This window comes from Ruegeria atlantica, from assembly GCF_947495585.1.
In the GTDB taxonomy this organism is placed as follows: Bacteria; Pseudomonadota; Alphaproteobacteria; order Rhodobacterales; family Rhodobacteraceae; genus Ruegeria; species Ruegeria atlantica_G.
Genome location: NZ_CANLZK010000017.1, coordinates 1 through 55,064, shown reverse-complemented (window position 1 = coordinate 55,064; position 55,064 = coordinate 1). Strand labels below are relative to the sequence as shown.

At 51.2% G+C, this 55,064-nt stretch carries 65 protein-coding genes and 1 tRNA gene; 38 read left to right on the top strand and 28 right to left on the bottom strand.

What is annotated here, in order from left to right:
- Positions 1-146: 146 nt before the first annotated feature.
- Both QMP16_RS21020 and QMP16_RS21015 read left to right on the top strand, forming a co-directional pair.
- The gene (locus tag QMP16_RS21020) at positions 147-3,428 is read left to right on the top strand and encodes a calcium-binding protein (RefSeq protein ID WP_282153983.1); all 3,282 of its coding nucleotides are present in this window, start codon (positions 147-149) and stop codon (positions 3,426-3,428) included.
- Between the two features lie 103 nt (positions 3,429-3,531).
- A complete protein-coding gene (locus QMP16_RS21015) occupies positions 3,532-4,329 on the top strand; it encodes a heparin lyase I family protein (protein ID WP_282153982.1) in 798 nt (265 codons plus the stop codon).
- 126 nt (positions 4,330-4,455) lie between these two features.
- Here QMP16_RS21015 and QMP16_RS21010 read toward each other — a convergent pair whose 3' ends face one another.
- Both QMP16_RS21010 and QMP16_RS21005 read right to left on the bottom strand, forming a co-directional pair.
- Positions 4,456-4,974, bottom strand: coding sequence for a hypothetical protein (locus QMP16_RS21010; RefSeq protein WP_282153981.1), 519 nt, complete (start codon positions 4,972-4,974; stop codon positions 4,456-4,458).
- A 142-nt stretch (positions 4,975-5,116) separates the two neighbouring features.
- Positions 5,117-5,563, bottom strand: a complete 447-nt coding sequence (locus QMP16_RS21005) for a hypothetical protein (RefSeq protein ID WP_282153980.1) — start codon at positions 5,561-5,563, stop codon at positions 5,117-5,119.
- 195 nt (positions 5,564-5,758) lie between these two features.
- On the opposite strand from QMP16_RS21005, the gene QMP16_RS21000 reads away from it, so the two are divergent.
- Positions 5,759-6,100: a hypothetical protein gene (locus QMP16_RS21000; protein WP_282153979.1), complete on the top strand. Its 342-nt coding sequence runs from the start codon at positions 5,759-5,761 to the stop codon at positions 6,098-6,100.
- Positions 6,101-6,160: 60 nt separating this feature from the next.
- Entirely contained in the window at positions 6,161-6,361 is a 201-nt protein-coding gene (locus QMP16_RS20995) for a hypothetical protein (protein ID WP_282153978.1), read from the top strand.
- A gap of 38 nt (positions 6,362-6,399) precedes the next feature.
- Here QMP16_RS20995 and QMP16_RS20990 read toward each other — a convergent pair whose 3' ends face one another.
- From QMP16_RS20990 to QMP16_RS20980, 3 genes are all read right to left on the bottom strand, one after another.
- A complete protein-coding gene (locus QMP16_RS20990) occupies positions 6,400-6,912 on the bottom strand; it encodes a hypothetical protein (protein WP_282153977.1) in 513 nt (170 codons plus the stop codon).
- A gap of 62 nt (positions 6,913-6,974) precedes the next feature.
- Entirely contained in the window at positions 6,975-7,334 is a 360-nt protein-coding gene (locus QMP16_RS20985) for a hypothetical protein (protein ID WP_282153976.1), read from the bottom strand.
- 53 nt (positions 7,335-7,387) lie between these two features.
- Positions 7,388-7,897: a hypothetical protein gene (locus tag QMP16_RS20980; protein WP_282153975.1), complete on the bottom strand. Its 510-nt coding sequence runs from the start codon at positions 7,895-7,897 to the stop codon at positions 7,388-7,390.
- Between the two features lie 148 nt (positions 7,898-8,045).
- Between QMP16_RS20980 and QMP16_RS20975 the strand changes: the two genes are divergently transcribed.
- On the top strand, positions 8,046-8,297 hold the full coding sequence (locus QMP16_RS20975) for a hypothetical protein (protein ID WP_282153974.1): 252 nt from the start codon (positions 8,046-8,048) through the stop codon (positions 8,295-8,297).
- Positions 8,294-8,542 carry an XRE family transcriptional regulator gene (locus tag QMP16_RS23685; protein WP_432653427.1) on the top strand — a complete coding sequence of 83 codons (249 nt, stop codon included), beginning with the start codon at positions 8,294-8,296 and terminating at the stop codon, positions 8,540-8,542. Before QMP16_RS20975 ends, QMP16_RS23685 begins: the two co-directional genes overlap by 4 nt.
- A 4-nt stretch (positions 8,543-8,546) precedes the next feature.
- On the opposite strand, the gene QMP16_RS20970 is transcribed toward QMP16_RS23685, so the two are convergent.
- The 3 genes from QMP16_RS20970 to QMP16_RS20960 all read right to left on the bottom strand — a co-directional run bounded on the left by QMP16_RS20970 (position 8,547) and on the right by QMP16_RS20960 (position 10,634).
- Complete coding sequence (locus QMP16_RS20970; protein WP_282153973.1) at positions 8,547-9,770, bottom strand: hypothetical protein; 1,224 nt, start codon at positions 9,768-9,770, stop codon at positions 8,547-8,549.
- Positions 9,771-9,843: 73 nt separating this feature from the next.
- Positions 9,844-10,035, bottom strand: a complete 192-nt coding sequence (locus QMP16_RS20965; protein WP_282153972.1) for a hypothetical protein — start codon at positions 10,033-10,035, stop codon at positions 9,844-9,846.
- A 233-nt stretch (positions 10,036-10,268) separates the two neighbouring features.
- On the bottom strand, positions 10,269-10,634 hold the full coding sequence (locus QMP16_RS20960) for a hypothetical protein (RefSeq protein ID WP_282153971.1): 366 nt from the start codon (positions 10,632-10,634) through the stop codon (positions 10,269-10,271).
- Positions 10,635-11,158: 524 nt separating this feature from the next.
- Between QMP16_RS20960 and QMP16_RS20955 the strand changes: the two genes are divergently transcribed.
- Both QMP16_RS20955 and QMP16_RS20950 read left to right on the top strand, forming a co-directional pair.
- Positions 11,159-11,896: an XRE family transcriptional regulator gene (locus QMP16_RS20955; protein WP_282153970.1), complete on the top strand. Its 738-nt coding sequence runs from the start codon at positions 11,159-11,161 to the stop codon at positions 11,894-11,896.
- Positions 11,897-12,141: 245 nt separating this feature from the next.
- Complete coding sequence (locus tag QMP16_RS20950; RefSeq protein WP_282153969.1) at positions 12,142-12,489, top strand: hypothetical protein; 348 nt, start codon at positions 12,142-12,144, stop codon at positions 12,487-12,489.
- Between the two features lie 66 nt (positions 12,490-12,555).
- Here QMP16_RS20950 and QMP16_RS20945 read toward each other — a convergent pair whose 3' ends face one another.
- Positions 12,556-14,109 carry a hypothetical protein gene (locus QMP16_RS20945; protein WP_282153968.1) on the bottom strand — a complete coding sequence of 518 codons (1,554 nt, stop codon included), beginning with the start codon at positions 14,107-14,109 and terminating at the stop codon, positions 12,556-12,558.
- A 108-nt stretch (positions 14,110-14,217) separates the two neighbouring features.
- Between QMP16_RS20945 and QMP16_RS20940 the strand changes: the two genes are divergently transcribed.
- Positions 14,218-14,451, top strand: coding sequence for a hypothetical protein (locus QMP16_RS20940; RefSeq protein ID WP_282153967.1), 234 nt, complete (start codon positions 14,218-14,220; stop codon positions 14,449-14,451).
- 6 nt (positions 14,452-14,457) lie between these two features.
- On the opposite strand, the gene QMP16_RS20935 is transcribed toward QMP16_RS20940, so the two are convergent.
- On the bottom strand, positions 14,458-14,766 hold the full coding sequence (locus QMP16_RS20935) for an H-NS histone family protein (RefSeq protein ID WP_282153966.1): 309 nt from the start codon (positions 14,764-14,766) through the stop codon (positions 14,458-14,460).
- A gap of 113 nt (positions 14,767-14,879) precedes the next feature.
- On the opposite strand from QMP16_RS20935, the gene QMP16_RS20930 reads away from it, so the two are divergent.
- Both QMP16_RS20930 and QMP16_RS20925 read left to right on the top strand, forming a co-directional pair.
- On the top strand, positions 14,880-15,686 hold the full coding sequence (locus QMP16_RS20930) for a thermonuclease family protein (RefSeq protein ID WP_282153965.1): 807 nt from the start codon (positions 14,880-14,882) through the stop codon (positions 15,684-15,686).
- A 69-nt stretch (positions 15,687-15,755) separates the two neighbouring features.
- Complete coding sequence (locus QMP16_RS20925) at positions 15,756-16,805, top strand: hypothetical protein (RefSeq protein WP_282153964.1); 1,050 nt, start codon at positions 15,756-15,758, stop codon at positions 16,803-16,805.
- Here the strand turns inward: QMP16_RS20925 and QMP16_RS20920 are convergent.
- A complete protein-coding gene (locus tag QMP16_RS20920; protein ID WP_170432940.1) occupies positions 16,802-16,951 on the bottom strand; it encodes a hypothetical protein in 150 nt (49 codons plus the stop codon). The two genes, QMP16_RS20925 and QMP16_RS20920, sit on opposite strands and share 4 nt — an antisense overlap.
- Positions 16,952-17,157: 206 nt before the next feature.
- Between QMP16_RS20920 and QMP16_RS20915 the strand changes: the two genes are divergently transcribed.
- Both QMP16_RS20915 and QMP16_RS20910 read left to right on the top strand, forming a co-directional pair.
- Positions 17,158-17,346, top strand: coding sequence for a hypothetical protein (locus QMP16_RS20915; RefSeq protein WP_282153963.1), 189 nt, complete (start codon positions 17,158-17,160; stop codon positions 17,344-17,346).
- A 225-nt stretch (positions 17,347-17,571) separates the two neighbouring features.
- Positions 17,572-17,874 carry a hypothetical protein gene (locus QMP16_RS20910; RefSeq protein WP_282153962.1) on the top strand — a complete coding sequence of 101 codons (303 nt, stop codon included), beginning with the start codon at positions 17,572-17,574 and terminating at the stop codon, positions 17,872-17,874.
- Between the two features lie 40 nt (positions 17,875-17,914).
- Here the strand turns inward: QMP16_RS20910 and QMP16_RS20905 are convergent, their stop codons facing one another.
- Positions 17,915-18,271, bottom strand: coding sequence for a PH domain-containing protein (locus tag QMP16_RS20905; RefSeq protein ID WP_282153961.1), 357 nt, complete (start codon positions 18,269-18,271; stop codon positions 17,915-17,917).
- 4 nt (positions 18,272-18,275) lie between these two features.
- On the bottom strand, positions 18,276-19,280 hold the full coding sequence (locus QMP16_RS20900; protein ID WP_282153960.1) for a hypothetical protein: 1,005 nt from the start codon (positions 19,278-19,280) through the stop codon (positions 18,276-18,278).
- Positions 19,281-19,410: 130 nt separating this feature from the next.
- On the opposite strand from QMP16_RS20900, the gene QMP16_RS20895 reads away from it, so the two are divergent.
- Positions 19,411-20,445 carry a hypothetical protein gene (locus tag QMP16_RS20895; protein WP_282153959.1) on the top strand — a complete coding sequence of 345 codons (1,035 nt, stop codon included), beginning with the start codon at positions 19,411-19,413 and terminating at the stop codon, positions 20,443-20,445.
- Positions 20,446-20,568: 123 nt separating this feature from the next.
- On the top strand, positions 20,569-21,291 hold the full coding sequence (locus QMP16_RS20890) for a phosphoribosyltransferase (RefSeq protein WP_282153958.1): 723 nt from the start codon (positions 20,569-20,571) through the stop codon (positions 21,289-21,291).
- 235 nt (positions 21,292-21,526) lie between these two features.
- On the opposite strand, the gene QMP16_RS20885 is transcribed toward QMP16_RS20890, so the two are convergent.
- Positions 21,527-22,402, bottom strand: a complete 876-nt coding sequence (locus tag QMP16_RS20885) for a hypothetical protein (protein WP_282153957.1) — start codon at positions 22,400-22,402, stop codon at positions 21,527-21,529.
- A complete protein-coding gene (locus QMP16_RS20880; RefSeq protein ID WP_282153956.1) occupies positions 22,402-22,947 on the bottom strand; it encodes a hypothetical protein in 546 nt (181 codons plus the stop codon). The genes QMP16_RS20885 and QMP16_RS20880 overlap by 1 nt, the downstream gene beginning before the upstream one ends.
- Before the next feature lie 175 nt (positions 22,948-23,122).
- Here QMP16_RS20880 and QMP16_RS23680 point away from each other — a divergent pair, with 175 nt between their 5' ends.
- On the top strand, positions 23,123-23,311 hold the full coding sequence (locus tag QMP16_RS23680; RefSeq protein WP_432653426.1) for a ribbon-helix-helix domain-containing protein: 189 nt from the start codon (positions 23,123-23,125) through the stop codon (positions 23,309-23,311).
- A 9-nt stretch (positions 23,312-23,320) separates the two neighbouring features.
- Positions 23,321-23,749: a hypothetical protein gene (locus QMP16_RS20875; protein WP_282153955.1), complete on the top strand. Its 429-nt coding sequence runs from the start codon at positions 23,321-23,323 to the stop codon at positions 23,747-23,749.
- A 52-nt stretch (positions 23,750-23,801) separates the two neighbouring features.
- On the opposite strand, the gene QMP16_RS20870 is transcribed toward QMP16_RS20875, so the two are convergent.
- From QMP16_RS20870 to QMP16_RS20850, 5 genes are all read right to left on the bottom strand, one after another.
- On the bottom strand, positions 23,802-27,260 hold the full coding sequence (locus QMP16_RS20870; RefSeq protein WP_282153954.1) for a DotA/TraY family protein: 3,459 nt from the start codon (positions 27,258-27,260) through the stop codon (positions 23,802-23,804).
- Positions 27,261-27,615: 355 nt separating this feature from the next.
- Positions 27,616-30,048, bottom strand: coding sequence for a hypothetical protein (locus QMP16_RS20865; RefSeq protein ID WP_282153953.1), 2,433 nt, complete (start codon positions 30,046-30,048; stop codon positions 27,616-27,618).
- 595 nt (positions 30,049-30,643) lie between these two features.
- Positions 30,644-30,850, bottom strand: a complete 207-nt coding sequence (locus QMP16_RS20860) for an antitoxin Xre/MbcA/ParS toxin-binding domain-containing protein (RefSeq protein WP_282153952.1) — start codon at positions 30,848-30,850, stop codon at positions 30,644-30,646.
- A 6-nt stretch (positions 30,851-30,856) separates the two neighbouring features.
- A complete protein-coding gene (locus QMP16_RS20855) occupies positions 30,857-31,315 on the bottom strand; it encodes a hypothetical protein (protein WP_282153951.1) in 459 nt (152 codons plus the stop codon).
- Between the two features lie 201 nt (positions 31,316-31,516).
- A complete protein-coding gene (locus QMP16_RS20850) occupies positions 31,517-32,500 on the bottom strand; it encodes a lysozyme inhibitor LprI family protein (RefSeq protein WP_282153950.1) in 984 nt (327 codons plus the stop codon).
- A 330-nt stretch (positions 32,501-32,830) separates the two neighbouring features.
- On the opposite strand from QMP16_RS20850, the gene QMP16_RS20845 reads away from it, so the two are divergent.
- On the top strand, positions 32,831-33,502 hold the full coding sequence (locus QMP16_RS20845; protein ID WP_282153949.1) for an HAD family hydrolase: 672 nt from the start codon (positions 32,831-32,833) through the stop codon (positions 33,500-33,502).
- Positions 33,503-33,619: 117 nt separating this feature from the next.
- Positions 33,620-34,153, top strand: coding sequence for an AAA family ATPase (locus QMP16_RS20840; protein WP_282153948.1), 534 nt, complete (start codon positions 33,620-33,622; stop codon positions 34,151-34,153).
- 186 nt (positions 34,154-34,339) lie between these two features.
- On the opposite strand, the gene QMP16_RS20835 is transcribed toward QMP16_RS20840, so the two are convergent.
- The 3 genes from QMP16_RS20835 to QMP16_RS20825 all read right to left on the bottom strand — a co-directional run bounded on the left by QMP16_RS20835 (position 34,340) and on the right by QMP16_RS20825 (position 37,499).
- Positions 34,340-35,677: a hypothetical protein gene (locus QMP16_RS20835; protein ID WP_282153947.1), complete on the bottom strand. Its 1,338-nt coding sequence runs from the start codon at positions 35,675-35,677 to the stop codon at positions 34,340-34,342.
- A 61-nt stretch (positions 35,678-35,738) separates the two neighbouring features.
- A complete protein-coding gene (locus QMP16_RS20830; RefSeq protein ID WP_282153946.1) occupies positions 35,739-36,197 on the bottom strand; it encodes a hypothetical protein in 459 nt (152 codons plus the stop codon).
- 381 nt (positions 36,198-36,578) lie between these two features.
- Positions 36,579-37,499, bottom strand: a complete 921-nt coding sequence (locus QMP16_RS20825) for a hypothetical protein (protein ID WP_282153945.1) — start codon at positions 37,497-37,499, stop codon at positions 36,579-36,581.
- Positions 37,500-37,842: 343 nt separating this feature from the next.
- Between QMP16_RS20825 and QMP16_RS20820 the strand changes: the two genes are divergently transcribed.
- From QMP16_RS20820 to QMP16_RS20810, 3 genes are all read left to right on the top strand, one after another.
- A complete protein-coding gene (locus QMP16_RS20820) occupies positions 37,843-38,385 on the top strand; it encodes a hypothetical protein (RefSeq protein WP_282153944.1) in 543 nt (180 codons plus the stop codon).
- 169 nt (positions 38,386-38,554) lie between these two features.
- Positions 38,555-39,415, top strand: coding sequence for an HIRAN domain-containing protein (locus tag QMP16_RS20815; RefSeq protein WP_282153943.1), 861 nt, complete (start codon positions 38,555-38,557; stop codon positions 39,413-39,415).
- Positions 39,416-39,488: 73 nt separating this feature from the next.
- Complete coding sequence (locus QMP16_RS20810) at positions 39,489-40,184, top strand: SOS response-associated peptidase (protein WP_282153942.1); 696 nt, start codon at positions 39,489-39,491, stop codon at positions 40,182-40,184.
- Here the strand turns inward: QMP16_RS20810 and QMP16_RS20805 are convergent.
- Positions 40,181-40,627, bottom strand: a complete 447-nt coding sequence (locus tag QMP16_RS20805) for a hypothetical protein (RefSeq protein ID WP_282153941.1) — start codon at positions 40,625-40,627, stop codon at positions 40,181-40,183. The genes QMP16_RS20810 and QMP16_RS20805 overlap by 4 nt on opposite strands.
- Before the next feature lie 161 nt (positions 40,628-40,788).
- Here QMP16_RS20805 and QMP16_RS20800 point away from each other — a divergent pair, with 161 nt between their 5' ends.
- The 14 genes from QMP16_RS20800 to QMP16_RS20735 all read left to right on the top strand — a co-directional run bounded on the left by QMP16_RS20800 (position 40,789) and on the right by QMP16_RS20735 (position 49,846).
- Positions 40,789-41,250, top strand: a complete 462-nt coding sequence (locus QMP16_RS20800) for a hypothetical protein (RefSeq protein ID WP_282153940.1) — start codon at positions 40,789-40,791, stop codon at positions 41,248-41,250.
- 71 nt (positions 41,251-41,321) lie between these two features.
- Positions 41,322-41,663 (top strand): type II toxin-antitoxin system RelE/ParE family toxin, encoded by a 342-nt coding sequence (locus tag QMP16_RS20795; protein ID WP_282153939.1) that lies wholly within the window; start codon positions 41,322-41,324, stop codon positions 41,661-41,663.
- A 12-nt stretch (positions 41,664-41,675) separates the two neighbouring features.
- Positions 41,676-42,026, top strand: a complete 351-nt coding sequence (locus tag QMP16_RS20790; protein ID WP_282153938.1) for a helix-turn-helix domain-containing protein — start codon at positions 41,676-41,678, stop codon at positions 42,024-42,026.
- A gap of 271 nt (positions 42,027-42,297) precedes the next feature.
- Entirely contained in the window at positions 42,298-42,669 is a 372-nt protein-coding gene (locus QMP16_RS20785) for a hypothetical protein (protein WP_282153937.1), read from the top strand.
- A 206-nt stretch (positions 42,670-42,875) separates the two neighbouring features.
- Positions 42,876-42,969, top strand: a tRNA-OTHER gene (locus QMP16_RS20780).
- Positions 42,970-42,991: 22 nt separating this feature from the next.
- Positions 42,992-43,327, top strand: coding sequence for a hypothetical protein (locus QMP16_RS20775; RefSeq protein ID WP_282153936.1), 336 nt, complete (start codon positions 42,992-42,994; stop codon positions 43,325-43,327).
- Entirely contained in the window at positions 43,317-44,288 is a 972-nt protein-coding gene (locus QMP16_RS20770; RefSeq protein WP_282153935.1) for a hypothetical protein, read from the top strand. Before QMP16_RS20775 ends, QMP16_RS20770 begins: the two co-directional genes overlap by 11 nt.
- A 2-nt stretch (positions 44,289-44,290) precedes the next feature.
- Positions 44,291-44,797, top strand: coding sequence for a hypothetical protein (locus tag QMP16_RS20765; RefSeq protein ID WP_282153934.1), 507 nt, complete (start codon positions 44,291-44,293; stop codon positions 44,795-44,797).
- A gap of 14 nt (positions 44,798-44,811) precedes the next feature.
- Positions 44,812-45,174 carry a hypothetical protein gene (locus QMP16_RS20760; RefSeq protein WP_282153933.1) on the top strand — a complete coding sequence of 121 codons (363 nt, stop codon included), beginning with the start codon at positions 44,812-44,814 and terminating at the stop codon, positions 45,172-45,174.
- A gap of 2 nt (positions 45,175-45,176) precedes the next feature.
- Positions 45,177-45,602, top strand: coding sequence for a hypothetical protein (locus QMP16_RS20755; RefSeq protein ID WP_282153932.1), 426 nt, complete (start codon positions 45,177-45,179; stop codon positions 45,600-45,602).
- Entirely contained in the window at positions 45,599-46,144 is a 546-nt protein-coding gene (locus QMP16_RS20750) for a hypothetical protein (protein WP_282153931.1), read from the top strand. Before QMP16_RS20755 ends, QMP16_RS20750 begins: the two co-directional genes overlap by 4 nt.
- Before the next feature lie 172 nt (positions 46,145-46,316).
- The gene (gene repA, locus QMP16_RS20745; protein WP_282153930.1) at positions 46,317-47,501 is read left to right on the top strand and encodes a plasmid partitioning protein RepA; all 1,185 of its coding nucleotides are present in this window, start codon (positions 46,317-46,319) and stop codon (positions 47,499-47,501) included.
- Positions 47,501-48,577: a ParB N-terminal domain-containing protein gene (locus QMP16_RS20740; RefSeq protein ID WP_282153929.1), complete on the top strand. Its 1,077-nt coding sequence runs from the start codon at positions 47,501-47,503 to the stop codon at positions 48,575-48,577. Before repA ends, QMP16_RS20740 begins: the two co-directional genes overlap by 1 nt.
- Positions 48,578-48,784: 207 nt before the next feature.
- The gene (locus QMP16_RS20735) at positions 48,785-49,846 is read left to right on the top strand and encodes a helix-turn-helix domain-containing protein (protein ID WP_282153928.1); all 1,062 of its coding nucleotides are present in this window, start codon (positions 48,785-48,787) and stop codon (positions 49,844-49,846) included.
- Here the strand turns inward: QMP16_RS20735 and QMP16_RS20730 are convergent.
- The 4 genes from QMP16_RS20730 to QMP16_RS20715 form a co-directional block, all read right to left on the bottom strand.
- On the bottom strand, positions 49,829-50,050 hold the full coding sequence (locus tag QMP16_RS20730; RefSeq protein WP_282153927.1) for a hypothetical protein: 222 nt from the start codon (positions 50,048-50,050) through the stop codon (positions 49,829-49,831). The genes QMP16_RS20735 and QMP16_RS20730 overlap by 18 nt on opposite strands.
- A gap of 272 nt (positions 50,051-50,322) precedes the next feature.
- The gene (locus tag QMP16_RS20725) at positions 50,323-50,619 is read right to left on the bottom strand and encodes a hypothetical protein (protein ID WP_282153926.1); all 297 of its coding nucleotides are present in this window, start codon (positions 50,617-50,619) and stop codon (positions 50,323-50,325) included.
- A gap of 11 nt (positions 50,620-50,630) precedes the next feature.
- Complete coding sequence (locus QMP16_RS20720) at positions 50,631-51,344, bottom strand: ParA family protein (RefSeq protein ID WP_282153925.1); 714 nt, start codon at positions 51,342-51,344, stop codon at positions 50,631-50,633.
- Positions 51,345-51,523: 179 nt separating this feature from the next.
- Positions 51,524-51,745 (bottom strand): hypothetical protein, encoded by a 222-nt coding sequence (locus tag QMP16_RS20715; protein ID WP_282153924.1) that lies wholly within the window; start codon positions 51,743-51,745, stop codon positions 51,524-51,526.
- 496 nt (positions 51,746-52,241) lie between these two features.
- Here QMP16_RS20715 and QMP16_RS20710 point away from each other — a divergent pair, with 496 nt between their 5' ends.
- Both QMP16_RS20710 and QMP16_RS20705 read left to right on the top strand, forming a co-directional pair.
- Entirely contained in the window at positions 52,242-52,916 is a 675-nt protein-coding gene (locus QMP16_RS20710) for a hypothetical protein (RefSeq protein WP_282153923.1), read from the top strand.
- Between the two features lie 27 nt (positions 52,917-52,943).
- On the top strand, positions 52,944-55,064 hold a 2,121-nt coding region (locus tag QMP16_RS20705), incomplete at its 3' end, for a calcium-binding protein (RefSeq protein ID WP_282153922.1).

The window sequence follows — 55,064 nt, the reverse complement described above, 5'->3', positions numbered from 1 at the left end:
TAATTGGGCAATGGGTGGATGTCAGTTTTTGGTCCATCTAGCAGAAATTCAAGAACCAGTTTGCATGTTACAAGTGAAAGCCAGCATCGTCGTATCATTCTCAGCGTTCTTCGAATTTTCGATGAGGAATGGGGGGGAACATTACAATGAATGGGTTCTTTAGAAATTGGAACGGACGCAACTGGTTTGACCCGGCTTCAAGTGTAGTCTTTCCTAGTCAAGACGGACGAGTTGTTCTGAATCTGTGGGACAGGGCGAAGACGCTCGTCATCAATGATGATGCCGAATTTATCCAACTCAGAGGATGGCTCGCATCACCGTGGAAATTGAATCACCTAGGCGATCAGGCTGATGATAAAGGCTACGGCATTCATGTAGCTGCGCGCTCCGATCCAAATCAGAGTTTTCGAGAGAAAACACAGATTGATCTCAGAAATGATGACGGCAGCGCATCAGGTGAATTAAAAACACTTGTTGAGATTGCTTTGGATGGCGGACCAGTTGGCTCAAGTGAAGACAACAACCTGCGGATCGGGTCATTTGATCTGAATGCACCTGACGGGCCATATCTTGAAATCCTGGTGGATGGAAAGTGGTCGACGGACATCCTGCGAATTGAAGGCTCCCTGGCACAAGAGCTTTTGACAACTTATAGCGATTTTTATCCCGTCGACGTCATTGATGTTTCTGATTCAACTCAGGATGAAACCTTCGACTTCTCAGATACGTCCAATACAAACCCGGTAAGCATCACAACGGGCTCTGGAAACGACAATATCGTCGGAAGCGCACAAAGTGACTTCTTTGATACCGGCAGCGGGAACGACACCATCTTCCTGGGTGCTGGCGATGACGTTGTTCGGGCTGGAGATGGCGACGATACGATTATCGCCGGAAACGGCGCAGGCGACGACTTTATTGACGGTGGCAGCGGCTTCGATGTGGTCACCTATCCATCTGTATCTGCCAGCATGGTCATTGATCTGAGTGAAACAGATAGATCAGGGGTTTCCTTTGCCGGGAGTACTGTCGGCGCCGTGCTTATTGCGCAAGGGTTTGCTGCCGATACCCCGGTTGCAATTGCCACAGGATCTCAGATTGGCACGGACATTCTGTTGAATATTGAGAACGTCGTTGGCGGAACTGGTGCGGACATCATTACCGGCAACAGTGAAGCCAACGTTCTGAATGGAGGCGGTGGCAATGATCAAATTGACGGCGGCGATGACTTCGACACTCTTGTACTGACTGGACCAGCCAGCAACTGGGTCGCAACCTACGATACTAACGGCTGGTACTTCATGCGAGAGGCTTCTGGAGATGGTAGCCAGGATGTGCGCGTCAAGAGTATCGAGAATGTGCGTTTCGACGACGGAGAGCGCGGATTCTGGACCTTCACGCCGACACAGGATGTCTTTGTAGATGCTGCCAATAACCCAATGGTAGGTACGGCCGCTGACGAATTCTTCTATGGCGATGATCGCAATAACACGATGATTGGGAATACTGGGAATGACCAATTTATCGGCGGCGCAGGCGATGACCTGCTTGATGGCAGAAGTGCCACTGACGACGCAAACTTCCTGTGGGATATTGCCGACTATCTCAACGAGTATTTCATCTACGGAACCACGCAGGGTATCAATGCCGACCTCGCCAATAACACAATCATTGACACCTTTGGCGATACGGACACTGTACTGGAAGTAGTGAGAATATTCGGAACACCTTGGGCAGACACAATCAACGGGTCCGGTCGCGGTGAGGCCTTCGATCCGTACGGAGGCGATGACATAATTATTGGCGGGGGCGGGTCAGATAGTCTGTTCTACCACCTGTCCGAAGGTGCGTTCCAGGGGCAAACGACTGGAATCACGGTCTCCATGAGCACAACGACAGAAGGCGCTGGGACCGTTATTGATCCGTTTGGCGACACGGATACTTATACTGGTATCGAGAGGATCCGCGCGACCCAGTTTACGGACACCTTTAGTGGCGGGTTTGGCGACATGAGGCTTCGCGGCCTGGCTGGCGATGACATTTTCAATGTTGGCTCAAGCAGCAATGTCACTGTTGATTACAGCGCAGATGCAAATTACGGCGGCACCGCAGGTGTAACTGTAAGGCTGGATCTCAATAGCGCCACAGATGGGTTTGGAGATACCGACATATTCAGCGGCTGGATCATGGGTGTCACTGGAACTGGTACAAACGACTACATTCAGGGCAACAATCTGGACAACTTCCTCTCTGGACGTGCTGGCAACGACGAAATTAGAGGTGGCGCCGGAAATGACACTCTTTTTGGGGATGACGGCGACGACATTCTTGCAGGTCAAAGCGGCAGCAACACCGTGGATGGCGGATCTGGCTCTGACATTCTGGTTGCTTCAAATACCGGAAGCGACCTTTTGACCGGAGGGAGTGGGGCAGATGAATTCATATTCTTCAGCTCAACCTCCCATACAATTACTGACTTCAGCGTTGGCGTCGACCGAATATCCTTCGGGGGTCTGCTAAGCCCAATCGCATCCATTGTGGAAACCGATGTCAACTCAGACGGCGCCTTAGATACGGTTGTGACCTCTGCCCTAGGTGCTCAGATCAATATCCTGTCTGTGTCGGGCGCAACCGCGAGCGATCTTCTAGGGGGCAACCCGATCAGCGGGACTTCCGACGACGACGTTTTGTTGGATACTGCTGGTGACGACAATATTAATGCCTCTAGCGGGAATGATATTATCAGGACCTCAAGTGGGAAAAATGAGGTTTCTGCCGGAAACGGCTATGACGTCATCGTTGTCGAGGGTGGCGCAAATTCGGACACTATCATCCAAGATTTCAATGGTGGCCTCGCGTCCTCGTCTTCAGACACCTACGATGTTGCCATTCTGAAGAATCTTACACCGGGAACAACAATGGCAGATGTTCTATCCGCAGCATCGGAGGTGAATGGAGACACAGTCATTGACCTGTCGGCACTCGGTGGATCTGGAATCCTTACCCTTGCAGATCGACGGATTGCCGACCTGGATTTCACAAACGAAGGTGTCGATTTTGCGTTTGATACAGAAGTTGGAAATCCCGGTGATATTCTTGACCCAGGGGCTCCGGTAGATTTTGGCTTCATCTTTTTGGGCTCAAACTCAGTAAGAACAGTAGTTATCGAAAACACAGGAGAAGACGACCTCATTCTCCTCGGGGCAAGGATAATTGGAGATGACGAGTTCATATTCAGGAATAGTGATAGCTTTTTCGACAGCCTCGATGACCTGGACCTTGTGATCTCACAAGGCGAAAGCCAAAATTTGGAAGTGGATTTTCGCCCCTTGAGCGTAGACACTTTCGACGCAGACCTGGAGTTGGTCTTCTACAATGGGCAAGACATCGAGACCATGTCCTGGGATCTAATGGGTAGAGCAAATTGAAATTGATCTGATCATGACCATAGACTCATTCCGTTAAGTTGGCCGGTATTAATCTGACTTGGCCTCTGCTTGGGCCCGTGGCCCTTTGAAGGAGTACCAAAAAATGCCGTTAGCTTTTCTGATAGCGGCTATGTCATTTGTCATAGCCTTCTCAAATGGGGCACCTTTGAGTGCTCGACCGCTCCCAGGATATCACTTTGCAGCCAAGGTCCCTCATGCCCATTCAAAATCCAAAGAGCAAGTTAGAGCAGGGAAATGGTCTCAACGGTTTGAAGTGCGCGCGGGTGACTGTGGTTCAGACCATGGGTGGAGTGATTGCCAGACGGATCGAGAAAGGTCGGAGATCACTCTGAACAAGCGATGGACTTACGGAACGGATCAGTGGATCGGATTTAGCGTCTTCTTACCGAACGACTTCAAATCAAGTAATAAAGTGAGAACAACGGTCGGGCAGATTCACCAAAAGGGTGGCCCGAGTGGACAAGCTGGCGGCTTCAAGTCCAATCCGCCTGTTGTACAACTGGAGATGAAGGGCAATCAATATTTTGCTAGAGTCCATATTCTGTCAGGCGGCGCAAAAAACGTGAAAGGGAGCGACAAAAGGTTCGAATTGGCTTCAATTGCTGCCATGAGGGGAAGGTGGACTGATGTTGTCCTACATTTTGACACCAAGGGCGGCAACGAAGTTCTTGAAGTGTACATTAACGGACAAAGGAAAGCTTACATAAGCGACTGGCTGAGATTCCACCCGAAAAACTACTCTTTCAAATATGGTATCTACAGGTCATTCGTTAGCCGACATAATGGTCCGATGCCGACACAAGTCCTGTTTTTTGATGAAGTAAAGATGGGAAACAAGCCTTCAAAAGTACAGGTAAATACTAAGCGTCCCGTGGACTAGATAATCTTGGTCGGAGTGTCGGTTTCGCAATTGGTTCTACCCAAATGAGAGAGTGGGTTTAAGCAAAAAGAAAGGCCGCGCAGATCGCACGACCTTATCCTGAAAACTGTTTTCTGATCCACAGGATCACGATCCTGCTTTCTGCTCAGCGCCAAGATTCCCACGATCTTCTGTCGTAGCGACCGATCCGCGAGTTCTTTCGAACTTAAGGTATTGCTTAGGGCTTTGATCACCGCCAGGAAGACGGCGTGCCATCGGTGAGAAGGCGGGCCTTCTGGTAACCCCATCCAGGATTGGCTGGATTACTGCGCGAGCTTCCTGGCCTATGAAAAACGACAAAGCCACACCAAAAACCACGGGCACTCGGAAATCAACGTCAGCGCCCCCAAAAGACGTTATGCCTTCAAAGAAGACGCCGGTTGGTGAGAGTGTAAAGATTAGCAATGCAGAGGCAGCAGCCGAACGTATTACAGGCTCCTTACCATAGTAATGTGCCTCAGATGGCATCATCGGTAAGACCGCACTCAGCACAAAGCCGCCAAGGATTGAGAGCGACAAAATATCGATCTGGGCCTCTGCCTCTGCGATCACCACCCACGACCAAAAAATGTTCCACCCAAGCGCGGCAAAAACCGCCAGCATCATTATTCGAATTGCATGCATATCAAAATCTCCATGTATCCGTGCTTTCTGGAGATATGCAGGCAATGTTGGACACTGGTTAAAGGCCCTGAAAACAAGTAAGGTCGTGCAGATCGCACGACCTTAATAGGTAACGAGGCCAAGATTATTTGGATGTTTTGCCTAAATCGGGTCTCAACTTAGGAGCGCCTGAGTCACCATCTGGCAAACCGTTTTCTGGCATCCTTATTTCCATTGTCAGATCTTCTTTAGCGAAAATCTCAAGAGTTGCTTCGCCGACTATAAAGGAAAAAACAGCCACTATGGCCATGAGCAACCAAACAGCGGTTTCACTGTTTTCTTCGTATGACACCAGGAATTGCGCTTCGGCGCTGAAAATGACGTACAATAGGAATGCTAGAAACAGACCTTTCAGGGCTACAACTTTGGGTCTCCGCTCTACGATCTGAACAGAGTGAGAGAGGGCGAGAGAGGCCGCCAATCCACAAATGATCGAGATACCTAATGTCGAGGCAGGGTTTGTAAGCTGAACCGCAGTTGCCAGTGACCAAAACAAGTGCAGTCCAGCGCCAGTAAACACTGTCAGCATCATTATTCGAATAGCGTGCATATAAAATCTCCATAAATCTGAATGCATTCTGGAGATATGCAGACTACGTTGGGCACTGGTTAATGAGCGTTTGGCTGGCTAAGCTCAACTCATGTTTATCTACATCCCACTGAGCCTTAGCGGACTGATTGCCGTCATCCTTGCTGTCGTACTCATCAGTTTGTGTGCGTCTGTCGTATGACTGTGCAGGAGATCAGAGATCGGATCCTGGCATCTGTTGCTATGCTGACCGAGGAGGAGATCCCGACTGGTTGCCAGGGGCAGGGGCTGTGCTTCGAGATCGATGGACACCCGCGTTACCCACGGTTCCAGTACAACGTTGAGCAGGGCTGTATGCTACCAGTCATGACCGATATCTTGGAGCTACAGCCGGATGACTGGAGTGACCTGCGGGTATTGGAGTGGCTGACACGACCACATCTGGATTTTGGATGTGCCCCATGTGATGCTCTGGCTGACCTGCCACGTGAGGTTCTGGCTGCGTTCAAACGTGAAATTGTGCCGCCAACGCACGGCTAGCTGCACAGGGCAACGAATTACTCGACGCCAGTAAGCATCGAATGTGCTACTGTCACCGACATGGATGATGAATTTGATATCTCTAAACGCGCTGCCCAGAAAGCCGCACAGAGAGCGGCCGATGAAGCACGTCTGAAAAATGGTGAGATTTCAGCTGAGGAGCTCCAGGCTGAAAACAGTCATGGGATGTCCAAGTTGTTCAGGAATGCGCCATGGGAAGAAAAAATGCCCGATGGCTCGATCAGGCGGATTAAGCCGTGATCCAATGAAAAGCCCCGCTGGAGCGGGGCTGTTTGTCTTTAGAGGCTTGGAGCCAGTTGTTGCCGTTTTTCCATGCGTTCGACGGCTTTGTCGAGTATTCGCATACAGCGATCAGACCCACTAAAAGTCTCGACCATTTTCGCTTCCTGATCATCAGATAGCTCGGCTCCCGGATAGTCCTGGGTTTCAATAACCCCCAAATCCGCAGACTCTTTCGTCAGATCAGACGCTAGTCGCCAGTACGCCTCCAGCGCATTCTTAGCCTCATCAACGGTCAGTGCATACAGCGGGCTTTTACTTGTTAGGCTGGCGGCTTCGGAATTCTCGACTATCAGATTGTTGTCGATCAACGTCATAACCACGCCAGCATCCTGTCCGTCAAAAGCTTCCGCGAGAAATTCACGGGCATCGACGAAGTCTTGGAATGTGTGCTCGCTGGGGTCTGTGACCTGCGGCAGTGCCGGCACAATCTCTGTTGCGTGTTCATTGTCAACCAATTGGCGCAGCCTGAGTGTTTCCTCGAATGCTTGTTCAAGCGTTGTTCTCGTCATCTGACTATCCCTTTGTTTTCTAGTCAGAATGGATGTGCGCGGACGCTTGCAAAAAAGAAAAATCAGCCGCCTGCGGTTGGGCCATCATAGTCGATACCCATAGACTTCAGATACTCACGTTCCTCAGCTGTGACGATTTTCTTGCAGGCCAGAGTGGCGATCTTCTCGATTTCAGCTTCCGTGAGAGGCGGCCGATCCAAGGTGGTTTTCTCTGCCATCTGCTGAAAATGCCGCCATGTCAGGATCCGGCTGCGCGCGATGATCAGTTGGCGACTGATCTTGTTTGACAACCATGCCAGTTCATCTTCAGTTGCCTCACTAACAGTGCTTTCCAGAGCTTCCAGTGCAGCTGGAGACAGCAGGCTTGCAAGCTGTTCGGCCGCGGTGGGCGAGGTGCTTTCCGTGTCCTGATCATCGGTCATCGTGCTGATATCCTGAGAGGTTATTGCTCAGGATACTAAGGCGGGCAGGGGCGTCAGTCGAGGTCGTTGGCTGTGTTGTCGACAACCCTCGATGCTCTAACGCGTTCAATGACCCTCAGGGTGAAGCTTGTAGACAACAAAGTGAATGCCATAATGCCGGCAAGCGTAACTGCAATTGCCATCATTCCCACTGCGATTTCAGCTAAAGAGGCTAATGGGTCCGGCACAATTGTTTCCCGGATAGCCTGAAGGCCCCATACCAAGCCCCCACAGAAAGCAGTTAACACCAATAAATACGCTGCCAGCACCTGAAGGTTACCTTCTTCAGGCTTGGGCAAACGATCAAAAATGGCAGACATGCTTTGGTATGCGGCATACACCGTTACAGCGTTACCGATCAGAAGCACGAATGCCACTGCAAAAGCACCCATCGGCGACCCACCAGTGCTGCTAACGAACTGATGAACAAATTCCCCAGCTGGCGATAGTGCTGCAAGTACCAGCACCACTGAGAACGCAATCGATTTAATTGGCCACTCGGCCTTTTTGCCTGTGTCTGTCATAACTCAACTCCAAGATCTCCACTCAGGAGATACAGGTGTCGGATTAAACCGACGTTCACCTGAATTCTTTGACTGTACCACTCAATTTATTGTTGCAGGCCTATGGCTTGAGTGTTATCCATTTAGATAACAGCAGAGAGGGCAGACAATGAGCATAACATCGAGCATCCGTGGCGATCTGATCCGTGACTACACTGATGTGGCGCTGATGATCATGACGGGTGACGACAATGCTCGCGTCTGTGACGTACACACAGGAACAAAAGAGTGCCCGAATGTCACTTTGTTCGGCACTGCACACGGCAAGCAGGTTGAGCGCCCTGTATCCAAAGCTTGGCTGACAAGCCTGATCAAAGATCTGATTGAGATCGAAAGCTCAAAAATGCCCTTGGCGGCATGACCAAAACTTCCATAGAAATCGATTTTTCCAAAAGCCCAGATGAGGCCAGAATAGTCTTATGTAATTGGATCCAGAAACATATCGAAGGGCAGGGGTGGTCCAGACGAGAAGCCGGCCGGCACCTCGAACTGCCGTATCCAGCAGTTTCACGCATCTGCAACAGGAAGCCCGACGGAATAAGTCTGGAGAAGCTACTGTCTACTGTCGAACGGGCAGGGGGCCAGGTGACAATTACTGTTCGGTAACGAGTTAGTGGAATGCGCTGAAAATGGCGTTCAGGAGCTGGTTCATTTCAGGGAATTCCGCTCGAAGGGAAGCAGGGTCTCCGCCCTTCTTCATTCTAGCCAAAAACCGCCTCGTGATGTCGTCCTTATGCTCTAGTGCGCCCTGGTAGCGCTTGATCTGAGTATTCCAACCAGTCCAGCGAATAGGATGAAACTGGCCGTTACGGTCAGTTAAGGCATTCTCGCCCAGGAACATCTCAATGGAGCTGGCAGCGCCGTTTACATCCATGCGGCGCTCACCCTCAGGTCCAATCGTTGGGTAGTCTCTGGCCAATTCGATCTCTGGCAGAACCATCGTTTTGATGTCGGTCGGCAAGGCCTTGATGCCGTCTACGTGGTTTCGTTCAGCCAACCCCGCCGCATCGTTATCAAACAAAGCTAGGATAGATTGGTTCAGCCTGACGCCTGCAAAAGCCTTAACCATCTTCGTCAGCATCGAGGCGCCGCCCTGGATGCTGAACTCCTGAAAATCTACAAACTGAAACAAATCGGAATACTCGGGATACAAAGCCTGGATGGCAGCCGACAAAACCTCAGTGTCTGACTTCCCCTCTGTCAGAATGAGGACAGTACCAGTTTCTCGAACAAACTCTTGATACTCATCTTCAAACTGATTTAGCCGCCGGAGGTTCTGGTGAACGCTCAGCTCCGGGTCGAAATCATCAGCGTAGGCTACAAGGTCAGTCCAAACGTACTCTGGGTTAAAATACTGAAGCTCAAGAGCCAAGCTGGCAAACATATCGGTCAAATCAAATTCGATGAACCCACGCCGCACCCAATGATCAAGACCCAATGTTTCAGCCCGTTCGAGCCAACTATCGAAGGAAAGGCCCTTTTGAGCATCTACTTCCTGTCGCAGCTCGACATCAGACTTTTCAGCTAACTCTTCGAGGCGCGCAATGTGTTTGAGATACTCACGTTCCCAAAGATCCCGGCAACGCTCATCAGTATAACCTTGTATGTGGAGCCTGCGTCGCACCTTTTCAGCAGGTGCAAGGAGGTAAGCTATCTCAGTGTCTTCATCATCATACCATTCGAGCATCTCTTGCCGAACAATGGGGTGCGCAGTTCCAACAGTACGTCGAAACAGGTCGCCATTTGCGAAGCACAAAGTGCAGGCTTGCTGCCAAGCCATGGACAGATCACCAAATGATCTTCCATCCAGATAGATATCGTTTTCGTCACTCAAATCACTACCTCGGGCAATTGGGCGTTCTCATTCATCGAAGGGCTATGGGGAAATTTCTGCGTAGCGGAACAATTCACGTCTCTGCGGACTTCCAAGTATCCGCGCATGGGCCCACCATGATATCAGCGAGTGGATGACCATGGCGCTCGTGCCATTCAGCCTGAGCTGCAAACACGCCGGCGCTCTCCTCAATTACCTTTCGGAAATCCAGACCGGGATCAATGGCACGTTTCTGGGTGGCAGGCGTTTTGTCATCAGTCGTCATTCTGTGATGATATGAAGTAGCCTAAATAAAAGGAACCCAGCCATTTTGGCCGGAGTTCCAAACAAATTAGTGCAGTGTGTCCATTACCGTGGTTTACAAGACCAAGCCTGCTGGGATTGGTTGACATGACGGTGACCTCGAAAGTCGACCCCGCCTGAACCTTATATGGCACCAATAAGCTTGAGAGTCATTGGTAACCGTAGAAAAAACAGTAAACGCCGACCCTAACTCGCTTACGACGGGGCTGGCACAGACTCGGCATCCATCAGTTCTTCGCTCCAGGCATCCATCAGCTTTTCAGGATCGGCACCGGCTATACAGGCACTCAGAATCGAGAGGCCGCGGTCACCAATTGTGATGCGATGCGTGCAGTACTTTTCATCGTAACCGCCCAGTTTACTGTTGTACTCGGCGCCATCGTGAGCGGGTTCATATACATCAACGATATCCTGGGCGGATGCCCAGTCAGACCAGCGGGCGTTGTTTACCTCGTTGTTTTCAATGGCAGCCTTGATCAGCCATTCAACGGCATCATACTGCTCTAGCTCGCGGGCATCTGCAAATGCGAATGGTCCGTCAGCACTTCGATTAAGGGTCATATTTGTTCTCCAGAATAGGTGGCACACTCCGCAACGAATGCGGACAATATGCTTGGTTGTGCTGCCTATAAGGCAGTGAACAAGCCACCAATTCGGTGGAGAATGCTGGCGAGGAGCACCAATGATACCCCTCGCCGCTAAGCCGCCTCTGCGGCGCGCAATGTTGCTTACGAAACTCACATGAGCGGGTTTCTGTTTGTAAGCCAGGTCCAGATTGGTTCCTGATTTTCTTCTAAGCCGCCTGTGCGGCAAAAAGCTATCGTCGACAGCTCTTGTTTCTTTAGTAACCACCGTGAGATGGCTTATGTTCGAACACCTGCTCAATACGACAAGGCTTCATATGCGTCAACAAGAAAAACACACTAACTATATGTTTTTTAACATTTTTTGTAATACATATGGTATTACAAGTAGCCTGAAAAACCTTCAATATGACCCCAATTTAGCTCCTCTTATTGAACCCTGTTGTATCTTGCTCGCGTGGTCCCAATTTAGACACCACAGTATTTGAAGACGGGCAGGACATGCACCTCACAGGCATCAGTAAAAGTGACAGGATCAAAATCAATCTCGCGACCGAGATCACCAAACGTATCGCGGCAACCAACCTGTCCCAGCGTGATGTGTCCAAAAAGATCGGCCTGAGCCGGACCAAGATTGTGGCCATGAAAAATCGGCAGGTTGACGGGATCAGTCTGGAGAAAATGCTGACGATCTTGGAGAAGCTTGATGAGCGCGTGGCTATTGTCCTGGGGAATGATGCCCGTGAGACGCGGGTCGAATATGAAACCAATGAGGAGCGGTATCTGCGCCTGCATGGCGATGGATCGGTCCCGATGAAATATAGAAATGGGTTCGTGGTAAATCTGGCTGATGGGCTTTCTGTAGAAATCTCAGGAGACCCTGAGGAGTGGGAAAACTATGAATTGCCATTTGGTTCACTGGCGCACGATATCGTGCATCGTCCAGAAAACCGAGAAATTGAGAAAGCGCTTAGAGCGATAGTCTGCGCTGCACTCAAATCAGGTGATCCCCAGGGTCCATGGAGTAGGCATCTGGAGGCCTTTTATATAGCCCGCGCTGAACTCAAGAACGCGCGTGAGTTGACGCCCAGGATGGAGGGCATCCTTCGGAATGCCGACAGCGTACTGAAATCGTTTGCGCGCGATATTACCATTCATCAACGGGAACTGGCTGAATTTGACAGATCCAGAGACCGCAATGATGATATTCAGTTGGTCACATTTGACGGCTTCAAATAAATAACGTTTAGCGCCATCTTTATCGTTTCATTTCGTATTTTTCGAACTGAAGAAAAAGTTCAATAATACCGAAATTAATTATGGACCCGGATTCCTGAGAATGCTATCTGAAACTTATTCAGGGACCCCGAGCCAACAATAATAATATCGGGGATAAACCTGGCGCTGGCAAATCGACACTGCCACCCCGTTACAGCGGGGATATCTCAGGTGTCTGAATTCTTCCTTCTTTGTTGGGAATCTTCTTGGCATTCCAAGTGACCGGCCGCATCGCGGCTTCTGGTCTCTTTTGTCCACGACAAATTCGGACGCTTGATGCATGGGCCAGAAAAAACACGGAGAAAGAAAATATGGCTACATTCATTATTCAAGATCTGGATGCAGGCATGCTTCAGTACATTGCTGAGGCCAATAGTCCAGAGGAAGCTCTTGAAAAATTTGATTCCGACGCGGGAATTGGCTCGACGTCGGTGGACAATTGGATAATCAACGAGGCAACTCCCAAAATGATTGAAGAAGCAGAGGCCTGGGAAGATAAAGGTCAACCTTCTGCCGAAGCGCCGGGTTGGATGTTCGGCAAAAGCAACCGCTAGCCCAGTTTCCTGAGCTTTGGGGTCTGATCTTATCGTTCAACGGCACGGCCCCCATAAGTGCGGTGTCTAGTCTCCCAGCTGTTTCCACCACGGCATTATTTCGCCCAGTTTCTGACCAAACGGAAACTGGGCGATATCAGAGGCCTCGTGATCCTTGCTGTACAGGGATTTCCAAGTGTCCCGTGTCTCGTATTCACGATACTCAGGCAGGCAAATTTCATCGACGGCCTGGAGAAAATCATTTGGCCTCAGTAATGAGACGGTTCTCTCAAGATCTTCAGAATGCATGAAGCCAATTGGAATTCGTGCAGATGCTGAGATACCCTTTTCGTCGGCCTTGGATTCGGCCGCAACCATCACTGCATCGCGTTTTTCCAAGTCGACAATGAACCAGGGATGCAGTGTCATCAGAACTCCACGCGCCGACGACAGGTCTTTTGAAAATTTATCCTGGCCACTTTGTTGAATGAACTCGCAATATCTCCAGATTTGGACAACACCCGAAATGATGGCATCAAAGTAACTCCGGTGTGTTTGCCAGGGGTCAGGGGACTGCCGGATTGGCATCCCCAAGTTCAGTGTCTTGCATTCGACAACCAGCTTCAGGCGTCGCTCGTCGTCCGCAACCAGAACATCTGGTGACTTCATGCCTTTGCGGTATTCGTATTCTGGCTCAATCGCCAAAACTGAAGACATGCGAAAGCTGATCAGATCGGAGACATATTGTTCGAAGCGCCTTCCGTAATCGTTGCCGAGGCCACCATCCCCCTTCAAGTCGAAGAACAGGCCTTCGGCAATTCGAGCACAGATCAACTCTGGAATAGGTGCGCAATAGTAAGTCCCATCTGGTGTCTGCTGGGATATTACAGGGTAGTCTCTCAAGGCGCTTTTTCGGAAATCGATGGGTGTGTAGTGCTTCTCAGATCTCGGATAGCGAATCTTTCTGGCGTGCCCTCGCATGAAGTTGACTGGTTTCGACACCACATTCAGGAATGCTTCCAAATCTTCAGCTTCGATACCGTGTTTTGGGATGGGTTTGAGCTTTAACCATGGACTTCTTTGGGATTGGGAAAAAACTGCGAAACCCACCCAGCAGAACTTTTTAAGCCCGATGCCGTACTTGCCACGCATTACTTCATCTGCCTTCGAAGAGTTATATAGATACCAGTATCGGTAGAAGTACTGGGCGGTGGGAAACCCAACGCCCCATTGCAACTGGCTCCACAAGATTCTGGGCATCGCTGATACGATGTCGCCATCGATTAAATCTACCAGGCTTTCCGCGTCGCTTAGTTCATGGAGTGCATTATATGCTGTAGTGAACCCCGCCCAGTTACCGCAGTGTAGGCAACGTCCAGAAACGGACTTTTGATGACTATGGATCAGGCCTTCATTTAACAAGGACTCCAAATGCCACCCGAATACTGGCCCGCGGTTCTGCGTGATTTCTTCGACAGTCTTGGGTGGCACCTGAAGGTGCTTTAGCCCAGCCTTGGTCCTCTGTTGTACTAGTGAGTTGGCCGCCCAGATCATTGTCAGGAACTCATGTAAGTTGGCTGTTCTTAGTACCTTGCGCAGGCGCTTTCTGCGGAGGGAAACCTTCAAAGGAATCTTGGACAATTTCCTGCTTTCAATAAACTTCTTGGCGTCAATACATCAATTCTGAAGTATGGCTTCAATCACTTTTAGCGTGCATGCTTCGCCCGATCACAAGTGCTGGAGTCAAGTATGCTCATGGAAGATTACCAAATATCAGCTGTGCTAATCCTCGAAAACATCGAGGAGTTCGAGGGCTGGGTGAAGGACCAACTTGGTAGGTGTCGGCAAAAATCCATTGGTCACCACATCACCACACGCGATGCCATTGAAGCGCTAGAAAAGGCACTCGTCTGTGTTGAGATAGACGGCGCTTACATAAAAATTGCGGAGGAAGATGGCACAGTGTCTACGCTTCGAGCCTGAGTCAGATTAGATTTCCAGTTCGGCTATGTCGGCACCGGCCTCAAGTGCAGTTACCAGCCACAGGGGCTTTCGGCCGCGGCCAGACCATGTCTGCGAGGTGTTCTCAGGATTTCTGTATTTTGCGGCGGCTTTGGGTTTGGACGTTTTTTTCTGGTCGCCCATTAATTCACCCAGCGTGAAACCGAATTCGGCTGCTGCTGCCTCGGCCGCTGTCTTCGCATCGATCCGATCTTGACGCTGGCGGTCGACGATGGCTGCCTCGACGTCATCACGAAGCTTCCTGAGTTCAGAAGCGTTCATTTTTTTGAGGTCCATCTGAGTACACTCCAAAATTTTCTTTGTGTAGTCGCTAGACCATGTGTTGTGGTCTGTAAACTATTGATATTTGTTATCACGGGAGCCAATTTTTGAACTAAGTCGTTTTCAGCATGCCATTTTCACAGCAAAAACTGGACCGGTTGAAGTCTGGTATCGCTCAGAAGCTGGAATCAAGTTCAATCAATGAATGGGAACGAAATTTTCTTCTCAGTATGCAGGCCAAATTGGATCGATACGGTCAGAGCACAAAACTGTCCGACAAACAGTATTCCACGCTAATGCGGTTGGTCTCGACCTCTTCCAGAAGAGTGAACGTGATCCCTATTTCGGCGGGTCCAAAAAGACGGCAAGCAAGGCCTGCCCCCAGACCGACACGACGCAATCGGTTCTATAGACCTCGCCTAAAGAAAAAGCTCAAAGGTTTCTTGATGTTGGTACTGGCTGGCTTCGCGCTTGTTGGTCTTCTGACAAACGAACGTCAATCCAGTAGCTGGCCAGATTCAAAAAATGGAGTCTCGGAGATCTATCAGAAGTTGGTTTCTGCCAGAAATATCCGTGTCATTGATGGCGACACTGTCAAAATATCGGGGGAAAGCCGAAGTATTCGTCTGGTCGGGTTCAATACACCGGAAACCATGTCCGCCCAGTGTTCCCGAGAAAGGGAATTGGGCAATCAGGCTTCAAGGCGCCTGAACGAAATGCTGTCTTCAGCATCAGAAATCGAATTTCAAAGAGTTAGGTGCGCTTGTCAGCCAGGAACCGAAGGAACTCAGGCCTGCAATTTTGGCAGGCTTTGTGGACGTTTATTCGTCGACGGCAAGGATGTTGGCAGCAAACTGATTTCCGAAAGGCTTGCTGTTAGATACATCTGTGGCGCGACAGGCTGCCCGCCGCGACCCGGCAACTGGTGTGGTTGAGAGTACGCCAGCGTCTCGCGATACGTTTGTACCGCTTTCTACCCCGCATTGAAGTTTGGATTTCAACTCATGTACTTTTTTCGAAAACCAGAGGACGTCTTCAAGGTCGTAGATCGCAATTTTACGACCATGGTGCTTGGTAGCAAAGAAAGTGACGCGACGGCTTACAGGGCTTGGCAGCGTGCCGAAGCAAAAAACACTCCGATCAGTCAGATGAAAAAGAGTATCGGGGGTAGGGCTGCGATTAAGGCCGTGAATGACTTTCTGAAAAAACTCGATCTGGATGAGGAGTACCAAGGGTGGTTTCACTCGGCAACTTATGAAGATGTGGCCACATATTGGGCTCAGCACCTTTTTGCCTGGAGATTGAAGGAAACTCTGCCTGAAACTGTCGAGTTCGTGAGTGCGCTAGCTAAGGGCTCAATCGCCTGTAGGGATCTCTGGGAGAGCGGTGAGCGTGCAGCGTCGATCCAGATGGTGGCAGACCTGCCTTGGGCGAATACGGACACAATGCAGTGGTATCTGTCTGTTCTGCGCACCAATCGGGACGAGATCCCTAATGAGTGGCATCTGCCGGCCCAGGCAATGACGATGTCGGCTATCGCTCGTATGGTCATGCTGGAAGGGAGTAGATTGGGCTCTCCGTTAGATCGCGCCTGGAACATCTACGATCTGATGAATGCAAGGCATCCTGATACCGGAGATTTGATGGCTATCCGATATTTCATGGATCAGACGCTGGCGGCAGCGGAAGGTATCGAGACCCATTCGGAGTTTGCAGATCTCGCGTTCAAACATATTGAAGACGACGACACCAGGCAGCGGGAAGCGAAGAAGTACCGCGCTGGGAAGGTCGTTCCTCCTCATAAGCAGTGTCTGCAAATCAATGAAAACATGAAGCCATTCATGTCGGAGAGATCGGCCGAGGAACTCTTTTACCTCGCAAACATCGCCTGCTTTTGCCAGAAGCTTTACAGACGTTTGCAAAAAACTAAGGACCTGGAGCTCGATCCGATCACTCCTTTTGACGACTTCCAGGTATTTCGAGAAATGTCCGAAGATCGATTGAAAGAGGCTATGAAACACGCAGCCTCTCACGAGTTCTCGATGGGGTTCTAATCCTCATCGTCGTAGGCGCTTTCCCAGTCCTCCGGGCGATCATCATAGCCGCGGTCGCTCCAGTATGTATCGTTGTTGGGATTCATCTGGTTGGCGTGATTATCATTTTCGTCCTGGCTGTGGTCGTTTCCGTTGTAGCGTCCCATGTGCTTTCCTTTCTTGCTTAGGATGACCTCAAATTATGATGAGATGACAGGCTCGGGGAGTGGGTAAACGGGGACAAAAAACTGGGTTTCTACCTCGCCCTAGCGCCAGCTAGCACCAAGCGGCGGTGACACGGGAAGCAAACGATCTTGACCTTGAGACCCTGTGGCGACGTTCTCGCTTTTCATCCAGAAACCCTAACGGTAGCGTGTCTGGTAACTACAAACAAAATCTCATTGGGGCCATCGACGTGCTGGATTTTTCGCTTGAAGAACTTTTGAACTCCTACCGTGAGGCAGCTCGCACCGAGCGGGATAAGGGCACTTATTTTGAACAACTTGCAATTGCTTTTCTGATGAATGATCCCGTTAGTGTCCACCGTAAACGCCCGCAATGAGTGAGAATGCACAGGACTGGGATGAACTGACCCATGCCATCGAATCCATGGCCGAGGCCGTTTGAGCTCATGCGTCAGTCAAAAACAAATACGGTCGCTTGAGGGTTGAACTCCCAGTGCTTCCCAATAACGATGAGCATGCTAAAGCTTTTTATACGTTTGCAGAGCTAATCGAGGCGGCATCATGAGTGCGCGACTGACAGCAACATTGCTAGGAACATTTTGATGACAGAATTCCCTTCATACAAAACGGATATGAGCCCCGATGATGTTCATGACTGGGCCCAAAAAGCGCAGCTCAGAATTGATCAGCTGGAAGATGCACTGCGGACAGCGCGTGATAATTTTGAGGACGTGAACTTTTCATCAAATAATGAGGGCGCTGTTCGGACGGCTGCTGACCGAGGTATTGACGAGATCACCAAGGTAATTGGTTTGAGGGAACGTCTTCCGAATGCGCGAACTCAGGCTGCAATGATTGAGCCATCAACTCAAAATGCGCCACGGATCCAAATCAGAAACGCGTAATAGACGTTATGGTAAATAAGTCAGCAATATTGACGTAAATTTAGATGAGTGCCAGCTGCTTGATACGCTCGGGTTCTTTTACTCCCAGTACGGTTGCGACCCATTGATCCTGGCGATCAAAAACATGCAGATCTCCGGATCCCACCAGTCTTTGTAAACGGCTCTGCGCGATCCTGATATCACCAATTTGATCTAGGTCGATCTCGGTCAAACGATGACGGATGATGCCCTTGCGAACACTGAGCTTACCGTCACCAATTCTGATGCGGGTCAGGTCAACATCAAGCATCCAGAGCGCCAGGATCGGGATGCCGATCAGTAGCGGCACGAGAGCGATAGTGATTGCGAAATGAGCTGGATTTTGGCCGATCATTGATGGCCGTATTGTGTGTGTCATGTTGTCATCCTGTACAAAATGCGAGGCCGCCGACGCCAAAAGTATTCATGATCGCGCATGACATGGCCTCAGCGTTGACGAGTGCGACGCCGCCAACGATGTGAGTAAACCCGGCACCCATGCTGACCTGGCGTGTTCCTCCGGCTGAGTCCTTCAGGATCAAGAGGCCCCTGACGAACGCGATTAGTCCGAATGGGATTAGGGCAGCCAGCGCGATCCGGAGGATCAGATCAGCACGTGTTGCCAGTGAATCGGCCGAGGCCGCAGCCCTGGAGTAGGTCATTGTGCGGGCCGTGATCTCTGTAAAATGGCCGGCGCCGTTCGCGGAGATACCGAAAGTTTGGCCTACGACCCCGACGAGCCAGAAAATATTGACCAGAGCAACACCGACAGCAAATTTCACAACGATTGCGCCAAATTCTGGCGGTCTCGAATTGGGTGTGTTGAGCTTGGAAAGATCGACAATCGACGACGCAACCAGAAAAAGCCCAATCACAACTGATAGAGCAAGAACGAGTGTTGAGAGTGGCCCTGCCGCGTTGACAGCGAAATTTGCAACCAACCCGATGAAACCGTCGTCCTGGACAGCTCCGCCCGGCCCTAAGCCCCCACTGATAGAAAATTGCCATACGCCCGGCGCACCTATCGTTGCCACACCGACCATTATCGTTGCCGGGAAAGCAACCATAAAAACGCCGCTTCCTAGCGTCATCAGGGCCCCTGAGAGTGGCTCTTGGCCGCTTGCGTCTGTAACCTTCATCAGTCTGACCAACCCACGCCAAACAAGAAACATACCAATGATGAATGAGGCCGAACATATAAGGGTGATCAGCTGGAGGGTCGTATTGTCCTGAAATCTACAGAAAAAACTGCCCAGCGTATCCACAGGTGTCAGGCATTCGCCAACTCCAGCATCGCCGGACACAGTCACCGACTGAGCAAAGAGAGCTGAGGGTAAAAGCGTCGCCGCAGCTAGAAAACCGTAAAAAAACTTAGTCATATCAATCATTCCCTGAGTTGGAAATGCACTGCACAGATTAAGCCAATATTAACTTCTCAAGGTCCCTCAAAATCACCCAAAATTTGAAGTTTTCCTAAGGCAAGCAACTTACCTGCAAGCCATGAATTGGAGAATTTTGATGTCTGACAAATCTGATCTGCCTGAAATCGACACCTCTGACCTCCCTGATATGTCTGCTGACGACATTCAGGCTGTTGCTGCCAGCATCCCGGACCCATCGATCAAGGCCACCAAACTGCGCAGTCCGACACGGGTTCCACCCACTCCCGCACAGTCGGCTGAGCCCGTTGAAACAGTCGCTCCACCGCCGACAAATGCCGACGAGGTGGCAGATTCACAGATGCCGGATACAGAAGGCAAGCCTAATGAAGATCAGGCAAAGAAACAGGGTGGTTTCGACGCGCCCGGTATAATCGATGACGCGATGCGTGGTGCGTCCGTCATCTCTGATCTAACGCTTGGCGCGATGCTCTACCCGGCGAGACATGGGCGCTACCACTTCAATCAGGCCAAAGATCTGTTCCGAGAAGAAAAGATCGGCCAGGAAACTTTTCAGGAGCGCATCAAGCGCAAGCAGATCCAGAATTTGGCCGACCACCTGGCGACGCTGTCGCGGCAGCGTGCAGTGATTGACAACCGTCTTGCACAGCGCGAGGAGCATTTCGGTGAATACTGGAAAAAGTACCAGAATTTGCTGCACTCTGAGGCTTACAAACGAGAATATCCGGACAAGACCAAGCGTGGCCAGGCTGCGATGGCTGCCGCAGCAGTGGATACCCCTATCATTCGCCAGGATCTCGAAGAGGCGATCAGGGTCGAGGACAATTCGCTCGCTGAGCTTAAGGTGTTTTTGCGGGAGCATGCCAGAACACTGAAGGCCACGCAGGGGATGACAGAGGCGATTGCCGCAACTGCCGCACTTGATGCGGAGGTAGATGGGGACGCGCTCATCAGATCACTCCATGACAGCCTCGACGCTTCTCTGGGTGCTGGCGGCGTCTTCGAGCGTGCCCAGACTGCACCTTCACTGTCCGAGGACACCCAGTCAGAGCTCAAAGACGAGGCCAAGGAAACAATGGAGGAACTCAAAGAGCGGCTGGAGGGACTGATTGAGGCGTTGATGGAGTTTGTTGGTCGGGTATTGGGGCGTTGACTGCGTCGGTAGGCTGAGGTGATGAGAAGATGCCTCCAAATACATTGCGGATTGCCTTTTGCGTGTGTATCTCAGGGCCCTATCAACCGCCGGCAAGGCGGAAAAATTTGAGCAGGACGTCAATTGGGACTGAATATTGATCGCAATAACAATGTGATGTTTGACGATACACACCAACGCCGTGTCGATACGTCTCTCGACAAGAACCCGTCCAAAGGACGCGTTGGCAATGTAGATCTGCGGTTTGTTTTTAGGCGAAACCGTACAGGTGATCTCGACCGGGATGGCAACCCGCTAATTTATGCTCTCAAAGGCATGAATGGATATGGCATTGTAGACTTCTACAGAAGAAAGTTTTTCAAAAGAGCTGAAGACATCGTCAACGTGTTTGCTCACGAGGTAGACGCAGACTTCGTCATGCCGGTGCCTTCAGGCTATTCGTTTTGCTCTGAGTTCGCCGAAGAGCTTTCTGGGTGGCTGGGACTTCCTTTTCTCTCGCCAGATTTCCTGGACAAAAAGACAGTGGGTGAGGCCTTGGCCGACGCGAAGGCAAACCCGGTAAATATCAAGAATAAGCGGACAAAACGTCTATACACATCGCAGCTTTATCAATGGCAGCACATGGATTCCGGCCAGCATGTGGCGATGAAAGAGCTCGACAAGAAGATTCGCGGATATGTCCGGCCAATGAAGCTTATCGGCGACACGTCGCATTTGGCTGAAAAAAAGGTACTTATTGTTGATGACTTGATGTCATCGGGAACCTCAATTAGGTGTGCCGCTGAACTCCTTCAATCTCAAGGGGTTGAGGTGAACATGGGAGTGTTTTTTCTAAGCGGGCTATAGCTTTACCAGATGTCAAGAATCGTCTTGTAGTTTGTAATCAAACAGCTATATTCAGTAGAGAAGTAGTAATACCTGACCGCATTTACGCCTTGCGGTCTTTAAATATCAGATGCGGTGAAAGCTGCATAGGTTCGAGCTAGCGCCTGATGGGGCCAACCGATAAGCGGGAAATACCATTGACCGTGGGATCGACCGGTCGGGAAAAGGAGCCGCAAGGCTCCTTTTTCTCGTTTAGCTATTTCCCCAGATCATAGGCTCTCTGGTCCTGATCCCATCGAAATATGTTAGCTGATCCCGAGCTATCGCTCGTGAAGATCGTCCTCAGTTCTCCCTCGCGCAAAACCCGCTCGATTGCGACCTGATCAGAACTGGATTTCAGGCGGGCAAACGGGCGTTCGTTCGGATTTCTGTAGATCAGTAGCGGGCAGCCATCGTTACAAACTGCATTGTGGCCAATGTACAGAAAATACTCGGGCAAATCATCGCCATTCAGATCTGCTCCGCCGACAAGAATCTGATCATCCTTTGATTTCATCGACTGCATGATCAGCGACATCTGGCCCAGGTCACGATCCAGGATGCGCTTGAGAAAGTTCTCCTTGCCAGCGAATGCCTGCTCGGCAGACTGCCATTGCATCAGGTCACCAAACTGAGAGACGTCGATGGTGTACCTGCCCGCCTCTTTGTTGTGGCGCCAAATGATTGGCTTGGTCCAGACATCAAAGGTTGGGTGAACCATGACATCAGCCCATTTTTTATCCTCTGGTTGGGAGAGCGAAACGCCCTGCCCCCACATTTCACCAATGCTTGTCCAGGTTTTGCTGCGTCTCTGGTATTGCGCAACAGTTATTCGGCATGCGACAGAGCTCAGGCATTCTCGGGGCTCCTTGAAAATGACTTCATTTTCACCATCACCATTAAGATCGCCGACATAGGCCTCGGTTTGGTAGCTCAGAACGGAACCGCGACCGGTTGCCTGATGGTAGACAGGGATGAGTTCGTTAGCACGACTGACGCCGAACGAAATGCGGTCGTCGACAAATTCATCCATTGCAGCGGCACCCAATGGAAGGAGGGCTATTGAGGCGGCCGTAAGTGCATGTTTCAGCATCAGTCTGCTTCCTGAGCTGGTTTGAGGATCAGCTCACCAAGCTTTGCTCTAAGTTCGTCTGGGTCGATCTCTGACACCAGGTTAGTAGCGACATTCGATGGATCTCCGTCCCGCACGCCACTCAACTCCACGACGGCCACGGTGCATGCCAAAATTGCCAGGGCCACAGGCGCGTATCTGGGAACCTGAAACCATCGGGCAATTGCGTAGTCGCCCTCGATGCGGTCACAAAGGCGGCGAGACAGCAGGCCGATCCACAAAAGCAGGACTGTAGCGATATACGCTATCGCATATCCGGATTGATCAACGCTGAGGTCAGGGAACATTCCGAGCATGGGATCCACAAAGTAGCGGACATTGAAAATATCCCAGAATAGCGAGAAACCTGCGACTGCACCCAGCGTGATCCATCTCACCATCCAGTCTTTTATGCCGGCGATTAGCCAGCCGACTGCCATCGGCCAGGACAACAACGCCATGATCACCCAAGTGCCAGAACTCCAGGCTCCGCAATACAGTTTTGTTTTGAGAGTTGTTTTATGCATCGATCTATCTCCATAATCTGCTCTATGGAGATGCGCGTGCGCCGTTTCGGCTAGGTAAATATGGGTTATCGTTCTATTGACGTGCTGCACCTGACATCCGAAAATCCACCAAAATACAAAGCCTTGACATTAATGTGTATAATAATACATACTAAAGGTAACGAGGAATATTTTGATGGCTGGGAGACCAAGACGCATTGACCCCGACGGCGGGGACCTGAAACGCATAGTCAGCTGGCTCCCGGAGTCTGACTGGCAGGAGCTTCAGGATTATCACAAGAAAACTGGCATCAGTGTGGCTGAGCTGGTCCGAAGATCTGTGCAAAAAATGCTTTCAGAAATCAAAGACAAAGGAATTGAATAAGGATCTGATATGGCCGATTTTCTCAAATCATATGCGGTTGCCGAGGTTGGCAACCTGCGTCGCGACAAGGTCGGATTGCGCAATAAGCTCCAGAAAATGCGGGATCTGCGAGGCGAGGACGCTCAAGAGATATTTGATCTGGAGTATTCGATAGATATTCGTGCGGCCCACCAAGAGGCATCCGATGCCAGGGTCGAGTACCTTATGGATCTCCTGGATCAGGCCTACGGTGCTGACAAAAACCCGGCTCGAATACCGGCCTACAAGAATCCGGACGATATGCGAATACCCAGCGGCGACCGCGAGGGTGAGGTCGTTACGATGAGCGATCACATATACCTGTCGAAGTTCGCCGAAGTATTTAGCACTCAGTTTGCGTCCAAATGGAAGCATGCGAAGAGCTGGAAGGATTTTCTGCATGATAAAATCTCTTACTGAGAAAACACCGGAAGACAGAATAAGGGCCCCGAAATAGGGGCCCTTAACGTTTCTATCGCTTAGTTCTTTCAGTTTGCGGCTTCGGCCCCTCCGTACCGGCGTTGTTTTCGTTGTTATCGCCGTCATTGTCAGTACGCCCTTTGCGCATAACTCCCAATGCTTGTCCTCCCTCTTGCAAGCGGTGCTCAGAGTTACTGACAAGCAGTCCGGCGGTACGGCTTGCTTCTTCGCTTTCGCCGAGGTTCTCACCGCCCTGACCAAACCATCTTGTCACGCGATCAGGTAGTTCGTTGATCAGCTTGAACGAACGCATTGCGATCTGGAAATGCATGTAGGTCATGATGATCAGCATGGAGATCACCCCGATCAGAGTTGTGCCCTCAGACATGGCGCCACGTGCGGCTATGGCAAAAGTCATGTTCATAAACCACACGCCGGCGGAGAACACTGAGAAGCTCAAAACGAGACCGAAAATAGCGAGCGTTGGGCGCAGGAACAGATTGAAGACAATCATGTATCCTGGGCGCTGAACGGCATCAATGTAGGCCTCGCCCTCCATGCGAATATGCATGAAAGCCCATATGGGTGCGGCCACCATCGCCTCTGCCACGAGGATCAGCATCCCTAAAACGAAGAATGTCCACATGAAATACGGCACCATTGGAATGACGTATGCATGAACCATGCCAACGGCCAACAGGATGAGCCCCACCATCTGAACAAAACCCAACAGTGCGGCCAGCTTACCTCCGCTTACAGCATCAAAAATCTTCATCTTGGCACCACCAACTGCGGATCCGAAAATCCCAAGGCCAATGATAATCGTTGCCGTGGTGACAATCACCTGACCCAGGTCAACCATTTCGACCAGCGCAAAATATGGATTCGGCTCCAATTGAAGCATGAAATCGAAAAGGTCATCGGCCATTTCACTGAAGAAATGCTGGAGCTCCTCGGTGTGGTCACTCAGGCTCTCCACAAAATCACTGTCAGGAAAAACACTGGTCAGGAATCCATCGTCCGCGATGTTCGCGCGACGGAATTCAGCCGCCAATGATCTAGGATTCGCTGAAACAGTCGAGAATGCTGAGTCCTTATATTTGGACCACTGCTCGATGAGACCCCGCTCACCGGAGAAAACCTGTTCGATATCGCTATTGAGAGTTCCAGGATCAAAAGCTGTTCTCTCTATTGTGTAACCACGACCAACGTCGACCTTCTCAGTTGCGTAGATGCCGCCATCGAACTTAAGAGCAATAGTATCAATGTTATAGTTGATCTCCTGCATGCGTGCGATGATCATGTAAAGGGCGCCAGCGCTGGCCCATCCCTGGTCCTGGCTCATATCGATGAAGCCGTCGAAGCTTGGATTATCGATCAGTGAATAAATCGAGTCCGTGGCTCTGGCGCGTTCGATCTCTGCGATATCAGTGTATCTCTGATAGGCCTCAGCCAGCATCTGGATTGCAGGACCATCACGCTCATATAACGTTCTGTGAGCTGCTGCGTGATCGATGTCGGAGTCCGAAATCGCCTGAACGGATGAGTCAAACACCAGCCGTGCCACATCGGCGGTTTTAGGCACGACTTGGTTGTCCATGCTGTCGCCAATGCGCTCAACAGACGCCATGATCAAATCATAAGCCTGCCTGTGTAAGTCCAAGTCCGCCTGAATGATTTCAGAGTGGACAACGGCCATATCTTCAAAATCAGGCGTCTCATCATACAGACAAATCTGAGCACCCAGGATGGAAACTTCTTTGCCGCACGGACGAGGGTAGCCAGATCCGCTACCAGCAAGGATGTTCATCCACTTGTTGCCATCAATGGCTTTGGGGGATGTGTACCTGGATGGATCGGTAGCCAATTTGGACTCGACAGCCTTGATGTCATAGGCATCAATCTCGACCGAGCCACAGACACCAAAATCCCAATAAACAATGGGTGTCGCACCTTGGTTTACGATGAATTGCGTCCCCTTGCCGGAGGCAGGAGGACCAAAATCAGTGGTGATCCGTTTGCGGTCAGCTGACAGACCCACGTGGTGTTCCACACGGCCGGTCATGACCTCGATTGGCTTCAATGTCCCTGCGGACCCATCCAGTGTGATCATGCTGGAGAACGCCGGTGCGCGGGACTGGAAAAGTGCCTGGAAACGCCCCCACTCCTCTGGCGTTGGGTCACCCAGATCTCTGACCGCGTTGCCAGGGTTGAAAATGTCCATGGACTGGTTTGTCAACTGCATGGCTTCTGCAATGCCGGCCAAACAGACCTGACGCTCTGTCAGCGCAAAGATGGCCTCCCTGCCCTGTTCACTGTGAACCAGCTCCTCGATGGCTGCATCATAGTTTTTCCGACCACTGCCCTCGCCGTCACGCCCTTGGATGAGGGCGGCCATGTAGGTGCGATCACGGAACGTGTCTGTGTAGGCGCTCCATACGCCATCTGCCATTGCAGCACCCCAAAGCGAAATATGAAGAACAAGAATTTGAACAGCTGAGTAGCCACTGGACAAAGGAACAAGAGTGCCAACACCGGCAAACACTCGGATTGGTGCCCAGATCTCGTTCCATGCTTTCCCGAGCACCTGACCTTGTTGAGCGGTCGCAACCGTGCCGACAATGGTGTGCCAGCCAACCATCAAGCCCCCGATACCCAGAAGCATAACGTTGAACACATTGAACGCGTTTCCGAGCGGCACAGCCCATGGAGACGTCAGAAATGCAGGTTCAACGGGACCAACGGGTGCGAGAAGTTGAAGCAATTGATACCAGATTTTCTGACCATCGTTTGCTTCCTCGACAAATCTCATGAAAACGTTCTGGGCATCTTCAGATACTGAACTCTGGGCCAGTGCCATTTCTGGAGACAGGGCAAAAAGCGCCGCACCAACGCCAGCGACGACACTAAACGTCTTGTAAGAAATCGGTGGGATCCACGCGGTTGGCGTTCTCAAGAACTCCCTGATCGAACCCAGCCGGCGTGTTCGCAGCTGCCATGCATGGAAACAAGCAGCAAAGGTTTTGGGCACAACAAACAGGTGAGCGACCCACGGGAACAGAATTGTGCCTATATCGCTGCCTACAGACTGCCCAGGCAGAAAGAGTGATGCCCAGTAGGTGAGTGCTGCCAGCATGAAGAGCCAAATACACGCGTTGTTTCTGGTCACCCTGGCGATCCGGTCGATGTCGGCATCCGAGCGGCCGTACAGTTCTTGGGCTACCTTGAAGCGCTCGGCAGGATCGTCTGAGTCCGTGTCGAGCTGCTTGACCTGCTTGTCAGCACCAAACGCTTTCCTCGCAACATTGAGGGTCCTATCAAAGGCACCTCTACCAAGATCCCCAATACCCCTGACGCTCCCGGCTATGACGCCTATGCCAAAAATGTAGCCAAACTTCGATCTCTTCCAGTCTTCACGACCGAGGAGATCGTCTCTTAGAAATTCTGTCGCTTCCTGTCGAACGGTGTTTCGAGCGGGATTCTTTAATTCATCATTTTTATCTTCAGACATTCTTTTATTCCCTTAAAAATGGTCACTATTGAAATGCGCAAAAGCAGTTTCACTAAATCAAATATGCAAAACACTCGCCTAAAACGTGTTTGGGAGTTAAATTTTCGGGAAATAGTGGAGCCTGAGAGGGATTACTTCGAAATGTCTGACGTAAAGAAGTTATCGCATGATCATTTGCGATAAGCCCAAGCCCCACACTCTGGATATATCAGAAATGATTTCGAGAATATCAATATCGATGGGAGTAAATTGTCAGGCCGCTGGAGAAATTGAGGTGATTAGTCAAGAAATCACCACACAGATCACGACCTGACACCTGGAACATATTATTATTGGGTTTCTGGAAAATAAATGATCAGAATGGGATCTGCATCCAAGTTCCATCTGGTAGTTCGTGGATCTTGAGGTCATCCAGTAGCTCCTGAGGCGGGTCTGGAAGATCAGATACGTCTCCCCTGCCCTTTCTGTACTCAGACAATGAAATAACTGCTCCTGATGCCGTTATGGCCTGTTCTGGATCAGTTGGATCCCTGTAGATCTGCTCTTCACCCTGCATCGCCCGTTTATAGGACAACACCTGACCATATGTGGAATGTGTTGGTCCTACTTTTGGGACCATAGGGGGTTTGAGTGTATGTTTCTGTTTTCGATCAGCCAGACGGATAATGTTTTCAGAAGGTTTCTTGTTTTTATCATGCCAAGTGGGGCGTGATGTACCTGCTGGCGCAGGTGAAACATCCCGAAGTGCTCGAACCTCCGGTTCTGCGCGCTCATCGCCCCGCTGTTTGGGCTCATGAATTACTGGTTCAACAGGTTCCGGAGGAATGGAATCTACTTGTTTACTGTAATCTATATTAGATTCCCGCCGCTTCGCCTCGCCTTCATTGTATCTACCCGGACAAAGTACCACACTCTCAGAAGCCGCTACTTCGACTTTGCTTTCAAGGTTGTCACGGTAGCTCATTGCTAGTTTGATCCATTTCTGGATGGTGCGGGTGGACCGACGGAACTGTTCTGCAAGCTTGCGGATCGACAGGCCAGACAAGCGCGCCTCCAGCACCTCTTTAGCCTGCTTCAGGCGCTCGGATGCACGCTCCTGAAGCGACATCGGAACCGCAATTTGACCGCGCTCCTCGGCTTTGCGCTGCCTGTCACGCTCTTTGCTGATTGCAAGCGTAACCAGGACACGCAGGTTAAATGCACGCATTTCTTGATCAGAAATGCCCAGCTCCGTGATTACCCGTTCCGCGGAGTAGGAATAGGTTATCGTTTTATGACGCGGCGAGTACCGGCTCAAACCACCTGTAGCCACATGCAGTGGAACACCATCATAAACGGCTCGATCAAGTATGCGTTGCTGACGGCAACGTTCTATAGCTGTACTCATGTATTCACGGGCCTGACCCGCGGTCAGACCAAACTGAACACCTTTTGCGATAGCTTTTTCTTCCAGCACCTTGTGTGCAGGCAGTCCGCGCGTCTCATCCCTGGCAACGATGTTTGACTGGGCAGATACCCAAATCAACAGGTTGATGTCTCGGTTGGCTGACAGGCGGCCACCGGCATGGCGCCCCATGTGCAGCTTTTCCAAGTCATCAACGAGCACATGGTTGTAGGAACGCCTTCCTTTCAGATGTTTAGCACGAGGCCTGTCACGCTTTTTTTGCGCAGATTCCCTGTCAGCGTGAGCCAGCTTTCTTGCATTCTCTTCGTCATGCTCGGCGAGTTTTGCATCTCTTTTGGCCTTGCTGGCTGCCAGATATTCAACACGTTTTCTTGGGAGGATGCGGTCACAGAGCTCGTCAAAATTGTAGATATGAATGTCATCCAAGCTAGTGCCGTTTATCCACAGAGGGCGGACGATCTCGCCACTTTTGGAGTTTTCAGTGCCCCATGGCCGCAATACCCTGGAGCCATCAACAACGTTTGCGTCAGGTCTGGCGGACTCAAAGTAAGCGAGCAACTGCTTCATTACCAGATCCCAGCGGTCCCTAGCATTGCGGTTGACCCAATCGAAAACCCACGAAGTTGCGATACCACGGCCGGTGAACGTGATGTAGGTCGGTAAAGGGAAATCGTTCACTTCACAGTATGCCATAAGGTAAGCAGCGAACTGCTCTGGCGTCATCTGGTGATATTCGTCCAGCTTGTCGAAATCCTGAAAAAACGACCGGTAGGAATTTACATTGTCAGCTTCTCGACGATACGCATCGATCTGGATCAGGTTGTCAGAGGCAACGCCTTGTTCTTTTTGCCTACGACGCTCGTTGACGCGGCTCGCAATGCGCCATTCGTTCCCGAACGCGTTCTGAGAAATATAGACATCCTTGCGACCAGCAAGGTTCCCAAGCATGCCATGGGCTTCGGTGCCTACCCGCGGATCATTGAGATCTTTTATTTGCTTTGATTTTTGACACCATGTTTGCAATGCTCCTGCATCCCCGGACCATTCACGGTCGGGATCGTATGGATGAACAGCTCGCCGCCAGATCTTGTCTTCAGATTTCCACTGCTCCAGCGCGTCCGGGTTCGCCAGCGCCCATTCAGGGATCAGGCGTTCTTGAGATTGCGCGATAGCGACAAAATCCTTGGGCTGAGAACAGCCAGCGTGGAGCAGCCGGTAGTGATCAGCAGGAGTGAATCGGTAGTCGGTGGACGATATCTCACGCAGATAGCTGTCATATGCCCGGCGTAGCTCCGGATCCTGCTCAAGCTGATCCTTGGGGGCTACAATCTGATCGTGATACTGAAGTCGTTCGTCCTGTGGAAGTCTATTTACTTGTGCCACTCACGACCGGCCACTTTCTGGCCGACCGCAATTACTCTAAGAGCACGCGCACATGATGAAGGCAAAATTGCCGCAAGAATTATGGAATTGTCTGTTTTGCTCGACAGCATCTCAATACCTGTTTTCTCGTTTCCAATAAATCCTCAGCTGCCACGCCTAAGAACTATCGAAATACCCTTTTTGGGCTGTTGTCCTGTAAATAGAAACCACAATCGAATTAATCAATAACTAATTTTGACGTGCTTTAATTGTGCATTAATCTTTTATAATGGAAAAATGGTGAAACTACATCATTTTTGAAGGTTGTAGTATTGCAAATAGCGCAATACTCCGTATATAATAACTGTCAATAGGCCGCCAGCTTTGTCGGTTTAAATACTTCGCCCTGAATGACGCCTTCCTGTTTCGGAGTCACGATGGGTCTGCCACAGCAGGCGGCCTCGGACTAATAATCCGAGGTCTCCTCTATTTTGGGCCCCTGAAGTTTCAATTCAGCTTTCAGAAATGCAAATTTTTGACGCTTGTTGCGCCTGGCGCGTGAGTTGACGGCCGACGTAGAGGTCAAACGGGCTTTCAGTTTGGACTAGGATGCCAATTAGGTATGCACACCGTATTCCAACCGCGTTAGGTAGATCTCGACTTCCTGTATGCCTGCGGCCGCCGATAGCATCTCGACAGGCTTGCGGCCGGATAGACCGAAGGCCGGTCGGCTCATCCATGCTTCGGCCTCATCGCGAGATCCCAAAACCCTGGTTGCAATCTCCAGAATTCGGTCCAAACTTGGATTTTGATTGCCGCCCATGTTTTCCTATCCCTCGACAGCATTCATCAGGCGTGCCCTGAAGAGACCAACCAACCGATCATCATCTCTACCGATCAGAGATACGGGATAGCCCTGACGAGGATCCAGCGCGATCTCAGCCTCGTATCCATCTGCCAGGTCAGCATCTGTCATCATGAAAAATCGCAGCAGGTCTCGGCCGGTCATATCGTGAGGAGCCAGATCAAGGACCCTACTGATGACGGGGCGGACAACCCGTTTGTCTGCATCAAATTGGAATGCGGGGTATCGAGGCCCCTCTTCTGTTTGGACACAGAAGATCTTTCCATCTGCCTCCAGCTGGGACACAGCCTCAGAATCCACATCGAGGAGCTCAGCGACACCTTCTGGAGACAGTAGCTCACATCGCTCCAGAACTCTGGCGTCCAGTGCAGCACGGGTCTGGGCCCGGCGTTCGTGGGGAGAAATTTGGATGTTACCTGCCATTTAGAACCTAAATGCATACTATTGCTCAGCCTGATGACAACACTAAAACTGTCGAGGCCGATAAGAGCAAGTAGGATGGCAGCTAAGCGGACTTTGCGGCCATCCGCATTTTTAGTCTAAAGGCCCTCAGTAAGCCCTGAGCGGTCGCTGCTTCACTTGATCAGCTTGACGCCAAGAGGTTTTCATTTTGGGCAATGGGCTCTAGTTCATCCACTCTCTAATGACGGACTCAACCTGCTCTAGGCGATCAGAAACCAAGGCCGACTTGGCGCCTGACCACACCATTGAGTACATAGAGCCACCTTCGACATTTGACGCTACAAGTTCCGCTTCCTTGTTAGCGTCTTCCAGCCATACATCTTGCGAAGATCTTATTTTCTCTAGACAGATTCCCTCGATCTCTGAGAGGCGCTTTAAGGCAGAAGAAAGCTGCTCTTCTAGTTCTTTCAACTCCAACCCAGCGTCGTTGTTCATTTGGTTTTGAGTTCGAGGTGTGGAGTCCTGTAGCAACTCGACAATGACCCAGTCGCAGGCCTCGATAAACTGTTGCGTAGCAGCGAAGAAACTTGGAATCTCCGAAAAATCCCAGACACGTTCAGTTGGAAGCTCGTGAGCCAGCACGTTTCGGACGTCTATCATCCGCTGCAGGTTTCTCATGTTCTGTTGGTAATCTGCAATTAGCGGTGGGCGCGGCCAGTTTGCCCTGTCTTCTGTCCACCTGGGGTGTGCTACTTTTAGTTTCGCAACAAACTCTGGCTCCAATTGCGTGAGCGCTGCTACAAAATTCCGGACATTGCTAACAGAAACAGCGTGAGCAGCAAAATCGCCGATTGAAAGGCGTTGTTGGTCTACAAACACGGCAAATGCGAGATCAATTTTCGTACCCTTGGTCAGGTTCTCGGCTCTATCGAGGTGTGGCTCTCCGGAATCGACAAGCTCTCTAATTGCTTCGCGCAAAAAGACCTCAAGTATAGTTGCCAATCGCAAAGGTATGAATTCACACAGAATCGCATCTTCTTGACCACGTTCCGCAAAGTCTGATTGAAGTCGGTGCAGTTGATTCAACAATTCCAAGCCGAACCTTGGTTGATCTCCTCTGCGCTCATTCCAATCGATAATCTGCTTGTAAGTTGGCTTCTTCATCACTGCGGCCTTCGGCTTATTCGCATTGCTGATCTCATACATCTAACTTCGCATCTTATCCATTACATACGGCACCAGTATTCTCTACTTATCTGAGCTCACTTGAGGTCGTATGGGCAACATCCGATATACTGCAGGGGGGAACCTTTAGGAACTGATGGAGGTCCGCTGAGGGCTGCGAGCGGTCTAATGCACCTGCAGCAGCCAAGTTATGCAGCAATGACTGGTAAGGGCTCTGACCGCCAGTCGGTGCAAACCGCAGAGAATGACAGCAGAGAGCCCAAGATGACGGGTGCTGCAATCTTTACGAATGTCGGCTTTATTGCAATACAACCGATGTTACCAACAACAAAGCAATAGGGATCACCCCTCATGCACCTTCCCTCACCTCAAGCCGTTGTGTTCGACATGGACGGCCTGTTGCTCGATACCGAACGGGTATATTTCGAGGGCTTCCGCACCGCGCTTGCCGCTCTTGGATTGCCGCAGGATGACGATCTTTTTCGGCGGCTAGTTGGCACGAACCGTGTGCTGGGGCGTCGACTGTTGACCGAGGGGCTTTCGGGACGCGTCACACTGGAAGAATTCGATGCCGTCTGGGACGATGAAATCGCAAAACGGCTAGCAGATAGCATCCCCGTCAAACCTGGTGCACGGGCAGTTGCAGAACACCTGCGCGAACGGGGTATTCCTTACATCATCGCCACCAGCACCCAGACAGAAAAGGCGCATTTGCATCTCGACCGGGCGGGCCTCAGCGCGCTTTTTCAGGACGTAGTAGGCGGCGATCAGGTCTCGGCCAGTAAGCCTGCGCCGGATATCTACCTTTATGCCACTGCACGTCTGGGTCACGATCCCGCAACCTGCGTTGCGTTCGAAGATTCGCCCAACGGCGTCCGCGCGGCACACGCGGCAGGCCTCATTACGGTGCAGGTCCCCGATATTGTCGCCCCCGATGCCGAACTACGCGCACTCGGGCATTACATAGCCAGCGACATCATCGCCGGAGCGCGCGAGGTAGGACTAATGGTAAATCAGGGATAGGACGCGGGCATTGATGGATCGAAAGCCAACGTCAGCAGGTCGCCCTGACCTGCCATCAATGACAGCCAACGATTGCAGGCGAGGCTGTTATTCCGGGTTCGGTAGGAAGGAGGTTTTATGAAACGCGCCGTCGTTATTACAGGGCTTCCAGCAAGTGGAAAAACGACAGTCGCTCGTGAAATTTCAAAGCGTTTGGGATTTGAATTTCTCGGCAAAGACGATTTCCTTGAAGAACTGTACGAGCGTGAGGGTGTTTCCTCGTGGGATCACCGAAGTAAACTCAGCAGGCTGAGCGACGTTGCATTCCAAGAGGCGGCGAGGGCGTCGGAATCTGCTGTTCTCGTCTCACACTGGCGGCCGATACGCGGTAATGTAAATAGCGGAACACCGTCGGATTGGTTGCTGGAGGAATACGAACTATTGGTTGAAGTATGCTGCCTGTGTCCGCCAGAAGAGGCTCTCAGGCGGTTTCTATCGAGAACAAGGCATCCAGGGCATTTAGACGAGCAACGAGACACCAAAGAGCTGGCAGAGCGCTTAGCTTCATGGAGCAATTTCTTTCCACTCCGAGTGGGTAGGTTGCTGGAAGTCCAAACTGACTTTGAAGTGAACTTTGAGATATTAGTCGAAGATGTTCGAAAGGCATTGTGACCGAGTGGATAGCAGCCATTCGTTCCGCCGCAGCGAAAGGCAGCAAAGTCTCGCGTCACCGCCATCTGCGTACCACTCAGAGAATGTCCGGTTTAAGTAGTTCTCGACCTGCCGCATGAGCGAAAGACCGAGGTGTGATCAAGGTCCGGTAAGGGCTCACAGCAGACATGCGGCGATGCAGCGCGATCAAGGACCACTGATCCGGTTCTTGCGTTTGTGATCAGCTGCCCAGCGAGCGAGCATAAAATAGTCCCCGATATCAAAAACCTCTCCGCCACCGTCCGATGAGCTGGCATCACTGAGATCCAAATAGTTTGAATGAACTCGCTGTGCATGAATACGATCTCGTGCTCCGTAGAAATTCGAACGAATTCTGGATGCGCTCAGCTTAGGTCTTAGTTTAGGTTTCTTAGAGCTCTTAGTATCTGATCGTTTTGTTGCATCAGCCGCTGCTGCTGTTGTTTTACCTCCGATACCTCCTGAGTCAGTTCTTCTAAGAGGGTGCCTATCGGGTCGCCGCCGTCCGCGGCTGGTGGCGTATTCAAGAGCACGATTAAGCCCTTCAATTTCTCCAGGGCCTGGTCCGAGGACATCGCCGCTGTCTCCAAGAGATCCGCCTCCGATGCCATCAGCATAGATTTTGCTGGTCTTGAGACCGGTTTTTTCTGCGCTTTTGTTGCCTGTACTGTCATGTGATCTGCCTCCATATGATTTATGTAACAAAATGGCTTCGTGTAATTCTGCTCGGGGGAGACGAGAGAGCCGGTCGAGCGACCCGATTTCAAATCCGCCTTTCCAAACCCTGTAGATTTCAGCCTTTTTACCTGGCTGGATATCAAAACCTTGGTCCTCAATTGCTGCCAAAAATGCAGGTATACCGTCAGATGAACGAGCGAGTGACTGGAGGTCCTTTCGGATCTTCTTGATGTCGATGTCCTTCTTGTAATCGACGCCGTCCCTGGCTTCGGCCTGTTCCAGTTTTCGGTTCAGGATTTGATGTTCTTTTGAGGAAAACCCGGCTTCGGCACGATACTCCAGCCAATCCTCTCTTTTCATACCAGCTTCGACAGCAGCCTCTTCGAGGGCCAACTGGAAGCGCCCGAGATCAATCTCTGGGTGGTTTTCAGCCAAGTTCGTGTACACAGCTTTGTTCATGGCACCAGGGACGATCTCGTGTCCGAACTGCAATTCGGCTAGGCGTGAGAGCTTTTCGTTTCTCAGGGCGGTAAAGCCGTTTTTGACAACCAGTCCGGTTTGGGTGTCCACCTCGGGGATCGCGATGTGATAGTGATACTCGCTACCGGGCTTGCCATCGTCCCGAGGCTTCTTGTGTCGCACGACGCAGATCCGTCGACGAACATCGTCAGACAGATTGAATTCCTTGGCATAGTTATCAATCATCTTCCTGAGCTGCCCGATGGACAGCTCTTGTCCGGGCGACACAATCTGATGGCGGACGGAAAATGCTTTCCCCATCCACTGAGAGACAGCGCCCATCGCCATGATCTGGGCTTGAGAGCCCATGATCCATGTCACCTCCTCGTTTTCACCTGGGTTCCCGACATACGCGGCGAAATTCGCAGTATCAGTCGTCGGTATTCTGGTCGTTACCTGAATCAACTGCGTCCATCCTATCCAAAATTTCTTCTTCGAGCGCTTTGAGATCCACCAGGGAGTCCATGATGTCCACGATGTGCTGTTCGGTCATGACTCCGCCTTTCCTGGCTGAGTGTGCCAAGGCCACAGCTTGGTTGGTCAAGTTTCCAATCCGGCCCATCTCGCCAACAAACGATGCCGCCTCCATGGCTTCGGCAGATGGCCTAGTTGGTCCCCTGCCCCGCGGAGACTTTCTGCTGGCTAGGTCCTCAGGTTTCGAATGCCAATCGGGCAGCTCATCCTCCAGGAAACGTATGATCGCTTCCCTGGCAACTGATGTTCCTGAGACGTCATACCGGCTTGCCACGAGATCAAGTGCATCCCCGACTGCCGTCGAAACCCGGATGCCAAGAAGCCTTTTCAGTTTCCGTTTCTCACTCTTGCTCATGAACCCAATTCCAACAAAAAATCCTGCAATCAAAATCGGGGTCCACGGGGCAGAGCCCCTGGCCATGCTTTCGCGGTCGTCCCCGAAGGGGGCGGTTAGCGAAACTGCTGGCTCCAGATTATGGACCCATTGGGCAAATTGCAGACAGGATCCAAAAGTCAAATCTAAGAATTCCTAGGACATGCTAGAGGTCTCTAGAATCTTCGAGGATGATCTAGAAGATCTCAGGAATTTCTAAATTTTTTGCTGACCTATTAGGAAGTCCTATTGGCTCCTAGGATTTCCTGTCAGGGGCCCCCGCCCCGGCCGCCGGCACGGCCTGAAACCGGGCAAGAATCTCTTCCGCCCGGCTCCAAGGAAGTCCTGTCTCAGAATCCAGATTTACTGTTTGTCTCGGAGGAGATTTTCGAGCCTGGTCACAAAAGTAATATGATCATCCACGAGACCCATTTGATTCAAAATATTTGATCTCCGAGAGAAGGCGACATCGGGCGCAGACTCCCAAAGATCATCTTCAACGGCACGCACCCTCTTCCGCTCTGCCGCAACCAGCTCCGAGATCTGACTGAGAACATCTGGCTCTTCATCCTCACTGGAAACAGACTCATCTGATTTATTAATGAACTCACCCAAAGCTTTTTCGAGATCTTCATCATCTCCGGGCCAGGGACCGAGCTCAAAGTCATCTTTCTCAAATATACTCTCCTCAGATTTCTTCAGCCACGGCGCAGAGCGCCCCCTTAGCCGCCATCTTAATTGAGACTGCGTCACCGCACCCTCGGCATAGGCTGAAGCTCCTGGCGACAATTGCTTCAGCACGCCACCAATGGTGCCAACGGAGAGATCGGTTACGTAAAGTGAATTTTCGTACGGATCTGTGAACAAGACAGGAAAACCAAACGCCCCTTCCCAAACGTGAGCGCACCACTCAAAACAGAACTCTCCATCCAGATCCAGGTGGTTTGGCAACACACTATTGATTAGAAAAACATGGCGGACAAAATCCTTGATGCCGAGCTCGTCGAGTTTGGCCTGCACATCCTTAATGTCCTCCTGTGGACTGTCATGCTCAGCCTCTGAGGCCCAAACTTTTCCCTGTTTGAAATCGATCACTTTCACATCGTGATAGACTTGGATCACCGCCCAGCCCCTGCCTGGACACCCGACGAGGATCGCATCATTTGGCAATGCATTCTGGAAGATGATGTGTTGATCATCCAGCACGTCCTCAAGTTGGTACAGCACGCCCCTGGTGCGCTCTGGTGATCGATTTCCAATTATTGCTGGTACAATGCGTGCCATAAAGCTGCTCCTCAAAATCTTAGGAGCAGATGCGCGCCAAAAAGGCGAATACAAGCTATTTTTGATGGGTATATGTAATACCCAATCTGCACGCTCTGGCTGCTAATCAAGGGGATCATGGAAGCTCGGTTGTCCCATGCATAGAGCAGTACACATGCCTGGGACGGATGCGATTAGGCATCTAAAAGACCGGCGTAGCTCTCGATCTCCAATCCTGGCACGCCGGTCTTCATTTCAGCTATGGAAAACGCAAAATCCTGCCAATGAAACCATTCTTTAACGACAGATAAACTGAAACCCACTATAGCTAAGATAACGTTGTGTTAGATATAGGGTTTAAAGTATGGACGATCAGGTTATGGACTACGATCAGTCTGAAATATTGACTGAATACGAGAGAGCAGTAGAGGAGATCATCGACAACTTTCACCGAGCTGCCGGCCGCATGATCGACGACGATTGGATCAAGGGCATGTATGGGGACATGAGTGCCAGGAGCCGCAAAGAAGTCATCTACAAAGCCAAGAAGATCCGAGCTGCGCATCTGGCTGCTGCCGGCAAACGGGCCCGCAGAGAGCTTCTTTTCGGGTATCTACATTTCCAAAAAGAGAGGGGTGCTGATCTGACAGTCACTGTTGTCGAAAAATACGCCAAAGAAATCCTGGGCCGAGGTGTCGATAGGCGAGCTGTTTCCGAGATGTTCGGAGCGACGGGCCGAACGGCTGCCAACAAGAGCAATCACTGGCCGGGTCAGTTCGAGAAGGGGCTGGCTGCCGCACAGAAGCAAAACGAAATCCTGGTAGGCCGCATGGAGGCGATCCGCGTGCCGCTCATGAAAGCAGCCGATAAAGATTACAATGATTTCTTCAGGGGCAGACGCCATTGATCTGCTTACCCCCTATAGCTAACGCAACGATGTGTTAGATATAGGCAGAAGAAGGAATCTCCATGAATTCAATCAAATCTTAACAGGCCTGAAACCGATAAACACTCATATAATGATGACATAACATAATGTTTTTAAAGCGAAACCAGACTGCCTATATTCAGAAAGCATGACCCAATTCATCTCTGTCGCCCAATTTAATGAAACACCCGACTCCGCCCGCTGGATGGAGACCGATCTGGCTGGCCTTCAGTTTTATGATTACGACACCACCGACGAACTGATCGGTGATGTTCGCCCCGCTTTTGGTGATCGCGTACAGCTCGTGCGCCAGCCCAAAAACCGCTTCGACACCAATGCCATTCAAGTGTGGTGGAGAGACGGCCGTTTCCAGCTGGGTCACCTACCCCGCAGGTTGGCGGCCGATCTGGCACCCCTGATGGATGCGGGCATGCACATCCGTGGCTACATCTCTGAAGAAGGCGACGAGAATCCGTGGAGTGTTGAGGTAACCTTGGTTCACGAGGATCTGCCTGAACATCTCTGGAAACAGCAACTATTCCACGAGGCTAGGCTGCTCGATCTTGCCGCGGCGCGTTTCTACAGAAACCTGGATGATGACGAGCACTTTCTACAAAAACAACAGGAACGTTATGATTTCAGACGATCCCTCAAGAAAGTGAGAGAAAACCGCCGCCTGGATGCAGCTACTGCACTTGCTGAACTGTTGGTGGAGGATGCTGATCTCGATCACCCTGCCCTGCCACCGGCGCCATCCAGAACACTCCGCGGGAAAACCATCGCATGGTGGGACGAGATCCCGGAGGGTGTCGGCTTGATGACCAAAACCCAGTGGTCAGAAGCCGGCTTCAAATTGAAGCCTCGCCTCAAGGGCCCATTCGCATGGATCGAATACAGATCTGGCCGGCGGCATCGCCGATACGACCTCTACTCTTCCGATCAGGTGGTGCCTAAAAAACAGAAATCTCGGGCCCAGATTGTCAATCAGCTGGCACACAAGATAGCCTGAGGCGCTGTAACCTCAGCCCCCTTCCAAATGATGTGTTCTTGCCAGAGATGGCCGCCCCACCTAGCCTACGGCTATGTGCAATCTGTATGCCAACATGACCTCACAGCAGGCTATGCGTCAGCTTTTCGACGTACGTCCGGAGCACGATTTACTCGGCAACTCCCGACCTCAGGCTGCTCTATTTCCTGATGCACAGGCGCCAATCGTTCGGATCGATGATGAAGGCAACAGAACCCTGATGCATGCCCGGTGGGGCTGGAACAAAGCCAAGTTTGGCTGGGTCACAAACATCCGCAATCTTGGTGGTTGGCCATGGAAGTATGTGATTCAAGAGCAATCACAGCGCTGCCTTGTCCCTGCCTCGTCATTCTCGGAATATCATCCGACAGAGAAAATCACCGGAAAGACCGGTAAACCAGTCAAGGCAGCCGCCTGGTTTCGACTTACGGGCGACGAACCGCGGAGGCCCTTCGCCTTCGCGGGCTTCTCCCGGCGCTGGAACTGGGAGAAGGATGGGCTCCGCAAGAAATCAGATGAGGATTTGGTAGAGTCTGACACCCCTACCCTGGCGATGGCTTTCATGACGACAGAGCCAAACGAGGTTGTTGCCCCGATTCACCCCAAAGCGATGCCCGTCATCCTGCGGACACCCGAAGAGTTCGAGCAGTGGCTGCACGGGTCACCAGAGGAGGCCGCCGAGCTTCAGCGGCCCCTGCCGGATGATGCTTTAGAGATTGCCTTCGTCGGAGAGAAGGAAGATCATACTTAGTGCATGTACTTACGATGCACCGAGCGGCACACAGCCTCGTCCAGTGCCTCGTGGCCGAAATAATGTGACCGGGCACAGATCGCCCCGGCCAATTCAGGTTGCCCCTCAGCCAGCAAAACTTTTCCAATGACATGGCCAGCAAGGGTCATCTCTTCATGCCGTGACAGCGTGTCTGTCCTGCTGGAAACAACCACGACATAGTCGTCGTCACCGACAAACAGATCCATCTCTTCAAAGAGCACATCCGCAATCGGCAGACCGGGCTCGGTTTCGTCCAGCGCCTTGAAAACCTGGGTGTCAGCACCTGCAATGGCCACGAAATGAATGTTCCGACGCAGCGATGCGGACAGACCAAAACCCAGCGTGCCTTCAGGCTGGACGCGGGCGCGCTTGCCCCAAACTGCGGAGAGAAAATCGTCGCTGTGAATTGCTGTAAGCATCATGGTATTACCTTTTTTCGGAGTGGTATTACCATGTTTCTAGCTGCCTCAATTCTTGCCGTCAAGCAAAAAGAGTCATACTTGATTACAAAATGGTATTACCGTATTGTTGACATTGTAATACCGGATACCTATGAGCACCGGACGCCACTTCAGGAGAATTCATGGCCCTAAAAAAGACCTCGATCACCATCTCACCCGCAATGGTTCAGGACGCCGAACGCAATGGTTTTCAGGCAAATCGGTCGGCAAGAATTTCCGATGTCTTCGAGAGGTATCATGCGATCTTGGATGCCGCAGAGTATCCTGAGGTCCTTGATGACGCCGAGTATGAATCGGTTGCAGAACTCGTCGAGAATGGTCTTGATCGCCACCCTGACCTGCCCCTGCATGTCGTCGTCAGAAGAGAACTGGAAGTTCGCAAGGATCTGCGTGTTGATCTTGAATTGATGTGCCAGAAATTGGCACAGCTAAGTCGGGATCAGGAGATGGCGTTTGTAGAATTCCTTGAGAGCAAAGCTGCTCTACGACGCGCGGTAAACAGCAAGTTGGCCGACGGTGAGAAAAGTGGCATCAGTGGTCGCAGCCCAGAGGATATCCGGGCTGCTGTAAAACGCACCCCGTAATTTGCAGGCCACGGGTTTCACTTGCTTCTTTTAATCAAGAGTTATACCTATATTGGTATAGAAGGAATCGAATGACAGATCGACCAATCGTCTGGGTTGGAGACTCAAAGAAAAAACTGATGACTTTCCCGGAGGACGTCATTGATCAAATTGGATACGCGCTTGGCGAGGCGCAGCAAGGAAGAAAGGCAGCAACTGCAAAACCGCTGAAAGGGTTCGACTCAGGTGTTCTTGAGATCGTCGCGGACCACGATACCGATACTTATCGAGCCGTATATGCCGTCAAGTTAGGTGATGATCTGTATGTTCTGCATGCATTCAAGAAGAAGTCTAAGTCGGGGATCAAGACACCTAAGTCAGAGACAGATCTCATCAAACAGCGGTTGAAGCTGCTCAAACAGAGCTTGAAGTGAAGGGAGACGACAATGGAAGAAAAACTTGAGCTGGAGCGCGGCAGCGGCAACGTTTTTGCAGATCTTGGTCTCAAAGACGCTCCTGAGCTGAAGCTGAAAGCGACGATTGTTGGTCAGATCAACTCTATCATTCGCAATCGACACCTTTCGCAAACTGAAGCCGCCAAAATCCTGGGTGTGCCCCAACCCAAGATTTCCGCACTTCAGAACGGAAAGCTTCGCGGATTTTCTCTTGAGAAGCTCCTCGAATTCATGACGAAGCTGGACCGGGAAGTTGAGATTGGCTTCAAAAAAACACGCAGCAAGTCCAAACCTCGTTACGTGGTCACAAATGAGGGGAAACGAACCCCAGTACTTGCCTGACTATGCACCCCGACCCTCCGTTCGGGGTTTTGCTATCAGATCTGCTCCGCGAAGTTCATGTCATCTGACACGAGCATCATGATCGCCATGTGCACCCAATAAGAGAGTATTTTAATAATTGAATTCAAAAGATTTTCTATATTTCTGGAAGCTGTAGAAAAACATCGTCAGAACCCAATAAAATATAACCCCGAGCCAGAATTTTTAACCCTGGCGAAACCTTCGGCATGGTAGAAATCTTTCATTTCACCGTAACCAAGGTTTTTCAAAAATGAATAGATCCAAAATCCCTCCACCTACGATCTTCTTTGAGGGCGAGCAGTGCTACCGCACGACCCCCAGCCCCGCGGAGATCGCCCTTCTCGATGAACAGGCCACGGCCGCCTGGTTCATGGAGTACAGAAAGCTGTACCCATGGACCGACCTAACATTCTCGCCGGAGCAAATCAGTGCCCTGCGGGCCCAGGCTGGGAGATGGGGACTCGACCCGTTCTTGCGGGACGAAGATACCTATCAGGAAATGTGTGACGACACCCAAATCGCCGAGCAATCTCCGGTCATCATGGAGCTGCTAAGGCGCGAGGCTGCCGGACTCATTGGCAACGGTCAGATCATGGCCCACGGCGCCCCTGCCCCCGCCTGATAAAAACTCTTCCCTTGGGAACAAAAAGAGAACATTATCTCTCAATGCAAACAACAGGAGAAGGTTTACATGACTGTTTTCAATTACAAATCTTCTTCTGGACCCAATCAGCTTGACCGAGTATCGGATCGTGCATACGTTGAGCGTATGACCCAAAAGAATCACACCAGCCGAATAGCGTTCTGATCAGAACGAACCCGTTTTTCGGGAGGGCACAGGTGTGGCGATTGGGTTTATACCCCGATAGATAGGCAGCCGATTACTGTATGAGCGAGGGTTCGAGTCCCTCCCCTCCTACCATTACAATTGGAGGAGTTTTTCCGTGACCGACCAGCATACTGTAGACCAGACCACCTTCATCCTGGAAATGATTCAAGCCGGAGAACTGAGTGGCGTGAACCGCGACACTGGCCGCCTGCTTGGCGCCGGCCCGGACTACGATGACAATCATCGTGGTCGACCGCGCAGCTTCATGGATGACTACATCCTCCTGACCGAAGTTTTCCCTGCAATGCATCTCGATGACCTGTCGTCAGCACAGAAAGCTGCCCTTGTTCATCTGATCGCGCATCTGGATGACAAACAGTACTTAGCGCTGCGCACAGCATCGCATCGATCTCACTACAATTTGCGGGAGATGGAGTATCATGAAGTATAGCGATCTCATCGACTGGGACGATCTGGAGGGCAGCCTGACGGATTGCCTGGGGAGCAAACGGCTTGGCTGGATCGATCTCGCCCTGCCCCGTCTTGAGCAGATCAAACGCGAGGCCGCGACGCCCGACGATCTTCCAAAATCTATCTCGATGAAAGAAAAATTTGGTGAGATCTGTATCTACCGCGGGCCCTGCTCGGAGGCCGATAGCCGTACACTAGAGTTTCTGGCCCAGGAAAGTGCCTTCACATGCGAGGCCTGCGGAAATGCCGCCCGAAAACAAGTGATCGCGGCTTTTCTGGTGACCGTTTGTGCTGAGTGCTACCACGCCCGTTTCCCAGGAAAACGCGTCACCCAGCAGCCAGTACAGCGGTACGACATCGCCTCCCGGCACCCGCATTTGGTCTCAGACACCTGCCTGACACTGGTGCCGGCCGTCGGCCCAGGTTGGCACTCTCTCATTTTTCGTGGTTTCAATCGCATGGCTGGTCAGGTCATGAAATCTGGGGGTGATGTTTCTGTAGAAATCGTGGACGTGAAGGAGAAATTTGGCGCCCTGAATCTATCTATCAGGAGATCCACACCGGAGATCGACCGGATCGCCGAGGAGATGATCCGCGAGGCCAGCCTGACCTGCACGAGGTGCGGCTATTTCGGCCAGCGCGCCCGCGGTAAGCGTGAGCACCAAGGCCTGTGTGTGGTTTGCGATCACACACCTCTGGATTACGAGGCATCGCAATCGCGAAACTCAACTCCCCTGCCCTCCACCGAGGAGTTGCTTGTTGACCAGCTTGGGCCGGACATCGCCGAGATCGCTGGCGAGATGCGGGATTGGCATCCGTTGGCAGTCCTGGATTTCATCCTGGCGCCAGATCCAGCAGAACACGGGCGATCTGTCGTAAATCTGGTGCGTGACGGCGACACTGCCGCCCTCGCCCGCATCCTTGCGCACCTGAGGAGGTAGAGATGAGTGAACACAGTGTCATCGACTACAGTGATATCCGAAGTTCAGTCACGGAAGGCCTGGGTTCGGATAGTCTGGGATGGATCGAAATCGTGACCCAGTGTTTCGAGGACATCAAAACGCGTTGCGATGAAGAAGATCACGATTATCCGCTGGTCCTCCAGATCAAGGAAAAATTTGGCGAGCTGAGAATCTATCTGCATCAGAGTAAAGCGGGGCGCCCAGAATTTGTTGGCACCTATCTCGAAACTGCCCGGCAGATGGCTAACAGGTCGTGCGAGATGTGTGGGAACAGTTGTCGCCAGCAGTGGATTGGCAACTGGATGCGCAATTTGTGTGCCTTTTGCGCGCATGAAGACGCTAAGCGGCAGAAATTGAAGCTGCACAAGCAACCGCTCAACAAGGCCATTGACCACCGCCTTAAATGCAGCACGTGTGGCTACATTGGGCAGATTGTTCCTGGCGGCAGTGAGTGTGTGGCTTGTGTGATCGAAACGAGCGATAATTAGAAACGGGGAGCATCATGACCAAAAAAAACGACTGGCATCATACATATCTGCCAACAACCGCCTTTGCAAAATTCCTTGACGCCATCGGTTATCCAGAGCCTCAGACGTCCAGCTTCATAGATAGCATTTGCGAGAGCGATATCCATGAGCTCGATGAGCTTGCAGAGAAACACCCAGAAATCCTGAAGAAACTGCTCAGCCGGAAATCGGTCGACGGGAAGCTGAGTAAAGACGCGTTGCGTGCCTATCTGGCAGGCATCGACATGGCTAAGTTCGTCGATACCTTGGTCGAACATGCAAATTCGGTGACACAAGAAGAGCTTGAGAAGATCGCTGACGAAAATGCCGAGGTTTCTCGACGCCTGAAGGACATGTGACAATGCGACGGACAATGAACTGGAATGATATTGCCGGCTCGATTGGCTACGAAATTGGGTATCAGCACCAAACACTGATCGCGACCGTAACAGAAATCCTGGAGCGCATCCCCGAGGATCGCCGGCCTGCCGGAATCCGGTTTTACATCGAGGGACACAGTCTTCGGGTCGACAACGACCCGGTTGATGACGAGGTGCAGGCTATCATTGACGAGGCCGTGAGGGAGGGCTCTGAGCTGATTCCAGGGGCGCATGCGGTTTTCACTGCGACGATCTCAGCGACCGGAGAAGTGCGCGCAGGCAGAGCCATTATGAGGCTTGAGTTGCCATTCAAGAAAGAGGTCCTAGAATTCGAGACACACCCTGAGTTCGACCCGCAGGACTATCTTGAAGACGCACTAGCGGCCATCAAGAAAGCAACAGAATGAGTAGATCTGTCGATATCGACCCGACAGCGCAAGTTTTAGGGGCTGCCAATTTTGACGTTCAGGACATGGACCAGATGATGGTAGCGATCCGGTCAGCTAATGTCCGCGGCCGCCTCTGGCCCACCCAGATCGCCCTGCTGGGACTGAATGCATCTGGCAAGCACTACTGGACGTCACCGATCTACCCTGCCCTAAGCTGGCCTCAGCAGATCCTCGATCTATCAGACATCGATCTCCGAGATGCCCCGGCTGCAACCGATGTGGCACGAGAATGCCTAGAGCGCATTTCACGAGCGAGCGGAGGATGGATCCATGCGGAAGATCCGGCACACACGAAACGCTTGCTGGACACGCTGACGAACGAGGCGCAGCTCGGATTTGCTTCTGATGCGACCGTCATCCCTGTCGACGTGCAATGGGGCCCGGAAGGCGAGGCAGCAGCGCAGCGGGTGCGCGAATATCTGGAGAACAACCCACCAAGCCGAGATCCGGTTCAGGAGGCGTTTCGGCTGGCGAGAGCTTGGGAGTCAGGATATCCATAGGCTAGGTAGGGACAGATTCTCCACTTCACAATTGTGAAGTCTGTGAATTCAACATGTAGTGCGACTCGTAAGCCCCCTACCCCACATGTAAAAAGTCGTTGACATGAATCACCTCATCGGGTCTCTCTAATAGTAGAGCGATAAACGCCAAACCGAGCAGATTGAGGTAACTATGATCCCGACCAACCCGATTGCGTCGACATCCCCTGTCGATATCGCGGCTGAGATCAGCACGCGCCTAAATATGGCGATCAAAGAACACCTACTTGCGGCGTATGCACCAGACTCTACCAAGCAACTGAGGCTGTTTCCAGCAACCGAGGTCTGCGAGCTTCTCGACATCAGCCACCAGTACCTGCGGAAAGCAACGACCGAGGGCAAAGTATCTGAAGCTTCAGAGATCCGAGGTGGTCGTCGTTACTATACTGGACAAGAGATTCTACAGCTTCGTCGCGATCTGGATGGTCACGCCAAAAAGTCTGGTCGCTATGTGCCAAACCGGCGTGATGGTGAGCATCTCCAGAGAATTCAGGTCATGAATTTCAAAGGAGGGTCGTCTAAATCGACCACATGCATTCACCTGGCGCACTACCTCGCGCTTCAGGGCTATCGCGTGCTCGCTATCGATCTTGACCCTCAAGCATCACTGACGTCCATGTGTGGCCTACAGACCGAGCTGGATCAAGACATCGAGACTGTCTACGACGCCATTACATACAATGACCCGGTCCCCATGAAGGATGTGGTTCAGCAAACGTATTTCCCCAACCTGGCCATCGCCCCTGGTGGGCTCATGTTGTCAGAATTCGAAACAGAAGCTGCAAAACAGAATAGTGTCGATGAGCCGTTCTTTATGCGGCTTCACAACGCCATCATGAGTGTTGAAGCGGATTATGATGTCGTAATCATCGATAGCCCGCCTTCTCTGGGCTTCATCACGATGAGCGGGATGGCCTCCGCCACATCAGTCATCGTCCCACTCACTCCGAGCATGCTCGACGTCGCGAGCACCGCACAATTCCTCCAGATGGCCAGCAGCTATATGGAGGTCATTGAGAACATTGGGGCTAAACTCAGCTACGATGATTTCCGGCTTCTCGTAACGCGAGATGAGCCAACCGATATTCCATCACAAACCATTGTGTCGTTCCTGAGGGCGCTGTTTCAGGAGCGCGTTATGATGGCCACAAGCCTCAAATCAACAGCAATCGCAGACGCAGTTATGCTTCAGCAGAGCATTTACGAACTGAACCGTAGCGATATCACGCGGTCCACCTATGATCGCGCAAAGTCCAGTATGGATGCCGTTGGCGTCGAAGTTGAGAAAATGATCACCGCATCGTGGGGGCGTGAATAATGGCACCCAAAAAGAAAAGAGATCCCGGTGCAAGTCTCATGAATGCACTGCAACCTCAATCAACTGACGTTGCCACAACAAAGCCCAAGGAGTCACCAAGACGGCAATCGACGGCTCCAGGCATTCAGCTGATTGAAAAGACCTACAATGCCGTTCGGGAGATCGACCCTGAGCTTATCGATGACTCCGCACATGCCGACCGCCTAGAACTCTTCACAATTGTGAAGTCTTCTGAAGCGGCCTCAGTTGACGCGGATGTCGATGACCAAGATGGGTCTCTCGAACAACTGGTCGACAGCATTTTGAGTCACGGACAAAAAGTCCCAATTTTGGTGCGTAACTCCAAGAAAGAGCAGGGTCGATACGAGATTATCTTCGGTCGTCGCAGACTTGCAGCTATTCGGCATATTCGAGCCAACCCAAGGCCGAAGATGGATGAAGACCGCAACATGAGGGTCAGGGCGAATATCGAAGTGAAGGCCGATGGTCAGTCTGAAGCCGACTTTGATAACGCAGTGCTTGTCACACAGGCATTGGAAAACGCGGCCCGCAAAAACCTCTCGGCATATGAGAAGGCGCGCTTTGCAAATCTCATCTTTTCTACCGGCGTAGAGAAGAAAGAGATTGCGCGAATGATGAATATGTCGCCCACGAACCTCTCAAACCTGCTGAGCATCACGCGACAGGTGCCTGACAGTCTTGGGGATCTGATCGGCGCTGCATCTGGTAGCGGCCGTCCGAAATGGGAGGCCTTGGGGTCTGCTCTGGAAAGCAAAGTCATTACAGCCAAAGCGGCCACAAAGATTCTGATGGGTATGGATCCAACAGTCTCATCGGATGATCGCCTCAACGCGCTATTAGATGAAATCAAACAAAAATCAGAAAAGAATCCTAAGAATAAGGTCCGCGAGCTGGGCAGCATTGCGAAGGTTCTAAGGGGGCCATCTGGCCTAAAGCTGACAGTAAACGAAACCAAAGAAACGGCAGGTTTCGCGGATTGGCTCGATACGCACATCGAAAAGATCCTGGAAGATTCCCTTGAGCGGTTCCATCAAGAGAACCACGGGAAGGAGTGACTTCACAATTGTGAAATCTGAATGAGGCAACGAGCAGAAAGGAGTGTCGCAGAAAAGAGAAACCCCCAGAACCGAAGCTCCGAGGGCTGCAAAACCGCATAAAGCGGAAATTAGTCTAAGCACCTAATTTTTAGCAGCCCCCGAATCACTTCACAAGAAAAAACACCCTTGGGTGATCGGGATTTCTATGCCTGCTGACAAAAAACCATGAAGACAGTAACAGATTTCGCTCCATCAGGAGCAGCCAGGTCATCGGCCGGGCAGGGGAGAAGTGCACCCAAATGGTTGCAGCTCCGTGTAATCGAGGAGGCCCGAGAACCACTTGGATTGAGAGCAACCAGCATCTCCATCCTTCGAGCTATGCTTTCATTTATGTCGGCTGATCGGGTCAGTGAAATGGCAGAGGACCATCACATCGTCTATGCCAGCAATGCCGCGATAGCAGAGCGGGCCCACGTCAGTATTCAAACGGTCGAGCGCCATATCGCAAAATTGGCAGGCATTGGTGTGATCCAGCGCATCACAGCTGCCAACGGCAAAAGGTGGTGCAGAAGAGACGGAGCGGGGCGGGCGACGCTGGTCAGCGGCCTGTCGCTCCTACCGATGGCTTCTCGTCATGCTGAATTCACAGCGCTGGCGAGCGAGTATCGCCGTGCGCAAGAGGCTCTTCAGGTACTGCGGGATGAGTGCACGCTCGCGTTGGCTCGACTTCAGGGTGTCATCTCAGATGGTGTTCAGGATCTACTGGATCGAGCACGCCTCATCCTGCGCCGACGGCCGCATCAGGACATTCTTCAGGGACTACTGGACGAGATCAACGAATATGTCTCTGTGGACAAATACCCATCAGAAACACCTGAGCCCATCAATTTGAGGGATAGCAACAGCAAATATGAGGGGCACAAAGAGCATTCACTGACTCAGAATAGTAAGAAAGAAGATCTTTCTCAGATTCAGGTAACCCAGGATCAAATGGAGCACGCATTCCCGCGGCTGTGCTCTGAATTGAGGCTTGCGCGAGATCAGGCCCACTGTGATCGACTGATGGACCAGCTGGCAGACCATATGATGCTTGGAGAGGCTTGGTATGCAATGAAAGTGTCACATGGTCCAGCGATGCGCTTTATGGCCCTGGGTTACGTCCTACAGCGAGCGGAGGGCATTCAGTGTCACCGAGCATACCTGACATCACTAGTCAGTAAGATCGAGCGGGGAGAAATGGAGCCGGTGGCGCTGTTGCGGCCACAGAAATCAGGGCAGGGCGGGTGAATAGCGCTCTGTGCGACGCCTGGGCGGCGGATCCATGACTTCGTCGAGAAGCTTCCAGTCAATCTCTTTCATGATCTGTCGGACGTGTTCGGGATTGCGCTTGGGCAGCTGGCCAGCGTGCCTAACCGCAAACCATGAAAGCCAAATACCACCGCCCGCAATGCAGGCGCTTGCGATACAGGAGATGATGACCTCGATACCCATGCCAGGAGCATACGGCACCAGTGGGAATTGAGCAAATTGGACCCAGAGCAATCGACGAGAATAGAAATCAGCTTGCGAGCGACTGTTGTAAACAAATGCTCAATCAGAGCGTCAACAAATTATGTAGATTCAGGGATTTAGGTGGGGGCACCCCCCTGTTTCCCAGTTCGAGGGAATAGGGGGGATACCCCCTGGAAAAGAGAAAGCCCGCCTGGGTTTGGCGGGCAATGAGCTAACGAAAGTCTTTATAAAGTAAATGCTTTCGAAAGGCTTTACTTGTAGTGATGACCACGCTGGGCCAGGAACTCTTTGACGGCCGTTTCAAAGCCCATGACGGTGCTCAGATCCTCGTCATCCAGGACGGCATAGAACAAATCCAGCAGGGCAGGGTCCGCCTTAGTCGTGAATTGTTTCACCCTCTTGGATGCCCGGCGCTTCCGGCTTCCTGAGCCACCTCGGCTGGTGACTGTGTTATTGCGGCCAGATCTGCCTCTGACGAATTTAAAGTCGTCCTCATCATCGTCGTCGACGCTTCCGAGACCTGCGGGGCTTGCTGTATCTGCTGTCATCTTAATCTCCATTATTCTGCGGCTGCCGTAAATTGGGCCTTCAGCAGCTCTGAAATTTCATGGGCGAGGACGCCCACGTTCTCACGTGCGGATTCTGGCGAACTGCCCTGGAGTTTCTTGGGAAGATCCATGTAGTCACCGCCAAAAGTCACCATGCTCTTGAATATCGGCCGGTAGGCGAGCTGCACAGACATGATGGGTGCACCAGCCTCCTCCAAGATATTTTTGACCTCACCGGTGATCCGGAATTCGACCGCTCCAGCTTCCGTGAAAGTCATCAATACTCGTGCGGGGATATCCTTATTCAGCAGACGCGAACGGCGACGGACTTGTTTGAGTGTCTGGACGGCACCGAGAGCGTCTGGGCGGGATGCCTGGCTGGGCACGATCACCAGATCGGACACCATGATTGCATCAATGATCGAGGCATCGTCAGAGCCCTCCACATCAACAAGTACATAATCGGCGGCCTCTGCTGCATCCATTGCAGCCTCCGTCAGCTCGTCCTGTGCAGCCTGACGGACCTGAATGCCCTTGGGCAGCTCTTTGATGGCAGCCCATGAGCTGAGCCAGCCTTTGGGGTCACTGTCGATAATGATGACGGACAGGCCACGACGGGCGATTTCGAGAGCAAGAAGAATGCATGATGTGCTCTTCCCACACCCTCCTTTTGGTGAACAAAAACTGATGGTCGGCATAAAAAATTTCCCTTCAAAAATAGACATCTGAGCAATCACTGGCTCTGAAAGGAAAGTACTCCAAAAGGTTTTCGGAAAAGTTTAATTTAGAAAGACTTTGGAAAGTCTTGTCTTCCCAAATGTTTTTGGAAGTATTTACTTTATAAAGACTTTACAGAAAAACCGGGGTAGGGGCCCCGGCTTCAAACACCGAATTATCCAGTAAATCAGGTCCGAGCCTGATCCATGACCCGTTTGATTTCAGGGGTAGACTGACCTGGGATGGACACAACGGTGTCACACTGATCACAGACACCCGCAAGAATGCCCGGCACTGTCGCGGATTCATCATCGAGCGGCACATCCCGGTGCGTAAAAGTGGTCGAAACAACCTCCTCGCACGTCGAGCAAATGCCCTTTGATTTGTCTCCAAGCTTATACTTGCTCATGGATTGCTCTCCAGCCAATTCACTATTGCGGCGGTCACAGATCGCTCGACTGCAATTTGGTCTTTTTCTTTATCCCCAACAAGGGAAGCGTTGGCAATACAATCGCTGCCGTCAATTCCTGCGGCTATCACCGGCCGGTGTTAGGAGCCCTTTCCTGCCGTTCCCATTCTATTTGACTGCTGCATTTGCATTCGTCGGGTTCGGGCCAATTTCAGTTTTCGAATTTCTGTCCAGCCTTAATCTTTCGTGATGCAAGCAGATTGGAAGAGGTTGGTTGGAGTCTGGGGCGGTTCCCCCAAAGGTAGATTATTGACACAAAATGCAAACTATGGTTGCGTAGGTCGAAAATGGCTTTTCCGGCAGTCTACTTAAGCGCTGAGCAATATGCACTGAATGGAGTGTCTGGGCTGGTTTTCGAAGGTGCAGGGATTTTGAGATGAATAGTATAATTCGATTGGGCACTGCTATAGCGACAATTGTAGCCTGTTCCTACAAAATGGGTTTTGCACAGGTTCCACGCGTAGAACCAAGTGAAGAGATTGAGTTTATCAATTGTGAGAAAATCAGTGAATCGTCCAAAGTGCTAACCCAGCTTTTTAAAGTCAATAGCGAAGAGTTTCCTGGAGTGGCTTTGGACATTGGCTGGTTGCCGTGGTCGGAACAACTACTGACTGAGTTAGGATTGCCAGCCGCAAGTGGGTACTCGTGGCAGCCTGACTTAAAATCTTCTCCAATTCAATTCCCAGAAGGTTATCGATATGATTTTCTGTTCTGGATTCCGGCTGACATGAATGCGGACGGATTGGAAGATCGACTTGTGGTTACTTCATATCTTCAGGGAAAACGTGGAAGATATCATTACGGGAACGACATTTTTTTGTTCTGCAACTCACTTGAACAGGGATCAGAATATAAGCCCTGTGGCAACTTCGGATACTGGGCGGATTCAGCCCACATTGGGGATACAGTAACTGCAAGATCCGTTGGTCGTTTACCCACGAATATTCAAGATTCTAGAAGGTATTTCGCTGAAATCCAGCTTTTGGGAAATTCTTACCTGGCGGCAGTAGGTGAAAGCTCATTGAGTGATTCTGATGCGGCTTTGGCCTTGGATTTATGGACGTTTGTAAGGGATGAGCCTCGTCGTCTTCAGACGTGTTTTGAGAAATAGCACAATTTAAATTATGGGAGTAGGGACTTGGCTCTTTCGAATTATCATGACCTAACACAATCGGAATATGAAGCTGCAAGAAATTACCAGATAAAACTCTTTGAAAACCCACAGCTTCTTACTGGCGTTATTCAAGAGTCTTATCTACACGTCGTCGACGGAAACCCAACGATTGGGTACGGTTGGGATATAGATGTCAATTCGGCCCAAGACACCCTAAGCAGTTTTAACCAAGCAGGAATTTTGCTTTCACAGGCGGAAATCACTGCACTCCAATCCTATAAAAATGGAACGTTGTCTCAATCAGAGTTTTTGAGTGCTTGGAGCAACGTAGGCGTCGATGATAATACTGCAACGAATTTGCTGAACACTACTGTTTCCGCATGGGAAGGGGGGTTGTCGGCGGCACTTTCGTCTGTTGATGATATGCCAACTTCGACTGAACGTGCCGCCTTTATCTCCCAGTTATATAATCTTAGCGGATCTTCATCAAATAGCATAGAAAGTAATATTCCGAGTCAATTGGCTATATTGAGGAGTACTCCAAGCAACGATTTCGAGGCATTTTTGCAGCGCGCCGAAATTTGGTGGGAGATTGCTATAAACTCCAACTCTGCTTCTCAGAGCCAAAACATTCGTTTGGGAATTCAGCGCCGTCGATTTGAAGAAGCGGATACGTATAAAATCACAGCAGACCCTGCCGATTTGACTGAACAACAACGTATTGATGAAGCAAAATTTGTCTATAAGTTTCTTGATGCCAAAGACGCTGCTGGAGATCTGACAGATCGATTGGTTCCTGCTCCATCAGGAGAAAATGAAGCCTTCTTGCAGAATACTTATCAGCCAGCATTTGACATGTTGAATGAGAAATACTCATTCGGGCAAACGATTGAAGACTACCGACATGTTTTTGTCGATGGCAACATTCAAATGGCCCCTAGAGATGGGGATACATTGAGCGAGGCGAGCACTGTATTTGATGCTGAAGTTAGTTTTGGCAGTGGTGATAGCCAGCGAGACGAGAACCATTTGATCTTTATGGAAGGCGGAGACGATACCGTCATTGGCGATTACGGTTCAGACTATATCGATGGTGGAGAAGACGATGATACACTATCGTATACCAAGCTTACTTCCGGTGTCCGCATTAGTGTTCACGAAAATGCATCCGCTAATGCTTCGGTAATTTTTAGTGCGACGGATGTAAACGACCCAACGTTATGGGAAGATCGGTTTACAAATTTTGAGACTATTATTCTTAACAACCAGGCGAACGTGATAGAGTTTGCGCCAGAGTTTTACGATTTACAGATCGAAGGCAATTATACAATCCAGGCTGAGGACGCATTGGAAGAGGGGCATTTGCTGGATGGTTCCACTCTTGATGAAGGTTTCACGATCACGCTCGAAGAGAGTGATGGTTCCGCAGGTTCCATTTCGTCTCATGGTTCCAGTCTGACGCTTGCCAACTTTGATAACGTCACCGGCTCCGAGCACAATGACACCATTTCCGGCGGCAGCGGTCGCAACGAACTGCGCGGCGGTGATGGTATTGACATCATTGATGGCGGCGATGGACACGATGAAATCCACGGCGGCTTGGGCAACGACATCATAACGGGCGGGGCTGGTGCTGATTTCATTTACGACCGCGGTGCCGACGACGGTATTCGGGAAGGAGAGTCACTCGATCAATATGTAAACCGCGTACTGACCTATGATGGTGAAGGCAACGACACCATCGGTGGGGGCGATGGCTCAGACATTCTTGTCTATTCCGGAGGCACCGATATTTACCATGGTGGCAAGGGCAACGACATATATATGGCGACCGACCGCGCGGAAGGCAGCACTGCGGCAACAGATAGTCTCACAATTGTTTTAGGGGATGATGGCGCTGATTTCGGTCATGACCTCATCCGCGGTGATGGTCGTTTCGTCGAAAAAGTCCAGTTCCAAGGGATCAGTAAAGACGATGTAACCGTCAACTACAACTTTGAGACAGTCTCTCTTGGGACGGAAGTTTTTGACTTCAATCCGATCTTCTCCAACTGGTTTTGGGATCCCGAACCGGTTGTACTGGATCATTATATGACGGTTGGCACGATTGAGATCGTCGTCAACGGCAACGCCAGCCTGACAATT

Coding starts and splice junctions, on each gene's coding strand:
- QMP16_RS21015 (WP_282153982.1), top strand. CDS start 3,532: ATGCCGTTAGCTTTTCTGATAGCGGCTATGTCATTTGTCATAGCCTTC.
- QMP16_RS20860 (WP_282153952.1), bottom strand. CDS start 30,850: ATGGGCGGCAATCAAAATCCAAGTTTGGACCGAATTCTGGAGATTGCA.
- QMP16_RS20995 (WP_282153978.1), top strand. CDS start 6,161: ATGGATGATGAATTTGATATCTCTAAACGCGCTGCCCAGAAAGCCGCA.
- QMP16_RS20880 (WP_282153956.1), bottom strand. CDS start 22,947: ATGCATAAAACAACTCTCAAAACAAAACTGTATTGCGGAGCCTGGAGT.
- QMP16_RS23685 (WP_432653427.1), top strand. CDS start 8,294: ATGACCAAAACTTCCATAGAAATCGATTTTTCCAAAAGCCCAGATGAG.
- QMP16_RS20845 (WP_282153949.1), top strand. CDS start 32,831: ATGCACCTTCCCTCACCTCAAGCCGTTGTGTTCGACATGGACGGCCTG.
- QMP16_RS20815 (WP_282153943.1), top strand. CDS start 38,555: ATGACCCAATTCATCTCTGTCGCCCAATTTAATGAAACACCCGACTCC.
- QMP16_RS20900 (WP_282153960.1), bottom strand. CDS start 19,280: ATGATTGATATGACTAAGTTTTTTTACGGTTTTCTAGCTGCGGCGACG.
- QMP16_RS20840 (WP_282153948.1), top strand. CDS start 33,620: ATGAAACGCGCCGTCGTTATTACAGGGCTTCCAGCAAGTGGAAAAACG.
- QMP16_RS20730 (WP_282153927.1), bottom strand. CDS start 50,050: ATGGGTATCGAGGTCATCATCTCCTGTATCGCAAGCGCCTGCATTGCG.
- QMP16_RS20830 (WP_282153946.1), bottom strand. CDS start 36,197: ATGAGCAAGAGTGAGAAACGGAAACTGAAAAGGCTTCTTGGCATCCGG.
- QMP16_RS20825 (WP_282153945.1), bottom strand. CDS start 37,499: ATGGCACGCATTGTACCAGCAATAATTGGAAATCGATCACCAGAGCGC.
- QMP16_RS20715 (WP_282153924.1), bottom strand. CDS start 51,745: ATGAGCAAGTATAAGCTTGGAGACAAATCAAAGGGCATTTGCTCGACG.
- QMP16_RS20955 (WP_282153970.1), top strand. CDS start 11,159: ATGCACCTCACAGGCATCAGTAAAAGTGACAGGATCAAAATCAATCTC.
- QMP16_RS20755 (WP_282153932.1), top strand. CDS start 45,177: ATGCGACGGACAATGAACTGGAATGATATTGCCGGCTCGATTGGCTAC.
- QMP16_RS20760 (WP_282153933.1), top strand. CDS start 44,812: ATGACCAAAAAAAACGACTGGCATCATACATATCTGCCAACAACCGCC.
- QMP16_RS20710 (WP_282153923.1), top strand. CDS start 52,242: ATGGGTTTTGCACAGGTTCCACGCGTAGAACCAAGTGAAGAGATTGAG.
- QMP16_RS20855 (WP_282153951.1), bottom strand. CDS start 31,315: ATGGCAGGTAACATCCAAATTTCTCCCCACGAACGCCGGGCCCAGACC.
- QMP16_RS20850 (WP_282153950.1), bottom strand. CDS start 32,500: ATGTATGAGATCAGCAATGCGAATAAGCCGAAGGCCGCAGTGATGAAG.
- QMP16_RS20895 (WP_282153959.1), top strand. CDS start 19,411: ATGTCTGACAAATCTGATCTGCCTGAAATCGACACCTCTGACCTCCCT.
- QMP16_RS20805 (WP_282153941.1), bottom strand. CDS start 40,627: ATGATGCTTACAGCAATTCACAGCGACGATTTTCTCTCCGCAGTTTGG.
- QMP16_RS20940 (WP_282153967.1), top strand. CDS start 14,218: ATGCTCATGGAAGATTACCAAATATCAGCTGTGCTAATCCTCGAAAAC.
- QMP16_RS20910 (WP_282153962.1), top strand. CDS start 17,572: ATGACAGAATTCCCTTCATACAAAACGGATATGAGCCCCGATGATGTT.
- QMP16_RS20785 (WP_282153937.1), top strand. CDS start 42,298: ATGAATAGATCCAAAATCCCTCCACCTACGATCTTCTTTGAGGGCGAG.
- QMP16_RS20870 (WP_282153954.1), bottom strand. CDS start 27,260: ATGTCTGAAGATAAAAATGATGAATTAAAGAATCCCGCTCGAAACACC.
- QMP16_RS20905 (WP_282153961.1), bottom strand. CDS start 18,271: ATGACACACACAATACGGCCATCAATGATCGGCCAAAATCCAGCTCAT.
- QMP16_RS20980 (WP_282153975.1), bottom strand. CDS start 7,897: ATGACAGACACAGGCAAAAAGGCCGAGTGGCCAATTAAATCGATTGCG.
- QMP16_RS21005 (WP_282153980.1), bottom strand. CDS start 5,563: ATGATGCTGACAGTGTTTACTGGCGCTGGACTGCACTTGTTTTGGTCA.
- QMP16_RS20800 (WP_282153940.1), top strand. CDS start 40,789: ATGGCCCTAAAAAAGACCTCGATCACCATCTCACCCGCAATGGTTCAG.
- QMP16_RS20765 (WP_282153934.1), top strand. CDS start 44,291: ATGAGTGAACACAGTGTCATCGACTACAGTGATATCCGAAGTTCAGTC.
- QMP16_RS20885 (WP_282153957.1), bottom strand. CDS start 22,402: ATGCTGAAACATGCACTTACGGCCGCCTCAATAGCCCTCCTTCCATTG.
- QMP16_RS20725 (WP_282153926.1), bottom strand. CDS start 50,619: ATGACAGCAGATACAGCAAGCCCCGCAGGTCTCGGAAGCGTCGACGAC.
- QMP16_RS20960 (WP_282153971.1), bottom strand. CDS start 10,634: ATGACCCTTAATCGAAGTGCTGACGGACCATTCGCATTTGCAGATGCC.
- QMP16_RS20985 (WP_282153976.1), bottom strand. CDS start 7,334: ATGACCGATGATCAGGACACGGAAAGCACCTCGCCCACCGCGGCCGAA.
- QMP16_RS20740 (WP_282153929.1), top strand. CDS start 47,501: ATGGCACCCAAAAAGAAAAGAGATCCCGGTGCAAGTCTCATGAATGCA.
- QMP16_RS20735 (WP_282153928.1), top strand. CDS start 48,785: ATGAAGACAGTAACAGATTTCGCTCCATCAGGAGCAGCCAGGTCATCG.
- QMP16_RS20965 (WP_282153972.1), bottom strand. CDS start 10,035: ATGACGACTGATGACAAAACGCCTGCCACCCAGAAACGTGCCATTGAT.
- QMP16_RS20935 (WP_282153966.1), bottom strand. CDS start 14,766: ATGGACCTCAAAAAAATGAACGCTTCTGAACTCAGGAAGCTTCGTGAT.
- QMP16_RS20795 (WP_282153939.1), top strand. CDS start 41,322: ATGACAGATCGACCAATCGTCTGGGTTGGAGACTCAAAGAAAAAACTG.
- QMP16_RS20875 (WP_282153955.1), top strand. CDS start 23,321: ATGGCCGATTTTCTCAAATCATATGCGGTTGCCGAGGTTGGCAACCTG.
- QMP16_RS20790 (WP_282153938.1), top strand. CDS start 41,676: ATGGAAGAAAAACTTGAGCTGGAGCGCGGCAGCGGCAACGTTTTTGCA.
- QMP16_RS21000 (WP_282153979.1), top strand. CDS start 5,759: ATGACTGTGCAGGAGATCAGAGATCGGATCCTGGCATCTGTTGCTATG.
- QMP16_RS20820 (WP_282153944.1), top strand. CDS start 37,843: ATGGACGATCAGGTTATGGACTACGATCAGTCTGAAATATTGACTGAA.
- QMP16_RS20925 (WP_282153964.1), top strand. CDS start 15,756: ATGTACTTTTTTCGAAAACCAGAGGACGTCTTCAAGGTCGTAGATCGC.
- QMP16_RS20975 (WP_282153974.1), top strand. CDS start 8,046: ATGAGCATAACATCGAGCATCCGTGGCGATCTGATCCGTGACTACACT.
- QMP16_RS21010 (WP_282153981.1), bottom strand. CDS start 4,974: ATGATGCTGGCGGTTTTTGCCGCGCTTGGGTGGAACATTTTTTGGTCG.
- QMP16_RS20720 (WP_282153925.1), bottom strand. CDS start 51,344: ATGTCTATTTTTGAAGGGAAATTTTTTATGCCGACCATCAGTTTTTGT.
- QMP16_RS20920 (WP_170432940.1), bottom strand. CDS start 16,951: ATGGGACGCTACAACGGAAACGACCACAGCCAGGACGAAAATGATAAT.
- QMP16_RS20770 (WP_282153935.1), top strand. CDS start 43,317: ATGAAGTATAGCGATCTCATCGACTGGGACGATCTGGAGGGCAGCCTG.
- QMP16_RS20835 (WP_282153947.1), bottom strand. CDS start 35,677: ATGGGCTCTCAAGCCCAGATCATGGCGATGGGCGCTGTCTCTCAGTGG.
- QMP16_RS20750 (WP_282153931.1), top strand. CDS start 45,599: ATGAGTAGATCTGTCGATATCGACCCGACAGCGCAAGTTTTAGGGGCT.
- QMP16_RS20930 (WP_282153965.1), top strand. CDS start 14,880: ATGCCATTTTCACAGCAAAAACTGGACCGGTTGAAGTCTGGTATCGCT.
- QMP16_RS20810 (WP_282153942.1), top strand. CDS start 39,489: ATGTGCAATCTGTATGCCAACATGACCTCACAGCAGGCTATGCGTCAG.
- QMP16_RS20990 (WP_282153977.1), bottom strand. CDS start 6,912: ATGACGAGAACAACGCTTGAACAAGCATTCGAGGAAACACTCAGGCTG.
- QMP16_RS23680 (WP_432653426.1), top strand. CDS start 23,123: ATGGCTGGGAGACCAAGACGCATTGACCCCGACGGCGGGGACCTGAAA.
- repA (WP_282153930.1), top strand. CDS start 46,317: ATGATCCCGACCAACCCGATTGCGTCGACATCCCCTGTCGATATCGCG.
- QMP16_RS21020 (WP_282153983.1), top strand. CDS start 147: ATGAATGGGTTCTTTAGAAATTGGAACGGACGCAACTGGTTTGACCCG.